60 protein-coding genes, 2 tRNA genes and 1 other RNA gene (2 of these 63 cut by a window edge) are annotated in these 56611 nt (G+C 62.5%); 47 read left to right on the top strand and 16 right to left on the bottom strand.

The genetic code is table 11. The features are described 5' to 3' along the window. Both K663_RS11115 and K663_RS11110 read left to right on the top strand, forming a co-directional pair. A protein-coding gene (locus K663_RS11115) for a translocation/assembly module TamB domain-containing protein (protein WP_062117367.1) crosses the window boundary here: on the top strand, nt 1-933 show its 3' end. The gene continues 3246 nt to the left of window position 1, outside the view; only the last 933 of its 4179 coding nucleotides appear in the window; the start codon falls outside the window, past its left edge; the stop codon is at nt 931-933. 115 nt (nt 934-1048) lie between these two features. Continuing rightward, nucleotides 1049-1702 carry an outer membrane protein gene (locus K663_RS11110; protein WP_062117364.1) on the top strand — a complete coding sequence of 218 codons (654 nt, stop codon included), beginning with the start codon at nt 1049-1051 and terminating at the stop codon, nt 1700-1702. Between the two features lie 45 nt (nt 1703-1747). On the opposite strand, the gene pyrF is transcribed toward K663_RS11110, so the two are convergent. Further along, nucleotides 1748-2422 carry an orotidine-5'-phosphate decarboxylase gene (gene pyrF / locus K663_RS11105; RefSeq protein WP_062117361.1) on the bottom strand — a complete coding sequence of 225 codons (675 nt, stop codon included), beginning with the start codon at nt 2420-2422 and terminating at the stop codon, nt 1748-1750. Continuing rightward, on the bottom strand, nt 2419-2721 hold the full coding sequence (locus K663_RS11100; RefSeq protein ID WP_335339065.1) for a hypothetical protein: 303 nt from the start codon (nt 2719-2721) through the stop codon (nt 2419-2421). Before K663_RS11100 ends, pyrF begins: the two co-directional genes overlap by 4 nt. Before the next feature lie 201 nt (nt 2722-2922). On the opposite strand from K663_RS11100, the gene ku reads away from it, so the two are divergent. From ku to K663_RS23320, 3 genes are all read left to right on the top strand, one after another. Continuing rightward, complete coding sequence (gene ku / locus K663_RS11095; RefSeq protein WP_062117356.1) at nt 2923-3801, top strand: non-homologous end joining protein Ku; 879 nt, start codon at nt 2923-2925, stop codon at nt 3799-3801. Between the two features lie 2 nt (nt 3802-3803). Next, nucleotides 3804-6296: a DNA ligase D gene (ligD, locus tag K663_RS11090; protein ID WP_062117353.1), complete on the top strand. Its 2493-nt coding sequence runs from the start codon at nt 3804-3806 to the stop codon at nt 6294-6296. Between the two features lie 62 nt (nt 6297-6358). Next, the gene (locus K663_RS23320) at nt 6359-6544 is read left to right on the top strand and encodes a hypothetical protein (RefSeq protein ID WP_083535883.1); all 186 of its coding nucleotides are present in this window, start codon (nt 6359-6361) and stop codon (nt 6542-6544) included. Nucleotides 6545-6631: 87 nt separating this feature from the next. Here the strand turns inward: K663_RS23320 and K663_RS11085 are convergent, their stop codons facing one another. After that, nucleotides 6632-7012 (bottom strand): EF-hand domain-containing protein, encoded by a 381-nt coding sequence (locus tag K663_RS11085; protein ID WP_062117350.1) that lies wholly within the window; start codon nt 7010-7012, stop codon nt 6632-6634. A gap of 267 nt (nt 7013-7279) precedes the next feature. Between K663_RS11085 and purB the strand changes: the two genes are divergently transcribed. Then, nucleotides 7280-8596 carry an adenylosuccinate lyase gene (gene purB, locus K663_RS11080; protein WP_062117347.1) on the top strand — a complete coding sequence of 439 codons (1317 nt, stop codon included), beginning with the start codon at nt 7280-7282 and terminating at the stop codon, nt 8594-8596. Between the two features lie 177 nt (nt 8597-8773). Here purB and K663_RS11075 read toward each other — a convergent pair. Next, nucleotides 8774-8850 (bottom strand) — tRNA-Pro (locus K663_RS11075). Nucleotides 8851-8950: 100 nt separating this feature from the next. Then, a complete protein-coding gene (locus K663_RS11070; protein ID WP_062120774.1) occupies nt 8951-9250 on the bottom strand; it encodes a JAB domain-containing protein in 300 nt (99 codons plus the stop codon). Between the two features lie 227 nt (nt 9251-9477). Here K663_RS11070 and thyA point away from each other — a divergent pair, with 227 nt between their 5' ends. From thyA to K663_RS11050, 4 genes are all read left to right on the top strand, one after another. Further along, nucleotides 9478-10368: a thymidylate synthase gene (gene thyA, locus K663_RS11065; RefSeq protein WP_062120770.1), complete on the top strand. Its 891-nt coding sequence runs from the start codon at nt 9478-9480 to the stop codon at nt 10366-10368. A gap of 102 nt (nt 10369-10470) precedes the next feature. Next, on the top strand, nt 10471-11778 hold the full coding sequence (locus tag K663_RS11060) for a 3-methyl-2-oxobutanoate dehydrogenase (2-methylpropanoyl-transferring) subunit alpha (protein ID WP_062117345.1): 1308 nt from the start codon (nt 10471-10473) through the stop codon (nt 11776-11778). Nucleotides 11779-12022: 244 nt separating this feature from the next. Then, on the top strand, nt 12023-13027 hold the full coding sequence (locus K663_RS11055; RefSeq protein WP_062117342.1) for an alpha-ketoacid dehydrogenase subunit beta: 1005 nt from the start codon (nt 12023-12025) through the stop codon (nt 13025-13027). 5 nt (nt 13028-13032) lie between these two features. After that, nucleotides 13033-14403: a dihydrolipoamide acetyltransferase family protein gene (locus K663_RS11050; protein ID WP_062117339.1), complete on the top strand. Its 1371-nt coding sequence runs from the start codon at nt 13033-13035 to the stop codon at nt 14401-14403. 114 nt (nt 14404-14517) lie between these two features. Here K663_RS11050 and K663_RS11045 read toward each other — a convergent pair whose 3' ends face one another. Further along, nucleotides 14518-14988, bottom strand: coding sequence for a DUF11 domain-containing protein (locus K663_RS11045; RefSeq protein ID WP_062117336.1), 471 nt, complete (start codon nt 14986-14988; stop codon nt 14518-14520). Between the two features lie 155 nt (nt 14989-15143). Between K663_RS11045 and K663_RS11040 the strand changes: the two genes are divergently transcribed. Further along, nucleotides 15144-16298, top strand: coding sequence for an AI-2E family transporter (locus K663_RS11040; protein ID WP_062120767.1), 1155 nt, complete (start codon nt 15144-15146; stop codon nt 16296-16298). Nucleotides 16299-16339: 41 nt separating this feature from the next. Next, nucleotides 16340-16416, top strand: a tRNA-Asp gene (locus tag K663_RS11035). Nucleotides 16417-16566: 150 nt separating this feature from the next. Here K663_RS11035 and K663_RS11030 read toward each other — a convergent pair. The 5 genes from K663_RS11030 to K663_RS11015 all read right to left on the bottom strand — a co-directional run bounded on the left by K663_RS11030 (nt 16567) and on the right by K663_RS11015 (nt 18169). Then, nucleotides 16567-16755 (bottom strand): DUF2842 domain-containing protein, encoded by a 189-nt coding sequence (locus K663_RS11030; RefSeq protein ID WP_443019007.1) that lies wholly within the window; start codon nt 16753-16755, stop codon nt 16567-16569. 47 nt (nt 16756-16802) lie between these two features. Continuing rightward, the gene (locus K663_RS11025) at nt 16803-17381 is read right to left on the bottom strand and encodes a 5-formyltetrahydrofolate cyclo-ligase (protein ID WP_062117331.1); all 579 of its coding nucleotides are present in this window, start codon (nt 17379-17381) and stop codon (nt 16803-16805) included. 91 nt (nt 17382-17472) lie between these two features. Beyond that, a non-coding RNA gene (ssrS, locus tag K663_RS25260) (6S RNA) lies at nt 17473-17629 on the bottom strand. Nucleotides 17630-17640: 11 nt separating this feature from the next. Beyond that, nucleotides 17641-17979, bottom strand: a complete 339-nt coding sequence (locus tag K663_RS11020) for a cell division protein ZapA (protein ID WP_062117328.1) — start codon at nt 17977-17979, stop codon at nt 17641-17643. After that, nucleotides 17972-18169 (bottom strand): hypothetical protein, encoded by a 198-nt coding sequence (locus K663_RS11015; protein WP_235589429.1) that lies wholly within the window; start codon nt 18167-18169, stop codon nt 17972-17974. Before K663_RS11015 ends, K663_RS11020 begins: the two co-directional genes overlap by 8 nt. Before the next feature lie 174 nt (nt 18170-18343). Between K663_RS11015 and tkt the strand changes: the two genes are divergently transcribed. The 5 genes from tkt (at nt 18344) to K663_RS24325 (ending at nt 23862) form a co-directional block, all read left to right on the top strand. Further along, nucleotides 18344-20311 carry a transketolase gene (gene tkt, locus K663_RS11010; protein ID WP_062120761.1) on the top strand — a complete coding sequence of 656 codons (1968 nt, stop codon included), beginning with the start codon at nt 18344-18346 and terminating at the stop codon, nt 20309-20311. Nucleotides 20312-20342: 31 nt separating this feature from the next. Next, nucleotides 20343-21353, top strand: coding sequence for a type I glyceraldehyde-3-phosphate dehydrogenase (gene gap, locus K663_RS11005; protein WP_062117325.1), 1011 nt, complete (start codon nt 20343-20345; stop codon nt 21351-21353). A gap of 168 nt (nt 21354-21521) precedes the next feature. Continuing rightward, nucleotides 21522-22694: a phosphoglycerate kinase gene (locus K663_RS11000; RefSeq protein ID WP_201026703.1), complete on the top strand. Its 1173-nt coding sequence runs from the start codon at nt 21522-21524 to the stop codon at nt 22692-22694. Between the two features lie 93 nt (nt 22695-22787). Then, nucleotides 22788-23684, top strand: coding sequence for a fructose bisphosphate aldolase (locus K663_RS10995; RefSeq protein ID WP_062117319.1), 897 nt, complete (start codon nt 22788-22790; stop codon nt 23682-23684). 7 nt (nt 23685-23691) lie between these two features. After that, complete coding sequence (locus tag K663_RS24325) at nt 23692-23862, top strand: hypothetical protein (RefSeq protein WP_158511171.1); 171 nt, start codon at nt 23692-23694, stop codon at nt 23860-23862. Here K663_RS24325 and K663_RS10990 read toward each other — a convergent pair. From K663_RS10990 to K663_RS10985, 3 genes are read right to left on the bottom strand one after another with little or no spacing between them, the layout of a single operon-like run. Next, the gene (locus tag K663_RS10990; protein ID WP_062117316.1) at nt 23846-24700 is read right to left on the bottom strand and encodes a hypothetical protein; all 855 of its coding nucleotides are present in this window, start codon (nt 24698-24700) and stop codon (nt 23846-23848) included. The genes K663_RS24325 and K663_RS10990 overlap by 17 nt on opposite strands. Further along, nucleotides 24655-24768, bottom strand: coding sequence for a DUF6471 domain-containing protein (locus K663_RS25255; RefSeq protein ID WP_443019006.1), 114 nt, complete (start codon nt 24766-24768; stop codon nt 24655-24657). The genes K663_RS10990 and K663_RS25255 overlap by 46 nt, the downstream gene beginning before the upstream one ends. Before the next feature lie 22 nt (nt 24769-24790). Then, nucleotides 24791-25114, bottom strand: a complete 324-nt coding sequence (locus K663_RS10985; protein ID WP_235589428.1) for a DUF72 domain-containing protein — start codon at nt 25112-25114, stop codon at nt 24791-24793. A gap of 76 nt (nt 25115-25190) precedes the next feature. On the opposite strand from K663_RS10985, the gene thiE reads away from it, so the two are divergent. The 23 genes from thiE (at nt 25191) to K663_RS10870 (ending at nt 47856) form a co-directional block, all read left to right on the top strand. Then, a complete protein-coding gene (gene thiE, locus K663_RS10980; protein WP_062117313.1) occupies nt 25191-25883 on the top strand; it encodes a thiamine phosphate synthase in 693 nt (230 codons plus the stop codon). A 98-nt stretch (nt 25884-25981) separates the two neighbouring features. Beyond that, nucleotides 25982-27079 (top strand): L,D-transpeptidase family protein, encoded by a 1098-nt coding sequence (locus K663_RS10975; protein WP_062120757.1) that lies wholly within the window; start codon nt 25982-25984, stop codon nt 27077-27079. Between the two features lie 13 nt (nt 27080-27092). Further along, entirely contained in the window at nt 27093-27677 is a 585-nt protein-coding gene (locus K663_RS10970) for a M23 family metallopeptidase (protein ID WP_062117310.1), read from the top strand. Nucleotides 27678-27772: 95 nt separating this feature from the next. Then, nucleotides 27773-28336 (top strand): elongation factor P, encoded by a 564-nt coding sequence (gene efp, locus K663_RS10965; RefSeq protein WP_062117308.1) that lies wholly within the window; start codon nt 27773-27775, stop codon nt 28334-28336. A gap of 141 nt (nt 28337-28477) precedes the next feature. After that, complete coding sequence (locus tag K663_RS10960) at nt 28478-29290, top strand: inositol monophosphatase family protein (RefSeq protein WP_037463290.1); 813 nt, start codon at nt 28478-28480, stop codon at nt 29288-29290. Nucleotides 29291-29416: 126 nt separating this feature from the next. After that, on the top strand, nt 29417-29791 hold the full coding sequence (locus K663_RS10955) for an NADH-quinone oxidoreductase subunit A (protein ID WP_062117306.1): 375 nt from the start codon (nt 29417-29419) through the stop codon (nt 29789-29791). Continuing rightward, the gene (locus tag K663_RS10950; protein WP_037463285.1) at nt 29782-30336 is read left to right on the top strand and encodes a NuoB/complex I 20 kDa subunit family protein; all 555 of its coding nucleotides are present in this window, start codon (nt 29782-29784) and stop codon (nt 30334-30336) included. The genes K663_RS10955 and K663_RS10950 overlap by 10 nt, the downstream gene beginning before the upstream one ends. Nucleotide 30337: 1 nt before the next feature. Next, complete coding sequence (locus K663_RS10945) at nt 30338-31120, top strand: NADH-quinone oxidoreductase subunit C (RefSeq protein WP_062117304.1); 783 nt, start codon at nt 30338-30340, stop codon at nt 31118-31120. Next, on the top strand, nt 31120-32355 hold the full coding sequence (locus K663_RS10940) for an NADH-quinone oxidoreductase subunit D (protein WP_062117302.1): 1236 nt from the start codon (nt 31120-31122) through the stop codon (nt 32353-32355). Before K663_RS10945 ends, K663_RS10940 begins: the two co-directional genes overlap by 1 nt. Before the next feature lie 110 nt (nt 32356-32465). Then, the gene (gene nuoE / locus K663_RS10935) at nt 32466-33134 is read left to right on the top strand and encodes an NADH-quinone oxidoreductase subunit NuoE (protein WP_062117299.1); all 669 of its coding nucleotides are present in this window, start codon (nt 32466-32468) and stop codon (nt 33132-33134) included. A gap of 109 nt (nt 33135-33243) precedes the next feature. After that, on the top strand, nt 33244-34554 hold the full coding sequence (gene nuoF / locus K663_RS10930) for an NADH-quinone oxidoreductase subunit NuoF (RefSeq protein WP_062117297.1): 1311 nt from the start codon (nt 33244-33246) through the stop codon (nt 34552-34554). Between the two features lie 165 nt (nt 34555-34719). Next, complete coding sequence (nuoG, locus tag K663_RS10925; RefSeq protein ID WP_062117293.1) at nt 34720-36726, top strand: NADH-quinone oxidoreductase subunit NuoG; 2007 nt, start codon at nt 34720-34722, stop codon at nt 36724-36726. A 115-nt stretch (nt 36727-36841) separates the two neighbouring features. After that, a complete protein-coding gene (gene nuoH / locus K663_RS10920) occupies nt 36842-37891 on the top strand; it encodes an NADH-quinone oxidoreductase subunit NuoH (protein WP_062117290.1) in 1050 nt (349 codons plus the stop codon). After that, nucleotides 37888-38373: an NADH-quinone oxidoreductase subunit NuoI gene (nuoI, locus tag K663_RS10915; RefSeq protein WP_037463273.1), complete on the top strand. Its 486-nt coding sequence runs from the start codon at nt 37888-37890 to the stop codon at nt 38371-38373. The genes nuoH and nuoI overlap by 4 nt, the downstream gene beginning before the upstream one ends. A gap of 30 nt (nt 38374-38403) precedes the next feature. Then, nucleotides 38404-39015, top strand: a complete 612-nt coding sequence (locus K663_RS10910; RefSeq protein WP_062117288.1) for an NADH-quinone oxidoreductase subunit J — start codon at nt 38404-38406, stop codon at nt 39013-39015. Beyond that, nucleotides 39012-39317: an NADH-quinone oxidoreductase subunit NuoK gene (gene nuoK, locus K663_RS10905; RefSeq protein WP_037463269.1), complete on the top strand. Its 306-nt coding sequence runs from the start codon at nt 39012-39014 to the stop codon at nt 39315-39317. The genes K663_RS10910 and nuoK overlap by 4 nt, the downstream gene beginning before the upstream one ends. Before the next feature lie 7 nt (nt 39318-39324). Next, nucleotides 39325-41439 (top strand): NADH-quinone oxidoreductase subunit L, encoded by a 2115-nt coding sequence (gene nuoL, locus K663_RS10900; RefSeq protein WP_062117285.1) that lies wholly within the window; start codon nt 39325-39327, stop codon nt 41437-41439. After that, nucleotides 41439-43010: an NADH-quinone oxidoreductase subunit M gene (locus K663_RS10895; protein ID WP_062117282.1), complete on the top strand. Its 1572-nt coding sequence runs from the start codon at nt 41439-41441 to the stop codon at nt 43008-43010. The genes nuoL and K663_RS10895 overlap by 1 nt, the downstream gene beginning before the upstream one ends. Then, on the top strand, nt 43010-44446 hold the full coding sequence (nuoN, locus tag K663_RS10890; protein WP_062117279.1) for an NADH-quinone oxidoreductase subunit NuoN: 1437 nt from the start codon (nt 43010-43012) through the stop codon (nt 44444-44446). Before K663_RS10895 ends, nuoN begins: the two co-directional genes overlap by 1 nt. Nucleotides 44447-44490: 44 nt before the next feature. Next, nucleotides 44491-45150, top strand: a complete 660-nt coding sequence (locus K663_RS10885) for a biotin--[acetyl-CoA-carboxylase] ligase (RefSeq protein WP_062117276.1) — start codon at nt 44491-44493, stop codon at nt 45148-45150. A gap of 17 nt (nt 45151-45167) precedes the next feature. After that, nucleotides 45168-45947: a type III pantothenate kinase gene (locus tag K663_RS10880; RefSeq protein ID WP_062117273.1), complete on the top strand. Its 780-nt coding sequence runs from the start codon at nt 45168-45170 to the stop codon at nt 45945-45947. Beyond that, complete coding sequence (locus K663_RS10875; protein ID WP_062117271.1) at nt 45947-47584, top strand: ribonuclease J; 1638 nt, start codon at nt 45947-45949, stop codon at nt 47582-47584. The genes K663_RS10880 and K663_RS10875 overlap by 1 nt, the downstream gene beginning before the upstream one ends. 11 nt (nt 47585-47595) lie before the next feature. Next, complete coding sequence (locus K663_RS10870; RefSeq protein WP_062117268.1) at nt 47596-47856, top strand: DUF1467 family protein; 261 nt, start codon at nt 47596-47598, stop codon at nt 47854-47856. A 206-nt stretch (nt 47857-48062) separates the two neighbouring features. Here the strand turns inward: K663_RS10870 and K663_RS10865 are convergent, their stop codons facing one another. After that, nucleotides 48063-48719 carry a response regulator gene (locus tag K663_RS10865; protein WP_062117265.1) on the bottom strand — a complete coding sequence of 219 codons (657 nt, stop codon included), beginning with the start codon at nt 48717-48719 and terminating at the stop codon, nt 48063-48065. Continuing rightward, nucleotides 48716-50425 (bottom strand): histidine kinase, encoded by a 1710-nt coding sequence (locus K663_RS10860; RefSeq protein WP_062117262.1) that lies wholly within the window; start codon nt 50423-50425, stop codon nt 48716-48718. The genes K663_RS10865 and K663_RS10860 overlap by 4 nt, the downstream gene beginning before the upstream one ends. A 132-nt stretch (nt 50426-50557) precedes the next feature. Here K663_RS10860 and recO point away from each other — a divergent pair, with 132 nt between their 5' ends. The 7 genes from recO to K663_RS10825 all read left to right on the top strand — a co-directional run. After that, the gene (gene recO / locus K663_RS10855) at nt 50558-51292 is read left to right on the top strand and encodes a DNA repair protein RecO (protein WP_062117258.1); all 735 of its coding nucleotides are present in this window, start codon (nt 50558-50560) and stop codon (nt 51290-51292) included. A 50-nt stretch (nt 51293-51342) separates the two neighbouring features. After that, complete coding sequence (gene leuB, locus K663_RS10850) at nt 51343-52389, top strand: 3-isopropylmalate dehydrogenase (protein ID WP_062117255.1); 1047 nt, start codon at nt 51343-51345, stop codon at nt 52387-52389. A 10-nt stretch (nt 52390-52399) separates the two neighbouring features. Then, nucleotides 52400-53608, top strand: coding sequence for an O-succinylhomoserine sulfhydrylase (metZ, locus tag K663_RS10845; RefSeq protein ID WP_062117252.1), 1209 nt, complete (start codon nt 52400-52402; stop codon nt 53606-53608). Nucleotides 53609-53641: 33 nt separating this feature from the next. Further along, nucleotides 53642-54040, top strand: coding sequence for a Co2+/Mg2+ efflux protein ApaG (gene apaG, locus K663_RS10840; RefSeq protein ID WP_037463243.1), 399 nt, complete (start codon nt 53642-53644; stop codon nt 54038-54040). Beyond that, entirely contained in the window at nt 54037-54828 is a 792-nt protein-coding gene (locus tag K663_RS10835) for a LysR family transcriptional regulator (protein WP_062117249.1), read from the top strand. Before apaG ends, K663_RS10835 begins: the two co-directional genes overlap by 4 nt. Before the next feature lie 65 nt (nt 54829-54893). Then, complete coding sequence (locus K663_RS10830) at nt 54894-55454, top strand: tetratricopeptide repeat protein (RefSeq protein WP_145902263.1); 561 nt, start codon at nt 54894-54896, stop codon at nt 55452-55454. Between the two features lie 721 nt (nt 55455-56175). Continuing rightward, a protein-coding gene (locus K663_RS10825) for a beta strand repeat-containing protein (protein ID WP_062117242.1) crosses the window boundary here: on the top strand, nt 56176-56611 show its beginning. 7418 nt of this gene lie beyond the right edge of the window; the window shows 436 of its 7854 coding nt (coding positions 1-436); it begins with the start codon at nt 56176-56178; its stop codon lies off the right edge, out of view.

Genomic DNA, 56611 nt, shown 5'->3' with positions numbered 1-56611 from the left:
GATAATGCCGCCCTACTGGAACGGGATGATATCGCTGCGACCGTGACCGGGCCAATCACGTTACGGTCGAATGGGGCCGATGGCACAATCGGGGGCGACCTGCTGCTCAATCGGAGCCGCTTCACCTTGGGCCGGGCCGCCGCCATAGCGCAAATCCCAGAGCTGCGCGTCACTGAAATCAACCGCAATGGTGAAGAGATTGAGCGCCCGCGAGCAAGGAGACCATGGGCGCTGGCGATCAAGACGCGTGCCCGCAATCGCCTGACCGTTACCGGGCTTGGGCTCGACAGCGAATGGCGTGCCGATCTCGATATCGGCGGCACCGTGACCAGTCCTGCCATCGCGGGCACGGCGCAGCTGGTTCGCGGCGAGTATACCTTCGCTGGCCGCCGCTTCGACCTTCGCGAAGGCAAGATACAGTTTGATGGCCGTACGCCGGTAAACCCCGTTCTGGACATTGATGCCGAGGCTAACGTCAACGACCTTACGGCGGTGATCCATGTCGGCGGGACGGGTCTGAAACCTGTGATCAGCTTTACCAGCATACCCGCGCTGCCTCAGGACGAATTGCTTTCACGGATACTGTTCGGAACGTCGATCACCAACCTGTCGGCGCCCGAAGCCTTGCAACTCGCATCCGCCGTCGGATCATTACAGGGCGACGGGGGGCTTGATCCGATCAATGCTGTCCGCAAGGCGGCGGGGCTCGACAGGTTACGCATTATCGCAGCGGACCCCGCACAGCGGCAGGGCACTTCGCTGGCGGCCGGAAAATATCTTACGCGCAAGACCTATGTGGAACTCATCACCGACGGCCAAGGCTATTCCGCTACGCACATAGAATATCAGGTCACGCGGTGGCTTTCCCTATTGGCGGCCATTTCAACTTTGGGTCGGGAGAGCGCGAACGTGCGAATATCCAAAGACTACTGACGTTGCTTAAATGCCACATTTTCAGCTGTTTATCTGAGGTTCATGCAACCATCGCATGTGGACGGGACTTCCTACACTTCCTCCTCAAGGAGGTAAGTGATGGATGGAGTACCCTATGCGAAAGATAATGGTCGCAACCTTGTTGGCCGGATCGGCCGTCGCCTCTCCCGCCCTGGCGCAAGACGCGGGCACGACCTTCACCGGTCCTCGGGTCGAAGCGATCCTGGGCTATGATCATACGGGCGCGGGCAGCAGCGTCGATAACGACAATGGTGATGATGACCAGTCGATCGATGGCCTGCTCTATGGTGTTGGCGCGGGCTATGATTTCAATCTAGGCAGCGCCGTGGTGGGCATCGAAGGAGAGTTCACCGACTCCACAGCCAAGAGCAGCCGCAATCCATTTACCGACCAGTTCGGTTTCGGCCGGGTGAGCCAGGGCCGCGACCTGTATGTCGGCGCACGTGCGGGCATACTCGCCAGCCCCAACACGCTTGTCTATGTGAAGGGTGGCTATACCAACACCAAGCTGGACGTACTGGCGGGCGACACGGATGAAACCACCGATACGTCGTTCAAACTCGATGGCTGGCGTGTTGGCGCCGGTGTAGAGCGCGCCTTTACCCCGAACATGTTCGGCAAGGTGGAATATCGCTATTCAAAATATGACAGCGCACACATCGATTTTATGGATGGTGGGACGAGCAGCGAGTTCGACATCGACACCGATCGCCATCAGGTCGTGGCGAGCGTAGGCTGGCGCTTCTGATTTGACCCCGGGGGGCTGGCCAAGCCGGTCCCCCGCACTTCAATTCTACAAGGTCGCTTCAATTTCCCGGGCCGCCAGGTCGGGATCTTCGGCGAGGCTGATCGGACGCCCGACGACGAGAATGGATGCGCCCCTGTCCAGAGCCTCGCGCGGCGTTACCGCCCGCTTCTGGTCGCCCATCGTCCCGCCAGCAGGCCGAACGCCCGGCACCACGAAGAAGCCATCGGGCCAGGCGCGTTTCGCCAGCCCCACTTCCTCCCCCGAACATACGATGCCATCCAGCCCCGCCTCCCGGACGAGATTGGCAAGGCGCGCCACCTGATCCTCCGCTTTGCCGCCCACGCCGATGTCGCTCAGGTCGCTGTTGTCCAGGCTGGTAAGAACGGTGACCGCCACAACCTTTGTATGGACGCCCGCAGCCGCCTTCGCGTCCTCCAGCATCGCTCGGCCGCCTGCGGCATGGACGGTGAGGATCGCAGGTTCCAGTCCATTGAGCGCCTGCACCGCCTTCGCGACAGTGTTGGGAATATCGTGGAGTTTGAGGTCCAGGAAAATCGGCAGATCGAACTTCATCATTTCGCGCACGCCATGATGACCGTTGGCGCAGAAGAATTCGAGCCCCAGCTTCAGCCCTCCCACATGTCCGCGCACCCGCCGGGCCAAATCCTGTGCTTTGGTTAGGTCGGGAGTATCGATGGCGACGTATATCGGGCTGCTCATGTTGTTCCTGTTGCGGAGAGAGAGGAGGGAGGTGTTGAAGCCTCTTCGATGCTTGCGGCGGGCGATGAAGCGGGCGCAGACGCTGCTGTGACAGCAACGAGCGCGCGCTCGGTATTTTCCAGTTTCCGCTTCATCCGCCAGCGTGTCGTGCGCGCCATGATCCAGAAGGGAACGGCACCCGCCAGGAATGCGATCAGGATCGGAAACCAGATACGCGTGCCCCAGACGATGTCACCCCAGATTTTGATTTCGGTAGGCCGGTTGTTCGCCTTGCAGAACAGGGCGATCGCGACGGCCAAGACAACCCAGAAGGCAGTCCGCAGGAATTGCATTCGGTATGTCCTCTAGCAGCTGATTTTAGGCAGCTTAGGCCATTTCGACGCAGTTCGGAAGCGTCTCGTCGTGCTGAACCGGTTGGACTATTTCGGAGGAGCCGCCATCCTTCGACCGGAACCCCGGGGGAAGGAGCGCATTTCTGATGTGCAAGGAGGAAGTGGACAATGGCGGCGCGCGCATATTGGCAGGGGCAGATCAGGCTGGCGCTGGTGTCGATCCCGGTCGAAATCTACGCCGCGACCAAGTCGGGCGCCCAGATCGCCTTTCACCAGATTCACGAGCCGAGCGGCAAGCGCGTGCGGTATGAAAAAACCGTGCCGGGCCTTGGTCCCGTAAAGCCCGAAGATATCGTCAAAGGCTTTGAGGTGAGCAAGGGCGACTATGTTCTCCTGCAGCCTGAGGAGATTGAGGCGGTCAAGCTGGAGAGCAAAAAGACGCTAGAGCTGACACAGTTCGTCGATGCGGACGAAATCGACGTCCTTTATTATGAGCGGCCCTATTATGTCGTCCCTGCTGATGATCTGGCCGAAGAAGCCTTTGTCGTGTTGCGGGAAGCCCTTCGCCGCGCGAAGAAGGTCGGGCTTGGTCAGCTTGCCATGCGCGGCCGCGAATATATCGTCTCGCTCAAGCCGTGCGGGCGCGGCATGGTGCTGGAAACGCTCCGCTACGCTGACGAGGTCAACCGGGCCCAATCCTATTTTCGTGAAATCGAGGATGTTAAGCCCGACCCGGAGTTGCTGGACCTTGCCGAGGCATTGATCGAGAAGAAAACCGCGCCATTCAAGCCTGACAGTTTCCATGATCGCTATGTCGATGCGTTGGAAAGGCTGATCGAGAAAAAGAAGAAGGCGAAGGGCCGCCGAATCATCGAGGATGAGGCCGATGCGCCCGTCAAGCGCAGCGGCAATGTCATCGACCTTATGGCCGCTCTCAAAAAGTCGGTCGATAGCGGTGGCCAGAAAGCGCCCGCCAAGGGCGCTCCGAAAAAACCTGCGGCCCGGCGAGCCGCCCCGAGCAAGGCCCCCGCGCGTAAACGAGCCTGATCATGGCCCAAGCCGATCTTCTGAAGGAATATAATCGCAAACGGGATTTCGCCCGGACGAAGGAGCCTGCCGGCAAGCGGGGCCGCACCCGCGGCAACAGCTTTATCGTTCAAAAGCATGACGCCACGCGGCTGCATTATGATTTTCGCCTCGAACTGGATGGCGTGCTGAAAAGCTGGGCGGTGACGCGCGGGCCAAGCCTTGATCCGGCCGACAAGAGGCTGGCGGTCCGCACGGAGGATCATCCCCTGTCCTACGCCAGCTTCGAAGGAACGATCCCTAAAGGCGAATATGGTGGCGGCACGGTGATGCTGTGGGATGAGGGAACATGGGAACCTGTTCCCGGCAAGAGCGCCAATGATCTGGCCAAGGGGCATCTGCACTTCATTCTTCATGGCGAACGGATGAAGGGTGAATGGCTTCTCATCCGCCTGAAGCCCCGCGCGGGTGAAGGGAAGCGCGAAAACTGGCTGCTTCGCAAGATCGATGACGTCCATGCTGGCGCTGCCGAGGATCTGGTAGGCCGCGAACTGACGAGCATCAGGAGTGGCCGGACGATGAGCGAGATCGCTGCCGATGCCCCCGCCATTTCCCTGAAGGGCAAGCGCGGGAAAGCGTTCGACGATGCCATGGCAAAGGCGCAAAAGATGACGCCCGCGCGCGCTACAATCAAAGGGCGGAGCGGAAAGCCGCCGCCGTTCCAGTCCCCGCAACTGGCGACGCTGGTCGATGCTGTTCCGACAGGCAGCCACTGGTTGCACGAGATCAAATATGACGGCTATCGCAGTTTGCTGAGCGTTGCGGGAAGCCGCGTAAAGGTTTTTACTCGCACGGGTCTCGATTGGACGGACCGCTTTGCGTCGCTCGCTCGGGAGGTGGCGAGCCTGAGGTTGCCGCCTGCTCTGATCGACGGGGAGATCGTCGCGCTGGGACCGGATGGAAACCCCGACTTTTCCACCTTGCAGCAGGTCCTGAAGGGCGAAGGCAAGGGCGAGCTTCACTTGTTTGCTTTTGACCTTCTATCGCTGGATGGGGAGGATCTGGCATGGCTGCCCAATATCGCGCGGAAGGAAAAGCTGGCGGCGCTGCTGGGGCAAGGCAGCGACCATGTGCATTTTTCCGACCATATTGTCGGCCCCGGTGAAAAGCTGTTCCGCGCCATGTGCGAGGCGGGGCAGGAGGGGATAATATCAAAGCGTGCCGATGCTCCCTATCGTGGGGGGCGGACCAGGAACTGGTTGAAAGTCAAATGCACGCGGCGGCAGGAATTCGTCATTGTTGGGTGGACGCCAAGTTCCGCCAGTGGCCGCTCGCTTCGCAATATCCTGCTCGCGCAGAACGGCGAGGAGGGTCTTGTCTACGCAGGGAAAGTAGGAACCGGCTTCAACGCTCGAAACAGTGAGGCTTTGCTTCGGCAGTTGAAGAAGTTGAGCCGCAAATCCCCGCCTTTGACGGTGCCGCGCACCGAAGCGCGAAATGTGCAGTGGGTGCGGCCTGACCTGGTAGCCGAAATCGCCTTTGCCGAATTTACCAGCGACAATGTCGTGCGTCACGGCAGCTTCCTTGGCCTGCGCGAAGACAAGCAGGCGCGTGACGTCACGAGGGAGCAAGCAATGACGACACCCCAAGGTGACAGAGATGTCCAAGTGTCCAACCGGGACCGGCTGATTTTTCCGGAAGCGAAGGTGACCAAGGGTCAGCTTGCCGATTATTATGAAGCGGCTGGCGCGATCATGCTGCCATGGATTGCTCATCGACCGATAAGCCTTGTTCGCTGTCCCCAGGGCAGGGCGAAGAAATGCTTCTTCCAAAAGCATGACAGCGGAAGCTTTGGCGATCATGTGAAGCATGTCGCCATTCGTGAAAAGGACGGCGATGAACAGGATTATCTCTATGTCGATGATATCGACGGCCTTATCGCCTGCGTTCAGATGGGGACGATCGAATTCCATGGATGGGGATCGCGGGTGGAGGATGTGGAGAAGCCGGACCGGTTGATCTTTGATCTTGACCCGGATGAGGGTTTGGACTTTGAAGATGTGAAGAAGGCTGCCCGCGACATTCGTCATACGTTGGAGGATATCGGCCTGGTCAGCTTTGCCATGTTATCAGGCGGGAAGGGCGTGCATGTCGTTGTGCCGCTGACCCCGGAAGCGGAATGGCCCAAAGTAAAGGATTTCGCGGACCGGTTCGCCAGAGCGCTTGCTTCAACAGAGCCTGATCGCTTCACCGCGACGATGAGCAAGGCCAAGCGCAAGGGGCGTATTTTTATCGACTGGTTACGCAACCAGCGCGGGGCCACCGCCGTGTTGCCCTATGTCGTGCGCGCGCGTGAAAATGCCCCGGTGGCGGCGCCTGTCAGTTGGACCGAACTGAATGATATCGATCGCGCTGCTGCCTTCACCATAGCGGATGTTGGCCAGTTGCTCGACCGGGCTGGATCACGGGAATTGCGGGGATGGGGCGAAGCGCGCCAAACACTCCCCGACTTTTGAAGGGCAATATGTTTATGCCGTCTTTCCTCCCGCTTTGCCTTTGTGCATAAGTTCGAGCCACTATGAGCAAACCCGATAAAAACACGCCCGACGCAACCACTACTGGCCCGGAAACCAATCCAAAGCCCGACTTGGCATCGGCGGCGCGCAAGACAGCAGGTCGAAGCGTGTGGACGGGGGCAGCGGTCGGTATAGGATCGGCTGCAATCGTCGCTGCGCTGCTATACGCTAACAAGAAGCGCGGCTGATCCAAAAAAAAGAGGCGGCATGGCCTTCGCTCCACGCCGCCCCATGTTGCGACCATCAGGCCCGCCTGATGGCTGACACTTACTGCATCACGCCTCGCCGCCACTGAGATAGCTGATGAGCTCCGTTTTGCTCACCGCCATGCTCTTGTCCTTGTCCGCCGTAGTGAAAGCACCATCGGCCCAGGCCGTGATTTCGGGAGGGGCCAATTTCTGGCCACTGCTCTTCATTTCCTGATCCTTCAGCGCCAGCATCCAGCGTGAAAATTCGGCCTTGTCGAGCATGTTGTCATTGTTCGCATCATAGGCCGGAAATTCCGCATCAATGATTGAAGCAACGGAGTCGGCGGGGCTGGGCGTCGAAGTGGTGGCTTCCGTTTGCGGGCTGCTGGGGCGCGGGCTTGACGCCTCCTGCGCGAGCGCTGGCATCGCGCTCAACAATGCGGTCGATATTATCAGGCCACGAAACATCGATATTTCCCTCAATCACGTTCCGACAGGGCGACGAACCCTGATCGATTCGCACAATACATAAGTCGTAGCCGCGTTTCCTGAACGGTCGTTCATCACCCTCCGTTCACCTTCGCAAGCGCCTCATCTCATCCGCAGATGATGGGAGATTTGGGGTGAAAAGCTGCTGGAAGGAGCGGGGCGCCGCACCCGGTCGCCCAATTTGCCCTTCATTGGCTGGCCTGCTAGGCGGCGCGCGACCCTTTATCAGCAATCAGGATTCGCCCGATGGTGCCCCGTTACGCCCGCCCGCAAATGACCGCCCTCTGGGAACCCGAAGCGCGCTTTCGCATCTGGTTCGAGATCGAGGCGCATGCGACGGAGGCCTTGGGTGAGCTGGGCGTAGTGCCCAAATCGGCTGCCAAGGCGCTGTGGGATTGGTGGGCGACCAACCCGGTGATCGACGTCGCCGCCATCGATGCGATCGAAGCCGTGACGAAGCATGACGTCATTGCCTTCCTGACCTGGGTGGCCGAGCAGGTCGGTGACGAAGCCCGTTTCATGCATCAGGGGATGACGTCTTCCGACGTACTCGACACCTGCCTTGCTGTTCAGCTTTCCCGTGCCGCCGACATTCTGATCGATGACATCGACAAGCTGCTCGACGTCATCAAGCGGCGGGCGTTCGAACATAAGTTGACGCCGACGATCGGTCGCAGCCACGGTATTCATGCAGAGCCGGTCACGTTCGGCCTCAAGATGGCCGAAGCCTATGCGGAATTCAGCCGCTGCCGCGCTCGCCTTGTCGCGGCGCGGGAGGAAGTGGCGACTTGCGCCATTTCGGGCGCGGTAGGCACGTTCGCCAACATCGATCCGCGCGTGGAAGAGCATGTCGCGGCGAAGCTGGGCCTGGCGATTGAGCCGGTGTCCACGCAGGTCATTCCGCGCGATCGTCACGCCATGTTCTTTGCGACGCTGGGCGTCATCGCAAGTTCGATCGAGCGGCTTGCCGTCGAAGTGCGCCACCTGCAGCGGACCGAGGTGCTGGAAGCCGAGGAATATTTCTCTCCGGGTCAGAAGGGCAGTTCGGCGATGCCCCATAAGCGCAATCCGGTGCTGACGGAGAACCTGACCGGCTTGGCCCGCATGGTGCGCAGCTATGCGCTGCCGGCCATGGAAAATGTGGCTCTCTGGCATGAGCGGGACATCAGTCATTCGTCGGTTGAACGCTATATCGGCCCCGACGCGACCATCACGCTCGATTTCGCGCTGGGTCGCCTGACCGGCGTGATCGACAAGCTGCTCGTCTATCCCGAGCGCATGATGAAGAATCTCGACAAAATGGGCGGCCTCGTTCATTCGCAGCGGGTTCTGCTGGCGCTGACGCAGGCGGGCGTTTCGCGGGAGGACAGCTATCGTTATGTCCAGCGCAATGCGATGAAGGTGTGGGAATCCGATGGCCAGCTATCGCTGCTGGAACTGCTGAAGGCTGACCCGGATGTCGCCGCTGCTCTTCCGGCCGAGCAGATCGAGGAGAAGTTCGATCTGGGCTACCACTTCCGCCAGGTCGATACGATTTTCCGCCGGGTCTTTGGGAAAGCCTGACGCCAGTTCGTCGCACTTGGGATCAAAGGAGGGCGCGGAAACGCGCCCTTTTTTGTGTCTGGGTGACGGCAGCATTGGCCATGTCATGGGGGAGCTGCGAGTTGGCTGAATGCGCCGGGCGTTGCAAGCCGCGCAGCGCCTACCGAGCCGCTCTACAGCTATGTCAGAATAATGAATTGGTCGGGGAGAGAGGATTCGAACCTCCGGCCCCTGCCTCCCGAAGACAGTGCTCTACCAGGCTGAGCTACTCCCCGACCGATAGCGGCATTGCTCTACAACGCCGCTGGGCAGGCGGGGTCTATAGAGGGGGCTTTTCGGGCTGGCAAGCGGCTGGGGGCGCTTTTTTTGTCATGATCAAAGCAGACCCGCTGCACGGAAGCTGAACTGGTCGCCGCTGCCCCGGATTACATGATCGGCCAGCTTCACGTCCATGGGGCGAAGGCGGCGGGAAATGGCGCGGGACAGCCGGATGTCGTCCCAGCGAGGTACGGGCGCCTGATCATCGAAGCGCTGCTGTTCGATGATCAGCCACTGGCTGTCCAGCTTCAACAACTCATGCACGACGCAGTGCCAGCCGTCATCGGCGGTGACACGGCGGAGGGGACGCCAATCATTGTCGAGGAGCAGGAATTGCGTGCTTTCTGTAGGGTTCATGGACCCAACATGCTGCCGAGGCGGAGGGACGCCATCCTCAACCGCCTCCACTATGGATATGATGACTATCAAATTGATCCGAAGCGAAAGCAGGATTTGGCTTGAGGCCGTTCGCTCGGCTAGATGCGGCATGGAATCATGCGGAATCGCCGCATCAGGGAAGAACCTCTTTGACCAGCATCATCACCTCCGGCGAAGCGCATTATGAGGAGCAATATCTGGACCTGATGCGCCGGGTCTGGACGGAAGGGGATGAGCGGGTCGATCGCACGGGAGTGGGTACGCGGTCGCTGCTGGGTGCGAGCATGCGCTTTTCCTTGGGTGGAGGCGCTGTGCCGTTGCTGACGACCAAGCGGGTCTATTGGAAAGTGGCGGCGCGGGAGATGCTGTGGTTCCTGTCTGGCGACACCAATATCCGCGAACTGGTGCGGCAGGGGGTCCATATCTGGACGGACTGGCCGCTGGATGCCTATCGGAAGGCGACGGGGGAAGAGATCAGCCGGGAGGATTTCGAGGCGCGGATCATTGCCGATGCTGGCTTTGCCGACCGCTGGGGCGACCTGGGGCCTGTCTATGGTGCGCAATGGGTGAACTGGCCGCGCTACGAGCCGGTGGGGGATGGACTCTACCGGCGGGCGGAAAAGGGGCATAACCAGATTGCGGAGCTGGTCGAGGGGATCAGGAACAATCCGGGATCGCGCCGCTTGCTTTTCACCGGCTGGAATGTCGCGGAGGTGGCGCGGATGGCGTTGCCGCCCTGTCACATGACCTATCAGTTCCAGGTGGCGAACGGGCGGCTGAACGGATTGCTGTTCCAGCGCAGTTGTGACCTGGGGCTGGGATTTGCGTTCAACATCTTTGGCCTGTCGATGATTACCCGGATGCTGGCGCAGCAGTGCGATCTGGAGCCGGGGGAAATAGTCTGGCAGGGCGGCGACGTTCACCTGTATCTGAACCATGCCGAGCTGGTTGAGGAGCAGATCAGCAGGACGCCGGGTGGGGCGCCGAAATTGAGGATAAGCCGGCGGCCGGAGAGCATTTTCGACTATAAGATCGAGGATTTCGAGGTGGTCGATTATGCGCCGCAGAAGCATATTTCGGCGCCGGTGGCGGTTTGAAATCGAGAATGAAATAGCGAGAAAAACGGAACTCTTGCCTTTTGGATGTGTTGTAATATAATAATTGCGGTAAGCAATAATATTGCAAGCGTAGGAGGCGGGATGGGCGACCGGGGCAATTCGGGCGCTGGGATGGCCGGGAATGAGCGGGAGCAGCGGCGCAACCTGCCGCCGCTCCGATTGCATGTGCCCGAGCCGCGCTTCCGCCCCGGCGATGTTGCCGATTTCAGCGATCTGGAGATTCCCGCGGCCGGGATGATGCCGCGTCCCGATGAAGGCGCGGATGCAGCGACTATGCGTGATTTGGCCTATGGGCTGGTTCGCGTTCTCGACGAGGATGGGCAGGCCGTGGGCGCCTGGGATCCCAAGCTACCCCCGGAGACCCTGCTGCGCATGCTGCGCGCGATGGCGCTGACGCGGGCGTTCGACCAGCGTATGTTCAGGGCGCAGCGGCAGGGCAAGACCAGTTTCTACATGAAATCGACCGGCGAGGAGGCGGTGTCGGTGGCGGCGGCGGCGGCGCTGGCGAGCGATGACATGTGCTTTCCCAGCTACCGCCAGCAAGGCGTGCTGATCGCGCGCGGCTGGCCGATCATCGACATGATGAACCAGATTTATTCGAACAAGGGCGACCGGCTGAAAGGACGGCAGCTGCCGATCATGTACTCGGCGCGGGAGGCCAGTTTCTTTTCCATTTCCGGCAATCTGGCGACCCAATATCCGCAGGCGGTAGGCTGGGCGATGGCGAGCGCGGCGCGGGGCGACACGCGGATCGCGGCGACCTGGTGCGGGGAGGGATCGACCGCCGAGGGCGATTTTCATTCGGCCTGCATCTTCGCCAGCGTTTATCGCGCGCCTGTGATATTGAATGTCGTCAATAATCAATGGGCTATCAGCAGTTTTTCAGGGTTCGCCGGAGCGGAGGCGACGACCTTTGCCGCGCGGGCGATCGGCTATGGGATCGCCGGGCTGCGCATCGACGGCAATGACGCGCTGGCTGTCCATGCAGCGACGCGCTGGGCGGCGGATCGGGCGCGGGCCAATCATGGACCGACGCTGATCGAACATTTCACCTATCGGGCCGAGGGGCACAGCACATCGGATGACCCGAGCGCCTATCGTTCGGCGGACGAGGGGAGCCAATGGCCGCTGGGCGATCCCATTGCGCGGCTGAAGCAGCATTGCATCGCGCTGGGCATATGGGACGAGGATCGCCACGCGGCGATGGACAAGGAACTGGCGGAGGAGGTTCGCGACGCCGCGCGGGAGGCGGAGAAGAACGGGATATTGGGCCATGGGCTGCATCATCCGATGGAGACGATGTTCGAGGATGTGTTCGAAGAAATGCCCTGGCACCTGAAGGAACAGCAGCAGGCTATGCTGGACGAGTGGAAGGCGGCGGGGCTGTGATGGGGTTTGTGGCTCTTGACCTCGTCATCCCAGCGAAAGCTGGGATCTCTTGCCTGTACGTTCAGCCTGGAGGCGGGGAGATGCCAGCTTTCGCTGGCATGACGGGCTTTGATAGGGGTCTGGTGCGGCCATCCTCTCTCCAAGCTTCGCTAGCCATCCCCTCTCCAAGCGTCGCTATCTCGGCCAAAGTCACGTGCCTCTGGCCGACCCCTAAAGGGGCGAGGATATGAGTGAAGCCCGCCAGATGAGCATGATCCAGGCGATCAACAGCGCATTGGACGTCATGATGGAGCGTGACCCGGATGTGGTCGTGATGGGTGAGGATGTCGGTTATTTCGGTGGCGTCTTTCGCGCGACGGCGGGGTTGCAGGCGAAATATGGCAAGAACCGGGTGTTCGACACGCCGATCACCGAAATCGGGATCATCGGCGTGGCGATCGGCATGGGGGCCTATGGGTTGCGCCCGGTGCCCGAAATCCAGTTTGCCGACTATATCTATCCCGCGCTCGATCAACTGGTGAGCGAGGCCGCGCGGCTGCGTTATCGGTCGGCGGGGGAGTTCATCGCGCCGATGACGGTGCGGTCGCCCTTTGGCGGCGGGATTTTCGGGGGACAGACGCACAGCCAGTCGCCCGAGGGCATTTTCACCCATGTGTCCGGCATCAAGACGGTGATCCCATCGACGCCCTATGATGCCAAGGGGCTGTTGATCGCGGCGATTCAGGATAATGATCCGGTCATCTTCTTCGAGCCCAAGCGCATTTATAACGGGCCGTTCGATGGCCATTATGACCGCCCTGCAAAAAGCTGGGCCGGGCATCCGGGCGCGATGGTGCCGGCGGGCTATTATCGCGTGCCGCTGGGGCAGGCGCGCACGGTGCGGGAAGGCGAGGCGCTGACCATCCTTTGCTACGGCGCGATGGAGCATGTCGTCGAAAGCACCGTCAGTGAGATGGGCGTCGATGCCGAGATCATCGACCTGCGCACGCTGGTGCCGCTGGACATCGAGGCGGTCGAGCGATCGGTGAAGAAGACCGGCCGATGCCTGATCGTGCATGAGGCGACGCGCACCAGCGGTTTCGGCGCGGAGTTGAGCGCGCTGGTGCAGGAACGCTGTTTCTATCATCTCGAAGCGCCGGTGGAGCGGGTGACGGGGTTCGACACGCCCTATCCGCACAGTCTGGAATGGGCCTATTTCCCCGGCCCGGTGCGGATAGGCGAAGCCATCAACAAGATCATGAGGGATTGAGGGCCATGGCGCTGTTCACGTTCAGGCTGCCCGACATTGGCGAAGGCATTTCCGAGGCGGAGATTGTCGGTTGGCATGTGAAGGTGGGCGACCGGGTCGAGGAAGACCAGCCCATCGCCGACATGATGACCGACAAGGCCACGGTGGAGATGGAAAGCCCGGTGGCAGGCGTCGTGAAGCGGCTGGCGGGGGAGGTGGGGGATCAGGTCGCCATCGGGGCGATGCTGGTGGAGATTGAGGTTGAAGGGGAGGCGGAGGCGGCTGGCGGAGAGCCGCCTTCTGACGCGGAGGTTGAGGCGGAGACGCCGGGACGTGATGATGAAGAGCCTGCTTCGGCGAATGGCGTCATGGCATCCTCCGTTGGCCCTGAGCCTGTCGAAGGGCCGTTGTCGGGAGAGAGGCAAGCGGACAGCCCGGACGGGAGCGGGGAGGCTGTGGGGCCGGAGGATGAGTCCGCCGTGGTCGAGAGTCCCCACCCCCCGGGGCCCTCCTCTCAAGGGGAGGGGGAGGAGCGGCGCGCTGTTCTGGCTTCGCCCGCCGTTCGGGCGCGGGCGAAGAATCTGGGGATTGATCTTTCCCAGGTGAAGGCAAGCGGCGATCATATCCGGCATTCGGATCTGGATGCATTCCTGCTTTATCGTGCCGGGCAGGGCTATCGGCCCGCCGGACAGCGCATGAAACGCGCGGACGAGATGGTGAAGGTCATCGGCCTGCGCCGCCGGATCGCGGAGAATATGGCGGCGTCGAAGCGGCATATTCCGCATTTCTCCTATGTGGAGGAGATCGACGTCACCGAACTGGAGCGGATGCGGGCGCAGTTGAACGGGGAGCGGGGCGATAGGCCGAAGCTGACCATGCTGCCGCTGTTGATCGCCGCGCTGTGCCGGGCGCTGCCCGATTTTCCGATGCTGAATGCACGCTATGATGACGAGGCGGGCGTGGTGACGCGGTTCGGCGCGGTGCATCTGGGGATTGCGACGCAGACTGACGCGGGGCTGATGGTGCCGGTGATCCGGGACGCGCAGGACATGAATATCTGGCAGCTGGCGGGCGAGATCAGTCGGCTGGCCGACGCGGCGCGGTCAGGCAAGGCGAAGGCGGAGGAGCTTTCGGGATCGACTTTGACGTTGACGTCGCTGGGCGCGTTGGGCGGGGTGGCGACGACGCCGGTGATCAATCGGCCGGAAGTGGCGATTATCGGACCCAATCGGGTGATCGAACGGCCCGTGTTCCGGGGACGGGAGGTGGTGCCCGCCAAGCTGATGAACCTGTCGATCAGTTGCGACCATCGGGTCGTGGACGGGTGGGATGCGGCCAGTTTCGTGCAGGCGGTGAAGCGATTGCTGGAGACGCCGGTGCTGTTGTTCGCGGATTAGTGGCGGGCAAATATCCCGTCATGCCAGCGGACGCTGGCATCCTGGACGGGGCGCGCCATCTGGACTGAGATCCCAGCTTTCGCTGGGATGACGCTTGAAATGGTGGCGGCTAAATCACCGCATCATCGCGCGGTAGCTTAGGCGGGCGGTTTCTCCGGGCGACAGGCGGCTGGGCATGGCCCAGCGGAGATGGGTTATGTCGGCGGGCACGGCCCGGCGCGCGCCGCCCAGCGGGGTGGGCAGCCAGAGATCCTCAAGACGGCCCCAGCGTGTACCGCCGTCCACCGACACCTGCATCGCGGGATCGGCCTCGGTCAGGAGAGCGCCGCGTGGGACGGGATTGGTGAGCGCGATGCCTTGCACCGGTTCGCTGCCTTCATTGCGCCAGTGGACGACGAAGACGAGCTGGTCGCCCGGCGCGGCGCGGCTGGCGCTGGCGAGGATGCGGCGGTGACGGCCGTTGATGTCGGTGTGGACGCGTTCGACGAACATCTGCCTTTCCACGCGCAGGTCCGGCTTTGCCATCGCCGCAGGAGCTATCATCGCCCATGCCGCCATGCCCGCCAGCGCCAGTTTCCGCTTCATTCCGTTCACCCTGTTCCGTTTGCCGAAAGGTGTAGGACCAAAGCGGCGAAGATTTGGTTAATCGGCCCTTTGCCACGATGCGAGCATGGAATGAAATTGACGCGCCGCAGCAGGCCGGTACACAACAGGATCAGGCGGCAGGATCGAACCATTCAGTGACACCCCATGACCAGCGGGAAATCAATCGACGGCGCGACCGCCTGCTGGCGTCGATTGCGCTGACGACCGGCATCGGGCTGATCCTGGCCCTGCCCTTCGCCTTGCGCGAGGGGGCGGAGTTTTTCCTGCCGCTGACCGCCGCGCTGGTGATCGCGATCGCGCTGGTGCCGTTCCTGGAATGGATGGAGCGGCGGCGGGTGCCCCCGGCGATAGCGGCGCTGGTCGCGGTGATCGCTTTCCTGCTGGTGGCCAACATGGCGCTGGTGCTGATCGTGGTTCCGGCGGCCGACTGGTTCCGGCTGCTGCCGCAGCGGCTGCCCAAGATACAGGACAATCTCGCTCCGCTGATCGACTTTTACTCGCAGCTTCAGCGGTTCGTCGATGAAACGGTGCAGATGCTGGCGACGGGGCCGGTGGCGGCGGCGCAGACGGCGGCGGTGGATGCGCCGCGATCGCTGCTGCAGTTCGCGGCGACTTCCGCGCCATCGGCGATCATCCAGATGGTGTTCGCGCTGCTCATCATCTATTTTTTCCTGGCGAGCTGGACGGGGCTGCGGCGGCGGACGATCAACAGTCGGGGCAGTTTCGACGGGGCGATGGCGATCGCGCGGGTGATCCAGAATGTGGTCGATGCGACGTCGGCCTATGTGCTGACCATCGCGACGATCAATCTGTGCCTGGGGCTGGCGGTGGCGCTGGCGCTGTGGCTGATCGGCATGCCCTCGCCGCTGATGTGGGGCGGGATCGTCGCGCTGCTGAACTTCGTGCCCTATTTCGGGCCGATGCTGGCGGCGGCGCTGCTGGCGCTGGGCGGGTTGATGGTGTTCGACGATGTGTGGTGGGCGCTGCTGCCCGCCGCGACGCAGGTCGGCTTTCACCTGGTCGAGGCCAACGTCATCACGCCGACCGTGCTGGGGCGGCGGCTGACCATGAATCCGCTGCTGATCCTGGTGTCGCTGACATTCTGGGGATGGGTGTGGGGGACGCCGGGCGCGTTGCTGGGCGTGCCGTTGCTGATCATCATCCAGACCGTGGTGGCGGCTGCGGGAACGCCGGACATTGCGGGCTTCCTGTTCGAGCGGGGGACGCTGACGGTGGCTCCGCGCGAAGAAAATGACGAGAAAGAAGAAAGTGGTGAAAGAGCCGGTTGACAGGTCCGGCGCACCCGCATAGATGCCCGCCCACACCGAACGCGGGTGTAGCTCAGTTGGTTAGAGCGCCGGCCTGTCACGCCGGAGGTCGCGGGTTCGAGCCCCGTCACTCGCGCCACTCTTTTTGAAGAGTGGATGGCCCCAAGAGGCCGAAACTATCCCAAATAATTGATGGTCGTCATGCCAGCGGAAGCTGGCATCTCGTGGGCTAGGCTGTGTCCGTTTAGCCTGAGATCCCAGCTTGCGCTGGGATGACGGAGAGAGCTGATCAGCTGCGCCGCCAGCGGCCTGTTTCCATCCAGGCGAGCAGGCGCTTCAGGGGCAGGATCCAGATCCAGATGAGGCCCAGGAACACATAGACTGGCACCTGCGCGATCATGGGCAGGCGGCCGATGAAGCCCGACAGGCTGCCGATCAGTATCGCCCACAGCGTGATGAGTCCCAGGATGATGAACATGCCCACGGGCTTGCGCCAGCTGGGCTGATAGGGGGCGGGCTGGCGGTTCACGCGTCTGGTCCTTCGATCAGTTCGATTTCGGTGAGGATGATGTCGAGCGGCAGATCCCATGGATCGGCGGGCAGGGCTTCATGTTCCTGCACCGACCAGGCAAGGCCGATCCGCAGCGCATCGGGGTAACGGGCGAAGGCGCGATCATAATAGCCGCCGCCTTGCCCAAGCCGATTCATTGCCCGGTCGAAGCCGAGCAGCGGGGCGATGATGACGTCCGGCGCGACGGCGGGGCCGCTGGGTTCGGGATGATGTGTGCCGTAGAGGCCGGGATGGAGTTGATCCTCCGGCGTCCAGCCGAGGAAATCCATGCTGCCCAGCCGGTCGATGACACGGGGCAGGGCAAGGGTCTTGCCCATGGCGGCAAGCTGGGGGGCGAGGCGCTGGGCCGGGGCTTCGTCGTCCAGGCCCATATAGAGCGCGACGGTCTGCATATCGGCCAGCCGCCGGGCGAGGGGGGAGGGAACCGCCTTGAACGCCAGCCGGTGCGCAAGCGGGTCGAGCGACGTCAGGAACGCGCGGCGGCGTGTCCGGGCGAGGGTGCGCAGGGCGTTTTTGTCGGGATCGTCGCTCATGCGCCGCATTTAGACCCGGCGGGAAGGGGTGGAAACCTGTTTCTCGCCAGCACTTGCAACGACTGGAGAAAAGGAGGCGGGCGGAAAGGGTGACGGGACCGCCTTGGCCGTTTGCTGGAATATCCTCTGACGCCTCAACGTCAGGTGGGGACCATGTAGATCGGGCCTGGACCCGCCCAGGGACAGCCCCCGTGGATGTGATTATCGCCTCAGGGATGTTCGCTAAAGCTCGTACCAGGCAGTGCCCGTCACGACCAATCTAGGCGTCGGGACCCGGCACGGCAAGCCTGTCGCTCAGCTTTTCTATGCGCGCGGCAAGCGCCTCGATGGCGCGGGCGGCGGATTCGTCCTCCTCTTCGCCAAGGGCCAGGGTCTGTTGGCGGCCGGCGGCTTCGCGTTTCAGGTCGTTGAGTTCGTCCGCCAGGAACAGGGCGGCGAACAGCAGAGTGCGCACTTCGGTCAGGCCGGGCGTGTTCTGTTGAGCCAGGCGCGCCTTGCGCTCGATAAGGCTGGCGAGATGGGCAAGATGCGCTTCCTCGCCATCGCGGCAGCGGATGGCGTAGTGACGCCCGGCAATCTGAAGGCTGGTTTCAGCCATGCGCGCTTCCTTTGATATCGGCGATCAGTTCGTCGAGCGAGCGGAGCGCGGCGCGGGCGGCGGCGGGGTCCATGCCGGGGGAGGAAGGCGGAGAGGCGCTCGCCGAGACGAGGCCGTCCACATCCTGTTCGAGCCGCCCGACCGCGCGTTCCAATGCGTCGATCGCCTGCATCATGCGATTGCTTGCCATGACCTACGCATAAACAAAGTTTTCGCCTTGCAAAAGCCGTCATTGGACGGCTTGGCGCTCTGCAAGGGCCTGCCACGGTTGACGCTTTGGGTGCAAGGCGACAAAGGGGACGCGATTTCGATTCGCCGGCTCAGCAGGGGGCCGCTCAGCCAAGCAGGAAAGACGCCAGCCCAGATGACCGTTTCCGAAAAGTCGCTCGCCAGCGCCATCAGGGCGCTTTCCATGGACGCAGTGCAGGCGGCGAACAGCGGCCATCCGGGCATGCCGATGGGCATGGCGGACGTCGCGACGGTGCTGTTCAAGGATTATCTGAAGTTCGATCCCAGCCAGCCCAAATGGGCCGACCGCGATCGTTTCGTGCTGTCGGCGGGGCATGGATCGATGCTGATCTACTCGTTGCTGCACCTGTCGGGCTATGCGCGGCCGACGATCGAGGACATCGCCAATTTCCGCCAGTTGCATAGCCCCTGCGCGGGCCACCCGGAGAATTTCGAGCTGGCGGGCGTCGAAGCGACGACCGGCCCGCTAGGTTCGGGGCTGGCCACTGCCGTCGGCATGGCGATTGCCGAGCGGCACCTGAATGCCAGCTTCGGCGACGATCTGGTCGATCACCGCACCTGGGTGATTGCGGGCGACGGGTGCCTGATGGAAGGCATCAACCATGAAGCGATCGGCCTTGCGGGCCACCTGAATCTTGGCCGCCTGATCGTGCTGTGGGATGATAACAAGATCACCATCGACGGCGCGGTCGACCTGTCCAGCAGCGAAGACGTCCGCGCGCGCTATGCCGCGACCGGATGGCATGTCGTGTCGTGCGACGGCCATGACGTCGCCGATGTGCGCCGCGCGATTGATGAAGCGCTGGCTGATCCGCGTCCGTCGCTGATCGCCTGCGCCACCAAGATTGGCTACGGCGCGCCCAACAAGGCGGGGACGTCGGGCGTTCACGGTTCGGCGCTGGGTGAAGCGGAAGTCGCGGCTGCTCGCGAATTTCTCGGCTGGACCGCTGAACCCTTTGTGATCCCCGAAGATGTGGCCGCCGAATGGCGCCGGATCGGATCGCGCGGTGGCGAAGTGCGTGCGGCATGGGAAGGCCGTCTGGCTGGCAATGGCCAGAAGGCCGAGTTCGAACGGCGCATGGCGGGCGATCTGCCCGCCGATTTCTCGCTGGAAGCCTATATCGACACGCTGATCGCCAATCCGCAGAAGGTCGCGACCCGCAAGGCGAGCGAGCTGGCGCTGGGCGCGATCAACGATCTGCTGCCCGAAACGCTGGGCGGTTCGGCGGACCTGACCGGGTCCAACAACACCAAGACCAAGAGCACCGGTCCGCTGACGAAGGACGATTATTCCGGCCGCTATGTCTATTATGGCATTCGCGAGTTCGGCATGGCCTGCGCGATGAACGGCATGGCGCTGCACGGCGGCGTCATCCCCTATGGCGGCACATTCCTGGTCTTTTCCGACTATATGCGCGGCGGCATCCGTCTTGCCGCGCTTCAGCAGCAGCGCGTCATCCATGTGCTGACGCATGACAGCATCGGTCTTGGCGAAGATGGCCCGACGCACCAGCCGATCGAACATGTCATGTCGCTGCGCATGATCCCCAACCTGGACGTTTATCGTCCGGCGGACATCGTTGAAACCGCCGAGTGCTGGGAACTGGCGCTCAAGGACAAGGACGGCCCGTCGGTGCTGGCGTTGACCCGGCAGAACCTGCCCCAGCTTCGCACCGGAAAGAGCGAAAATCTTTCCGCCAAGGGCGCCTATCGCCTGCGCGCCGCCGCAGCGGATCGCAAGGTCGTGCTGATCGCCACCGGTTCGGAAGTCGAGATCGCGGTAGCGACCGCCGACCTGCTGGAAGCGCAGGGCATTGGCGCGGACGTGGTGTCGATGCCCAGCTGGGCGCATTTCGAAGCGCAGCCGCAGGCGTATAAGGATGATCTCCTTCCGCACCATGTGCTGCGCGTGTCGATTGAGGCAGGGACCACATTCGGCTGGGAACGCCATGTCGGCATTGCGGGCCTGCGTTTCGGCATCGACACTTTTGGCGCGTCGGCTCCGGCGGAAGCGCTTTACGACCATTTCGGCCTGACGGCCGCAAAGATCGCGCCGCAGGTTGCGGCCGCGCTGGATCATTAAGAACATATCTACCAATCAGGAGGCTAGTGCAGTGGCAACGAAGGTAGCAATCAACGGTTTCGGACGTATCGGCCGCCTGGTGGCGCGCGCAATATTGGAGCGCACGGACCATGATCTGGAGCTGGTGAGCATCAACGACCTGGGCGATGCCAAGTCGAATGCCCTGCTGTTCAAGCGCGACAGCGTTCATGGAAACTTCCCCGGCGACGTCAGCGTCGAAGGCGACGCCCTGGTCATCAACGGCAAGCGCATCGCCGTGACCGCCGAGCGTGATCCCGCCAAGCTGCCGCACGCCGCGCAGGGCGTGGAGATCGCTCTGGAATGCACCGGCATCTTCGCTGACAAGGCGAAGGCGAGCGCGCATCTGACCGCTGGCGCCAAGCGCGTCGTCATCTCCGCGCCCGCGACCGGCGTGGACAAGACCGTCGTGTTCGGCGTCAATCATGACACGCTGACCGCCGACGATGTCGTTATCTCGAACGCGAGCTGCACGACCAACTGCCTCGCCCCGCTCGCCAAGGTGCTGCACGATGCCGTCGGCATCGAAAGCGGTTTCATGACGACGATCCACAGCTACACCAACGACCAGAACACGCTGGACCAGATCCACAAGGACATGCGCCGCGCCCGCGCCGCTGCCCTGTCGATGATCCCGACCACCACCGGCGCTGCGCGCGCCGTTGGCGAAGTGCTGCCCGAACTGAAGGGCAAGCTGGACGGTTCGTCGGTGCGCGTGCCGACCCCGAACGTATCGGTCGTCGACCTGAAGTTCATTGCCAAGCGCGACACCACGGTCGAGGAAGTAAACAAGTTGCTGAAGGCCGCTTCGGAAGCCGGTCCGCTCAAGGGCATATTGGGCTATTCGGACGAGCCGCTGGTGTCGATCGACTATAATGGCGATCCGCGCAGCTCGACCGTGGACAGCCTGGAAACCGCGGTCATCGACGGCAAGCTGGTGCGCGTGCTGAGCTGGTACGACAATGAATGGGGCTTTTCCAACCGCATGATCGACACGACCGGCGTGGTTGCGGGCCTGCTGTAAGCGAATAGGGGCGGACTTTGCGGTCCGCCCTTTTTTTCATCGTCCCGGCATGGGCCGGGATGCCTGATTTTGACGTCCTGACCGCGGCATGAGATCCCAGCTTTCGCTGGGATGACGGTGGGGCGGTAGGAGATACCGGTGGCCAAGCCCTTCAAGACGCTGGACGATATGGGCGACATCAGCGGCAAGTGCGTGCTGGTGCGCGAAGATTTGAACGTGCCGATGCAGGATGGATCGGTGAGCGACGACACCCGCTTGCGAGCGGCGATGCCGACGATCCTGGAACTGGCCGATCGCGGCGCGAAGGTGCTGATCCTGGCCCATTTCGGCCGTCCCAAAGGGCAGAAGAACCCGGAATATTCTCTGTCGAAGATCACGCGGCCGCTGACCGCCGTGCTGGGGCGCGACGTGCAGTTCATTCCCGACTGCTGCGGGCAGGCGGCGGTGGACGGCATCGCGGTGATGCGGCCCGGCGACATTTCGATCCTGGAAAATACCCGCTTCCATCCCGGCGAGGAAAAGAATGATCCTGCGCTGGCGGAAGCCATGGCGGCGATCGGCGACCTCTACGTGAACGACGCCTTTTCCGCCGCGCACCGCGCCCATGCATCGACCGAGGGATTGGCGCACAAGCTGCCCGCCTTTGCCGGGCGGTCGATGGAAAAGGAACTGGACGCGTTGCAGGCGGCGCTGGGCGAGCCGGTGAAGCCGGTCGCGGCGGTCGTCGGCGGGGCGAAGGTTTCCACCAAGCTCGATGTGCTGAACAATCTGGTCGCCAAGGTCGATCATCTGATCATCGGCGGCGGCATGGCCAACACCTTCCTGCACGCGCGCGGCGTGGACGTGGGCAAGTCGCTGTGCGAGAAGGATCTGGCCGAGACCGCCGAAGCGATCTTCGACAAGGCCGAGGCTGCCGGTTGCACGATCCACCTGCCCTATGACGTCGTGGTGGCGAAGGAATTCGCGGCCAACCCGCCATCCGTGCGGACTTGTAACGTGCATGAAGTTGCCGCCGACGAGATGATCCTGGACGTAGGCCCTGCCGCTGTCGAGGCGCTGGGCGACGCGCTCAAGAATTGCCGGACGCTGGTGTGGAACGGACCGCTGGGCGCGTTCGAGATCGCACCGTTCGACAAGGCGACTGTGGCGCTGGCCAAGACGGCGGCGGCGCTGACGAAGGAAGGGCAGCTGACGTCCGTGGCGGGTGGTGGCGACACGGTGGCCGCGCTCAACCATGCGGGCGTGGCGGCAGACTTCACCTTTGTATCGACGGCGGGTGGCGCTTTCCTGGAATGGATGGAAGGCAAGGAACTGCCGGGCGTCAAGGCGCTGATGGCCTGAATATGCGGGGCCGCCCTCGGAAAGATGGCGGCCCCTTTCATTTAACGACGCCGCCGATGGGGCGGCGCAACGCTACAGAGAAGGTATGTGCAGATGCTGGATCAGGACATGAAGAACAAGATTGCGGCCGGCAACGGCTTTATCGCCGCGCTCGACCAGAGCGGCGGGTCGACGCCCAAGGCGCTGAAGGGCTATGGCATCGAGGAAGGCGCGTGGTCGAACGATGAAGAGATGTTCGGCCTGATCCACGACATGCGTAGCCGCATCATCACCTCGCCCGCCTTCAGCGGCGAGAAGGTGATCGGCGCGATCCTGTTCGAACGGACGATGGACGGCCAGGCGGGCGGCAAGTCCGTGCCGCAGGCGCTGATCGAGCGGGGCGTCGTGCCCTTCATCAAGATCGACAAGGGTCTGGAGGATGAAGCGAACGGCGTGCAGCTGATGAAGCCGATGCCGGAACTGGACACGCTGCTCAAGCGCGCCAAGTCGCTGGGCGTGTTCGGGACCAAGGAGCGTTCGGTTATCAATCTCGCCAACCGCGAGGGCATCGCCGCCATCGTCAAGCAGCAGTTCGAGGTCGGGCAACAGGTTCTGGCCGCCGGGCTGATGCCGATGCTGGAGCCGGAAATCAACATCAAGAGCCCCGAGCGGACCGATGCCGACCAGATCCTGCTGGAGGAACTGACGAAGGCGCTCGACGCGCTGCCGAGCGACCAGCAGGTCATGCTGAAGCTGTCGCTGCCCGCCAAGGCCGGTCTGTTCGATGCGCTGGTCGATCATCCGCGCGTGCTGCGCGTCGTGGCGCTGTCGGGCGGTTTCTCGCGCGCCGAAGCTTGCGTGGAGCTGGCCAAGAACCGGGGGATCATCGCCAGCTTCAGCCGCGCGCTGCTGAACGATCTGCGTCACCAGATGAGCGATGACGAGTTCAACGCCTCGCTGGGGCAAGCGATCGACGAAATCTACACGGCATCGACCAAGAAGGTGGCGTGATCGGGCGATGACGGCGGCAGGAAGCAATTCCCGCGCCGCCGTCATCCGCCTCTTGGGAGGCGACATCGAAACGATGCGCGCGGTGAATGCGCTGTTCGCCGATGTTTTCGATGACGCGGGATCCTATGCCGCGCTGCCGCCGTCCGACGCCCCAGGCGAACTTAGGTGGCGTCGTTAAAGAAGTGCGTCTGAGACCATTGCCCTTCCTGAGCGATGGGCTTCCCGCTGATGTTAGGTGGAGGCAGAGGGGCGGATTGGTAGCAGAAAACCGTTTCTCGCTTCTTCCCGAATGCATCTTCATACCAAACGAACCCGAAGACAAAGAGCGATTTTTCCCCCGAAACCGCAGCCTTCATTTCCTCTACGGTAAAGGGCACGTGGTTGAAAAATGAGCCGCTGGCAGTTTGGTGGCCGTTGACGGTAGCTGGAACGCGACGCCCCATTTCTGGCTGTTTGCGTGGCGTGACAGCAAGATCGCGTTCGAGTTGTTCGGGCGTGGAGATCACGACGTTCCCGGCCCAGACCGATTTAAAGGCCGGCGTTTGCCCCTGATTGCAGATCTTAAGCTTGACTTCGGCCGCACCGGTGCGCCCGTTTATCTCCATGCCGTCCATATCGACCGCGACGTAAGCCCTCAGTTCCGCGCGCGCGGTTTTTCGGGTTTCGAAGAAAGTGAAGACCAGGAGAAGAGTACCAGCAAAGCCAATAATAGTACCAACGAAGCCGAGCAGCATCGTGTACCAGGCATATTCAGCAGCCTCGCGAGCAGCATCGGCGGCTTTCCACTGGGCGCAAAGATCGGACTCGCGCTTGTCCTCACCCTTACTGCAGCCCGTGTCACGGTCATTGGGTATCCTGACACTGGAGATGGGGGTGCTTTCAGACGCTACGGCTTTGCTCAGCTCGCTTTGGATTGCGGCCTGTTTGGGTTGCTCAACTTGTTTTGGTGGAGCATTTGCCCCAGCTAAAATCAGTCCCGCAAGTGCAGCGCCGACGCGCCAATTGCCCTTAAGCATTGAATGAGAAACACCGCTGTAAATTTGCCCCGGTTCAGCTTGTTCCTGATATTCGCCTCAGAGTCCACCACGCCGACAGCGGTCGGCTTCTCAACTTGTTGAGTATAAGAGCGCCGCACCGAAATGGCGGAATGACGCCATCATCCGCTCCATCGGTTCTCCGCCATTTTTGAGCTTGAGCGCCTGGGTAAGATAGCGGTTGGCCTTTGCCGCGTAGCAGAAGCCGGGCGGCGCCTGATCGCGCCAGGCATCGACGGTTTCCGGCTTTGGCAGGCGGTAGAAGCTGTTGTTGATTTCCACCGTGTCGAAATGTTCGGCGTAGAAGGCGAACCAGCGTTTCTGGACAAGTTTTTCGGGATAGAAAGGGCCGCGCCAATGGCGGTAATTCCATCCTGAACAACCGATCCTGATCATGGCCCGTGAACGCGTGGGGGCCGGGATGGGGTTCCATCCTTTTCCTTCGTCCACGAAACGCGCTAAAGGGCAGCGCATGACCGACTTTACCGACGAAGAGCTGGCGCTCGACCCCCATTTTGCCGATCAGTTTGAGAAGGGCTTTCGCCCGGCCTGCCAGCTTTACCTGATCTCTCCACCGTCGATTGACGAGGACTTCGCCGACCAGCTGGCAAAGGCGTTCGATGGCGGCAAGGTGGCGGCGTTTCAGCTGCGGCTGAAAGGCGTGGACGAGGACACCATCGCGCGCCTCGCCGAACCGTTGCAGAAGCTGTGCGCGGAGCGGGAAGTGGCGTTCATCGTCAATGACAGCGTGGCGCTCGCCCAGCGGCTGGGGGCCGATGGCGTGCATCTGGGGCAGGGCGATGGCGACCCGCGGGAGGCGCGGAAGATATTGGGGCCGAAGGTGCAGATTGGCGTCACCTGTCACGACAGCCGCCATCTGGCGATGGAAGCAGGCGAAGCGGGGGCGGACTATGTGGCGTTCGGCGCTTTCTATCCGACGACGACCAAGGAAGTGCTGCACCGGGCAGAGCCGTCGATCCTTGGCTGGTGGACGACGCTGTTCGAGCTGCCCTGCGTCGCCATTGGCGGGATCACGGCGGAAAACGCCGCCCCTCTGGTCGCGGCGGGCGCGGATTTTCTGGCGGTGAGCAGCGCCGTTTGGGGACATGCAGGCGGCCCGGAGGCGGGCGTGCGCGCCTTTGCGGAGGTTTTGGGGACGCGCTGAACCTCCTTTTTCTGTCGTTCCCGAAACGAATGGCGGCGGGTCAGGCAGCTTTCACGAACTTCGCGCGTTTTCTCCCTCACAATCGGGAGAGTATCGCCTTGAAAACCCATCTGTTGATCCTCACGCTGCTCTGTACGGCGTGCAATGTTGTCGTGACCGACGCCAATGAAAGCGGCGCGGCGCCATCGGGCCAGAAAGCCGAAGGAGCGCAGGACACGGCGGCCAGGACGGCTGGCGATCCCTATGCCTTTACGATTGTGCCGGAACCTGCCGGATCGCAGCCGCCGCAAAATCCGATCCTGCAGGCGCAGGTGGCGCTCGACCGCGCGGGATTTTCGCCCGGCGTGCTGGACGGGAAGGAGGGCATGTCCTTCACCGCGGCGTTGACTGGCTTTCAGCAGGCGAAGGGATTGCCGGAGACGGGTAAATTTGACGAGGCGACGGCCAAGGCGCTGCTGGGTGACCGTCCGCCGCCCGCGACATGGCTGGTGACGATACCCGAAGGCTTCGCGCGCGGGCCTTATTCGACCATCCCCAAGGATTATGGCGAGCAGGCGAAGCTGCCCATGCTGGGCTATCGCAACCTGATCGAGAAACTGGCGGAGCGGTTTCATACCAAGCCTGAGGTGCTGGTGGCATTGAACAGTCCCGATACGAAGCTGGGGGCAGGGGCGAGGGTGCGGGTGCCTGCGGTCGGCAATCAGCCGGTCGCCACAATCGAGGGCGACGAGCGCGGGTGGGGCGGTACGCTCGCCAGTCTGGCCGTGGCGAAGGATCAGCCGCAGGCCGACCATATCGTCGTGGACAAATCCGATGGCGTGCTGCGGGTGTTCGACGCGCAGGATGGATTGATCGCGCAATTCCCCGCGACCATGGGATCAGAGCATGACCCGTTGCCGATCGGCACATGGGAGATAAAGGGCGTCAGCCGTAACCCGGACTTCCATTATAATCCCGACCTGTTCTGGGATGCCGATGCGGCCGATGAGAAAGCGGTGCTCAAGCCCGGTCCCAACGGGCCCGTGGGCGTCGTATGGATCGACCTGTCGAAGCCGCATTACGGCATCCATGGCACGCCCGAACCCCAGACTATCGGACGCACGGAAAGCCATGGCTGCATCCGCCTGACCAACTGGGATGCCGCGCGGCTGGCGCAGATGGTGAAGAGCGGGGTCAAGGCGGTCTTCCGGGCATGAGGAGGCCCGGTGCATGAGGCGGCCCGGCAGACGGGGGTGGGCAGGCATTGGGCTTGCCATCCTGCTGCTGGTCCTGTTCCTGAGGATGTGCGTGCGGATCGTGCCTGCGGACCAGGCGCCGAAGAACCATGCCGTGCCGCAGGAGCGGGCGGAAAGGGAAGCGGGAGCGCTGCTGATCCCGGTCGAAGGCATGGCGCCCGACGCGCTGGTCGATACTTTTACGCAGTCGCGCGCTGGCGGGGCGCGGGCGCATGACGCGATAGACATCATGGCGGCGCGGGGCAGCGCCGTGCTGGCGGCTGCGGACGGGCGGATCGAACGGCTGTTTACCAGCGAGGACGGCGGGCTGACCATCTATCAGCGGTCGGGCGACGGGCGGCGCATCTATTATTATGCGCATCTGGACGCCTATGCGCCGGGACTGGCGGAGGGGCAGGCGGTCAGGCGTGGGCAGAAGATCGCGACGGTCGGCAGCAGCGGCAATGCCGACCCGGCAGCCCCGCATTTGCACTTTGCCGTGCACGACATGGCGCCGGGCGACAAATGGCATGGGGGGCGTGCGATCAATCCCTATCCGTTGCTGGTGCGCGCCCGCTGACCCACTTGCCCTGAAACGCGGCACGATGTACAGGCGCCACCAGCCTTAAAGAGGCCGGCTCTTTTCACCTTCAGACATATAGGCAGGCTCTTCCCATGAAGATCAGCGGCGTCGAGATTCGTCCCGGCAACAACATCGAATATGACGGAAGCCTGTGGCGTGCCGTCAAGATCCAGCACACCCAGCCCGGCAAGGGCGGCGCCTATATGCAGGTCGAGCTGAAAAACCTGATCGACGGGCGCAAGAACAATGTCCGCTTCCGCTCCGCCGAAACGGTCGAGCGCATCCGGCTGGACACCAAGGATTTCCAGTATCTGTATTCGGAAGGCGACATGCTCGTCTTCATGGATACGGAAACCTATGAGCAGATCAACCTGCCGCAGGATCTGGTGGGCGACGCTTCGGCGTTTCTTCAGGACGGCATGATGGTCATGCTGGAAATGTATGACGAACGTCCGATTTCTGTCCAGCTTCCCGAAACCGTTGAAGCGACCGTGGTCGAAGCTGACGCCGTTGTGAAGGGGCAGACCGCGTCGGCCAGCTATAAGCCCGCGATCCTCGACAATGGCGTGCGCGTCATGGTGCCGCCGCATATCGTCACCGGCACGCGCATCATCGTCGATGTGTATGAGCGGGAATATGTGAAGCGGGCGGATTAAAGAGAACTCCCCTCCCGCTTGCGGGAGGGGCAGGGGGTGGGTGGCGAGCGAAGCGAGCCTCCTGCCCTTTCATTTTTTGTGCCGCTGGCGCGGCAGCCCACCCCTATCCCCTCCCGCTTGCGGGAGGGGGGAGAATAGAACATGGTATCCCATTCAGGCCTTCTTACCGTCATGGAGCGCGCCGTGCGCAAGGCGGGGTCGAAGCTGCGGCGTGACTTTGGCGAAGTCGAGCATCTGCAGGTTTCGCGCAAGGGACCGGCGGACTTCGTGTCCAAGGCGGACAAGCAGGCCGAGCAGACCCTGGTCGAGGAACTGCAAAAGGCGCGGCCCGACTGGGGTTTCCTGCTGGAAGAAGGCGGCGTGATCGAGGGTGACCCGAACAAGCCGCGCTGGATCATCGATCCGCTCGACGGGACGACCAACTTCCTGCACGGTATCCCGCACTTCGCCATTTCGATCGCGGTGGAAGAGCCGCTTTATGGCGGTAAGAAGGAAGTCACGACCGGGCTGGTCTATCAACCGGTGACGGACGAAACCTATTGGGCGGAAAAGAATCGCGGCGCGTGGCGGCATGACCAGCGGTTGCGCGTATCGGCGCGTCGCGACCTGGGCGAATGCCTGATCGCGACGGGCATTCCCTTCATGGGGCATGGCGACTTCGCACAGTGGACGCGCGTGTTCGGCGCGGTGGGGCCTTCGGTCGCGGGTATTCGCCGGTTCGGCGCCGCGACGCTGGACCTCGCCCATGTCGCGTCGGGGCGCTATGACGGTTTCTGGGAAAGCGGATTGCAGCCATGGGACGTTGCGGCGGGCATCCTGCTGGTGCGCGAGGCGGGCGGTTTCGTCACCGACTTCCGCGGCGGCGACCAGCCGATCGAGCGCCGGGAAGTGATCGCGGGCAATGACGCGATCCACAGCAAGCTGCACAAGCTGGTGGCGGGGGCGCTGCGCTAAAGGCGCAGTTGTCGCGTTGTTCAAAATGTGGGTTACTTGCGAGTCATTCTCACGCCGCCGGGCCTTGCTTCGCATATGCAGCGGGCCTAAAGCGCGCCCATATTCATTTTCGCCCAGGGGATTCCGTTGGTCGATCTAGCCCAATATCTGCCGATCCTGATTTTCCTTGGGATCGCCTTGCTGCTGTCTAGCGCGTTCGTCTTCCTGCCGATGCTGGTCGGCCGCCTGACCGGCGCGCATAAGCCTGATCCGGCCAAGCTGTCGGAATATGAGTGCGGCTTTCCCGCGTTCGAGGAACCGCGCAGCCAGTTCGACGTGCGCTTCTACCTCGTCGCGATCCTGTTCATCATCTTCGATCTGGAAGCGGCGTTCCTCTTTCCCTGGGCGGTCAGCCTTGACCAGATAGGCTGGGCCGGCTGGGCGACGATGATGATCTTCATAGCGGAGCTGGTGCTTGGCCTCGTTTATGCGTGGAAGAAGGGAGCCCTCGATTGGGAGTAGAACTTGACCGTCCCATCCCCGGCACCTTGCCGCCGGTGGGAACGCAGCCCGACCAGGATTTCTTCAACGCGCTGAACAGCGAAGTCAGTGACAAGGGGTTTCTGGTCACATCGACGGAGGATCTGTTCACCTGGGCCCGTACCGGTTCATTGTGGTGGATGACCTTCGGCCTCGCCTGCTGCGCGGTGGAGATGATCCATGTGAACATGCCGCGTTATGACATGGAGCGTTTCGGCGCTGCCCCGCGCGCGTCCCCGCGCCAGTCGGACGTGATGATCGTGGCGGGCACCCTGTGCAACAAGATGGCTCCTGCGTTGCGCAAGGTTTACGATCAGATGTCGGAACCGAAATATGTTATTTCCATGGGGTCCTGCGCCAATGGCGGCGGCTATTATCACTACAGCTATTCTGTAGTGCGTGGCTGCGACCGGATCGTGCCGGTGGACATCTATGTGCCGGGCTGCCCGCCCACTGCCGAAGCGCTGCTCTATGGCGTGATGCAGTTGCAGCGGAAGATCCGCCGGATCGGGACGATTGAGCGCTGATATGGGTCATTCTGCACCGAAGATCGTGAACCCTGAGGGGCGCGCGGACGAAATCGCTGGCCTGCTCGGCTCCATGCTGGTCGAGGCTGTCGATCATGCCGACGAGCTGAGCTTCACCGTCGTGCGCGAGCGTCTGGTCGAGGCGATGGAAGTGCTGCGCGACCGTGCGCAGTATCAGCAGCTGATGGAGATTGCCGGGGTCGATTACCCCGATCGTCCCGAGCGGTTTGAGGTTTGCTATCACCTGCTCAGCGTGACGCGGAACCACCGCATCCGCGTCAAGGTGTCGACCGACGAGGACATGCCCGTACCCAGCGTGACACAGCTTTGGCCGGTCGCCGGCTGGCTGGAGCGCGAAGTGTTCGACATGTATGGCGTCATCTTCGAGGGCAATGGCGACCTGCGCCGCATCCTGACCGACTATGGTTTCAAGGGGCATCCGCAGCGCAAGGACTTCCCGCTGACCGGCTATGTCGAGCTGCGCTATTCCGAAGAGGACAAGCGCGTCGTCTATGAGCCGGTTCGCCTGGCCCAGGATTTCCGCAGCTTTGATTTCATGAGCCCGTGGGAAGGCGCGCAATATGTGCTGCCCGGCGACGAGAAGGCTCCGCAGGCGCCCGGCGCGCCTTCGCCTGTCGCCGCGCCTCCGCCGCCGCCCACCGCGCCAGCGCCCAAGGGCGAGCCGAAGGCGGACACGCCCAAGACGACAGATAAGCCCGGCGTCAGCGGCGCGGGTGAGCCGACCGACAGCGAGGCTAACAAAAAGTCCGAGGACAAGGCCTGATGTCCGACTATCTGGAAAAGCTGGATCATGTGACCGACGCGTCGGACCCGACGCTCGGCGACACCGAAATCCAGAACTACACGATCAACTTCGGCCCGCAGCATCCGGCGGCGCACGGCGTGTTGCGCCTGGTCATGGAGCTGGAAGGCGAGATCGTCGAACGCTGCGACCCGCATGTCGGCCTGCTCCATCGCGGGACCGAGAAGCTGATCGAATACAAGACCTATTTGCAGGCGCTGCCCTATTTCGACCGGCTGGATTATTGTTCGCCGCTCGCCATGGAGCATAGCTATGTGCTGGCGATCGAGAAGCTGCTGAACCTGGAAGTGCCGCTGCGCGCGCAATATCTGCGCGTGTTCTTTGCGGAGCTGACCCGCATCTGCAACCACATGCTGAACCTCGGATCGCATGTCATGGACGTGGGCGCGATGACGCCGAACCTGTGGCTGTTCGAAATTCGCGAGGATTGCCTCAACTTCTTCGAGCGGGCTTCGGGTGCGCGCATGCATTCGGCCTATTTCCGGCCGGGCGGCGTGCATCAGGACGTGCCGCTCAAGCTGCTGACCGACATTGCCGACTGGCTGGACACGCGCCTGCCGCGCCTGTTCGAGGATGCGATCAGCCTGGTCGCGGACAACCGCATATTCAAGCAGCGCAATGTCGATATTGCGGTCGTTTCCAAGGAAGACGCGCTGAAATGGGGCTTTTCCGGCCCGATGATCCGTGGGTCGGGCATCGCCTGGGATCTGCGCAAGAGCCAGCCCTATGACGTTTATGACCGGATGGAATTCGACGTTCCGGTCGGCACCAACTATGACTGCTATGACCGGTTCATGGTGCGCGTCGAGGAAGTCCGCCAGTCCGCGCGGATTATGAAGCAGTGCCTGAACGAGATGCCCGAAGGGCCGATCGCCAGCTTCGACCGCAAGGTTGTGCCGCCCAAGCGCGGGGAAATGAAGCGGTCGATGGAAGCGCTGATCCACCATTTCAAGCTCTATACCGAGGGTTTCCACGTGCCCGCAGGCGAAGTCTATGTGGCGACCGAAAGCCCCAAGGGCGAGTTCGGCGTCTATCTGGTCGCGGACGGCAGCAATAAGCCTTACCGCTGCAAGATCCGCCCGACGGCCTTCTCGCATCTTCAGGCGATGGACTTCATGCTGAAGGGCCACATGCTGGCCGATACCACCGCCGTATTGGGCGCGATGGACATCGTGTTCGGGGAGTGTGACCGGTGAAAACCGTCTCGACCAACTTTCTTGCCGTCATGCCAGCGAAGGCTGGCCTCTCAGGCGGCTGCATGAACCCTCATGAGACCCCGGCTTTCGCTGGGGTGACGGTGTATTAAATGGCTGACGCAGTTCATATCCCGGACGAGGCCGAAACCCGCGCGCGCTGGGGCAATTTTGCCTGGACGCCGGAGAATGCCGAACAGGCGAAGAAGGTCATCGCCCGCTATCCCGCAGGACGGCAGCAGTCGGCGGTGATGCCGCTGCTCGATCTCGCCCAGCGTCAGGTGGGAGCGGAGACGCAGACCAACGGCTGGTTGCCGGTGCCGGTGATGGAATATATCGCCGACCAGCTCGAAATGCCGTACATGCGGGTTTACGAAGTCGCGACCTTCTACACCATGTACAACCTCGCGCCGGTGGGCCGCTATCATGTGCAGGTGTGCGGTACGACGCCCTGCATGCTGCGCGGATCGGACGATGTCTTTTCGGCCTGCAAGAACAAGGGGCTGGTGAAGGGCGGCACGACGCCTGACGGCCTGTTCACGCTGAACGAAGTCGAGTGCCTGGGCGCCTGCGCCAACGCGCCGATGGTCCAGATCAACGACGATAATTACGAAGACCTGACCTATGACAGCATGAGCGCGATCCTCGACGATCTCGCCGCTGGCAAGCAGCCCAAGATCGGGCCGCAGATCGAGCGCCAAACGAGCTGCCCCGAAGGCGGTCCGACCACGCTCAAGGAAATGGTGGGCGAAAATCACGATTATCGGGGGGAGTGGGCGTGATGGTTTGTCCCCGTTCCGTCACCCCAGCGGAAGCTGGGGTCTCCATCCTCAGCGCGCCGACGCCTGAGATCCCAGCTTTCGCTGGGATGACGAATATGGGAGTCGTGGCATGAGTGACGTGATTGCGCCTCTCAGCGACAAGGACCGCATCTTCACCAACGTCTATGGCTTCCAGGATTGGGGCATAGACGCGGCGATGAAGCGTGGCGATTGGGACAATACCAAGGCGCTGCTGCAAATCGGCCAGGACGAGATTATCGAGCGCATCAAGGCTTCGGGCCTGCGCGGCCGTGGTGGCGCGGGCTTCCCGACCGGCATGAAGTGGAGCTTCATGCCCAAGGAAAGCAAGGATGGCCGTCCGAGCTTTCTGGTCATCAATGCGGACGAATCCGAGCCGGGTTCGTGCAAGGACCGCGAAATCATCCGTCATGATCCGCACAAGCTGATCGAGGGCGCGCTGGTCGCGGGCTTCGCGATGCGGGCGCGCGCGGCCTATATCTATATTCGCGGCGAGTTCATCTATGAGGCGAAGGTGCTCTTCGCCGCTGTGGAGCAGGCCTATGAGAAGGGCTTCCTTGGCAAGAACGCATGCGGATCCGGTTATGATTTCGACGTCTTCGTCCATCGCGGCGCGGGCGCTTATATCTGCGGCGAGGAAACCGCGCAGATCGAAAGCCTGGAGGGCAAGAAGGGCCAGCCGCGCCTGAAGCCGCCTTTCCCGGCTGGCGCGGGCCTCTATGGTTGTCCCACGACGGTCAACAATGTGGAATCGATAGCTGTTTCTCCCACGATCCTGCGGCGTGGGTCCGAATGGTTCTCCAGCTTCGGGCGGGAAAATAACAAGGGCACCAAGCTCTTCCAGATCAGCGGCCATGTGAACAAGCCCTGCGTCGTCGAGGAGTCGATGGGCATCAGCTTCAAGGAGCTGATCGACCGGCATTGTGGCGGCATTCGCGGCGGCTGGGATAATCTGCTGGCGGTGATCCCCGGCGGGTCGTCGGTTCCGCTGGTTCCTGCGCGTGAGATCATGGATGCGCCGATGGACTTTGATGGCCTGAAGGCGCTTGGTTCGGGCCTCGGCACGGCAGCGGTCATCGTCATGGACAAGTCGACCGACATCGTCCGCGCGATCAGCCGTCTCTCCTACTTCTACAAGCATGAGAGCTGCGGCCAGTGCACGCCCTGCCGCGAAGGCACCGGCTGGATGTGGCGCGTGATGGAACGCCTGCGCTCGGGCGAGGCGGACATTGGCGAAATCGACATGCTGCATCAGGTGACCAAGCAGGTCGAAGGGCACACCATCTGCGCGCTTGGCGACGCGGCGGCCTGGCCGATCCAGGGCCTGATCCGGCACTTCCGGCCGGAGATCGAGCGGCGGATCAACGAACGCGGCGCGCCCGTGATGGAGGCGGCGGAGTGACCCGATGGATCTTCTCTTCGCAGTACTCGAGGGTTTTGGCCTGCTCATCCCTTCAAAGGACCAGCGTAGCCGGAGGTGGCATCGCATTGGCTGCTTTGTCACGCTGGCCCTCGCTTTTCTCTTTGCAATCATCGGCAGCATCATATGGCTGCGAGGTAATCTCTAATGCCTAAAGTCAAAGTAGACGGCGTAGAACTTGAGGTTCCGGCGGGCGCGACTGTCCTCCAGGCGTGCGAGCTGGCGGGGAAGGAAATTCCGCGCTTCTGCTATCATGAACGGCTCAGCATCGCGGGCAATTGCCGCATGTGCCTGGTCGAGGTGAAGCCCGGACCGCCCAAGCCGCAGGCGTCGTGCGCGCTGCCGGCTGCTGAAAATCAGGAAATCTTCACGCAGACCGAAATGGTCAAGAAGGCGCGCGAAGGGGTGATGGAGTTCCTGCTCATCAACCACCCGCTCGACTGCCCGATCTGTGACCAGGGCGGCGAATGCGATTTGCAGGACCAGTCGGTCGCTTACGGCAAGGGTTCGAGCCGGTTCGACGAGAACAAGCGCGCCGTCACCGAGAAATATATGGGTCCGATCGTCAAGACGATCATGACCCGCTGCATCCAGTGCACCCGCTGCGTGCGCTTTGCCGAGGAAGTCGCGGGCGTTCCGGAAATCGGCGCCATCTACCGCGGCGAGGATATGCAGATCACCACCTATCTCGAACATGCCGCCAAGAGCGAGCTGTCGGGCAATGTGGTTGATCTTTGCCCGGTCGGCGCGCTGACGTCCAAGCCCTATGCGTTTGAGGCGCGTCCGTGGGAGTTGCGCAAGACGCCAGCGATTGACGTGATGGACGCGGTCGGCACCAATATCCGGCTCGACAGCCGGGGCCGTCAGGTTCTGCGCGCCGTGCCGCGCATCAACGACGACGTTAACGAGGAGTGGGCGAGCGACAAGACCCGGCACAATGTCGATGGTCTGGTCCGCAAGCGGCTCGACAAGCCCTATGTCCGCAAGGACGGCAAGCTCGTCCCGGCGACCTGGAACGAGGCATTTGCCGCCATCGCGGCGGTAAAGCACGGCGGTTCGGTCGCGGCGCTGGCGGGCGACCTGCTCGATTGCGAAACCATGTTCGCGGGCAAGGCGCTGGTCGAAAAGCTGGGCGGAACGATGCTCGAAGGGCGTCAGACCGGCCTTGCCTATGATGTGTCGAGCCTGTCTGCTGTGAACTTCAACACGACGCTCAATGGCATAGAGACGGCGGACGCGATCCTGTTGGTCGGCACCAACCTGCGCTGGGAAGCGCCGCTGGTAAACACCCGTATCCGCAAGGCGATCAAGAAGGGCGCGAAGGTTTTCGGCATCGGGCCGCAGGTTGACCTGACCTATAAGGTCGAATGGCTCGGCAATGACGCATCGCTGCTGGCGAAGCTGCCGGAAGCGGTGGTCGAGGCGTTCGGCAAGGCCGCTCGCCCGGCGATGATCGTCGGTGGCGGCGTGTTGGCGAAGGACGGCGCGCATGGCGACACGCTCGCGCTGGTCGATACGCTGGGCCTCGTGAAAGAGGGCTGGAACGGATATAACGTCCTGCACTTCGCGGCGGCACGGATGGGCGGGCTGATGCTCGGCTATGCGACGCAGGGCGGGATCAAGGCAGTGGCGGCGGCTAGCCCCAAGCTGCTTTTCTCGCTGGGCGCGGACGAGGTCGATTATTCGGCGTTCGAGGACAGCTTCAAAGTCTATATCGGCCATCATGGCGACAAGGGCGCGCATGCGGCGGACGTTATCCTGCCGGGCGCAAGCTATGCCGAAAAGGCGGGCACCTACGTCAATCTGGAAGGCCGGGTGCAGCGTGGCGAAAGGGCCGTGTTCGCGCCGGGCGACGCGCGGGAAGACTGGTCGATCTTGCGCGCTTTGTCGGAAGTGATGGGCGCAACCCTGCCGTTCGACAGCTTCGAGGCTCTCCGCACCGAAATGGCGAAGGCGGTTCCGGCGCTGGGCGTCGAGGGGCTGGCCGATTATGGCTGGTCGATCCCCAGGCTGCCGACCGGCGCGAGCGGCGAATTCGGTTCGCCGATCAAGGATTTCTACCTCACCAACGCCATCTGCCGTGCCAGCCCGACGATGCAGCAATGTTCGGCCGAGCTGATCCACGGCGTGAGTTTCGCGGAGGCCGCGGAGTGATGATGGACTGGAAACTTCCGTTCGCCCTGTTTGATCGAGCCGATTGTCTCGTTCAAATGTCGAAGGGCGCGCGCGGGCTTCGACAGGCTCAGCCCGAACGGGCGGGGGGACATAAGTGACCGCTTTCTTCCAAAATCTGGGCATGCCGTTCAACGGCGCCTGGCTGCTTTCAACGATCATCGGCATATTGGTGATCGCCCTGCCGCTGATGCTGGCGGTGGCCATGATCATCTATGCCGACCGCAAGATCTGGGCGGCGATGGCGCTGCGGCGGGGTCCGAACGTGGTCGGGCCTTTCGGCCTGCTCCAGTCCTTCGCGGATGGCTTGAAGGTTTTCCTGCAGGAAACGATCATTCCCTCGGCGGCGAACAAGGCGCTGTTCATCATCGCGCCCATCATCACCTTTACCGTGGCGCTGCTGGCGTGGGCGGTGGTGCCGTTCGACGTGGGCGTCGTGCTGGCGGACATCAATGTGGGCCTGCTCTACATCCTCGCAATCTCGTCGCTCGGCGTGTACGGCATCGTGCTGGCGGGTTGGGCGTCCAACTCCAAATATCCCTTCTATTCGGCGATCCGTGCGTCGGCGCAGATGATTTCCTACGAAGTCTCGATCGGCTTCATCCTGATCTGCGTCGTGCTGTGGGCGGGCAGCTTCAATCTGACCGCAATCGTGGAAAGCCAGAAGGGCTATTATGGCTTCCTGAACGGCAACGGCTTCAACCCGCTGCTCTTCCCGATGGCGATCATGTTCCTGATCTCGGCCATGGCGGAAACGGCGCGCGCGCCCTTCGACCTGACCGAGGCGGAAAGCGAACTGGTCGCGGGCTATCAGACCGAATATTCGTCCATGGCCTTCGCGCTCTACTGGCTAGGCGAATATGCCAACGTCATCCTGATGTGCGCGCTGAACGCGATCCTGTTCTGGGGCGGTTATCTGCCGCCGTTCGATTGGGCGCCGCTCTATTATGTGCCAGGCATCCTCTGGCTGTTCGCCAAGATTCTGTTCTTCTTCTTCGTCTTCTCCTGGGTGAAGGCGACGGTGCCCCGTTACCGTTATGACCAGCTGATGCGGCTGGGCTGGAAGATATTCCTGCCTACCTCGCTCTTCTTCGTCTTCCTGGTTTCGGGCTTCCTCATGCTGACGCGCTATGGAGGCGCACAATGAGCCTCGGCTATTATGTCAAATCCTTCACCCTCTGGGAGTTCGTGAAGGCGCACTGGCTGACCTTGAAATATTTTTTCAAGCCCAAGGCGACGATCAACTACCCCTATGAAAAGAACCCGATTTCGCCGCGGTTCCGGGGGGAGCATGCGCTGCGCCGCTATCCCAATGGCGAAGAACGCTGCATCGCGTGCAAGCTGTGCGAAGCCATCTGTCCGGCGCAGGCGATCACCATCGAGGCGCAGCCGCGCGAGGACGGCAGCCGCCGCACGACGCGCTACGACATCGACATGACCAAGTGCATCTATTGCGGCTTCTGCCAGGAAGCCTGCCCGGTGGACGCGGTCGTGGAAGGGCCGAACTTCGAGTTCGCGACCGAAACCCGCGAGGAGCTGATCTACGACAAGGCCAAGCTCCTTGAAAATGGTGACAAGTGGGAGCGCGCGATCGCCGCGAACCTTGCCGCCGATGCCCCCTATCGTTAAGCCGCGCGCGTCAAAGGGAAATATGAACCTGTGATTCACGTCCTCGCCTTTTACCTGTTCGCCATTCTGGTGGTGAGCAGCGGCGCGCTCACCATATTGTCGCGCAATCCGGTCCATTCGGTGTTGTGGCTGATCATGGCCTTCTTCAACGCGGCGGGCCTGATGGTGCTGCTGGGCGCGGAGTTCATCGCGATGCTGCTGATCATCGTCTATGTGGGCGCGGTCGCGGTGCTGTTCCTGTTCGTCGTCATGATGCTGGACATCGACTTTGCCGAGCTGCGCGCGGGTTTTGTCGATTACCTGCCGTTCGGCGCGCTGATCGCGCTGGTGCTGTTGGCGGAGATCGTGCTGGGCATCGGCATCTGGAGCGCGGGGCCGGTCGAACTGGCGCAGCGGGCCGCGCCGATGAACCCGGATCTGTCCAACATTCAGGCGATCGGGGGACTGCTGTACACGCGCTATATCTTCCTGTTCGAAGCGGCGGGCATCGTTCTGCTGGTCGCGATGATCGGCGCCATCGTGCTGACGCATCGGGCGCGGGGCGGCGTGCGCGGCCAGAATATCGCGAAGCAGAACCGCCGCCGTCCGCAGGATGCGATCCGCAACGTCAATCAGCCCGTGGGGCAGGGGGTGGAGCTGTGATCGGCCTTCAGCATTATCTTGTGGTCAGCGCGATCCTGTTCGTGATGGGCGTGCTGGGCATCTTCATCAATCGCAAGAATGTCATCATCATCCTGATGGCGATCGAGCTGATCCTGCTCAGCGTGAATATCAACCTGGTTGCGTTCAGCGCATTTCTTGGCGATCTGGTCGGGCAGGTATTTTCGATGTTCGTGCTGACCGTCGCGGCGGGTGAGGCGGCCATCGGCCTTGCCATCCTCGTCATCTATTTCCGTGGTCGCGGCACCATCGCCGTCGATGATGTCAACCGGATGAAGGGCTGAGCCTGACATGATCCAGCTTATCGTCCTTCTTCCGCTCATCGCGGCTGTCATCGCCGGCCTTGGCAACAAGGCGCTGGGCAATCTGCCCGCGAAGATCATCACCACCGGCGCGCTGTTCATCAGCTGCGCGTTGAGCTGGCCGATCTTCATCAGCTTCCTGACCGGTCATGCGGAAGCCTATGTCGCGCCCGCCTTCACCTGGATCCAGTCGGGCAGCTTCGACGCCCAATGGGCGCTGCGCGTCGATGCGATGACGGCGGTCATGCTGGTCGTCATCACCAGCGTGTCGAGCCTCGTCCACCTCTACAGCTGGGGCTATATGGAGGAGGAGCCGGATCAGCCGCGCTTCTTCGCCTATCTCTCGCTCTTTACCTTTGCGATGCTGATGCTGGTGACGGCGAACAATCTGTTGCAGATGTTCTTCGGCTGGGAAGGCGTCGGTCTTGCGTCGTACCTGCTGATCGGTTTCTGGTTCCGCAAGCCGAGCGCCAACGCCGCAGCGATCAAGGCCTTCGTGGTCAATCGCGTCGGCGACCTTGGCTTCATGCTGGGCATTTTCGGCACCTATCTGGTGTTCGACACCATCTCGATCCCGGAAATCCTGGCCGCAGCGCCGTCAATGGCGGGTTCGACCATCGGCTTTCTCGGCTATCGCTTCGACACGATGACCGTTCTGTGCCTGTTGCTGTTCATCGGTGCGATGGGCAAGTCGGCGCAGCTTGGCCTGCACACCTGGCTGCCGGACGCGATGGAGGGCCCAACCCCTGTGTCGGCGTTGATCCACGCGGCGACGATGGTGACTGCGGGCGTGTTCATGGTGTGCCGCCTGTCGCCGATGTTCGAAACATCGCCGACCGCTTTGGGTTTCGTGACGTTCATCGGCGCGGCCACCTGTCTGTTCGCGGCCACGGTGGGCACGGTGCAGAACGACATCAAGCGCGTCATCGCCTATTCAACCTGTTCGCAGCTGGGCTACATGTTCTTCGCGGCGGGCGTCGGCGCATATGGCGCGGCGATGTTCCACCTGTTCACGCACGCTTTCTTCAAGGCGCTGCTGTTCCTGGGCGCAGGATCGGTGATCCATGCGATGCACCATGAGCAGGACATGCGTTATTATGGCGCGCTGCGGAAGGAGATCCCGATCACCTTCTGGACGATGACGCTGGGCACGCTGGCCATCACGGGCGTCGGCCTGCCGCTCGTCGGCGTCGGCTTTGCGGGCTTCTATTCGAAGGACGGCATCCTTGAGGCTGCCTATGCTTCGGGCGGCGCGGGCGTGGGTGCGTTCCTCGTGGGCGTGTTCGCGGCGCTGCTGACCAGCTTCTACAGCTGGCGGCTGGTATTCCTGACCTTCTTCGGCAAGCCGCGCTGGGCCGCTTCGGAGCATATCCAGCACGCGATCCACGGCCATCATGAATCACCCGATGAAGAGACGACGCATGACGATCATGCGACCCATGGTCATGGGTCGGAGCATGCCAACGCCCCGGCGCAGGAAAATGCAGGTCATGACCCCCATGGGCATGAAGCTGATGCGCATGCGCTGCATGGCGGCACTGGCGGCTATCATCCGCATGAAAGTCCGTGGGTCATGCTGATCCCGTTGATCGTGCTGAGCCTGGGCGCGGTGTTCGCCGGTTTCATTTTCCACGACCAGTTCATTGGCTCCGAGGGCGGCGTCGAGTTCTGGAAGGGCGCGCTGTCGTTCGACAGTCATCTGATGCATGCCGCGCATGAAGTGCCGGTGTGGGTCAAGTTCGCGCCGTTCACGGTGATGCTGACCGGCCTCGTCATCGCGTGGCTGAGCTATATCAAGAACACCGACTGGCCGCGGCGGTTCGTCGCCGAGTTCGGGGTGCTGTACCAGTTCCTGCTCAACAAATGGTATTTTGACGAGCTTTACCACTTCCTGTTCGTCAGGCCCGCCTTCGCCATCGGCCGCTTCTTCTGGAAGTTCGGTGACGTCGGTTTCATCGACCGCTTCGGCCCCAATGGGCTCGCCGCGCTGGTCGTGCAGGGCAACAAAGTCACCCGTCGGCTTCAGTCCGGCTACCTCTACACATACGCGCTGGTGATGCTGATCGGCCTCGCCGCGGCAGCAACCTGGGCGATGACACGATAATGGACGGCTTCCCCATCCTTTCCCTGATGATGGCAGTGCCGATGGCGGGGGCCATTGCCTGTCTCTATGCGGGCGCGAACCAGGCGCGCTGGATTGCGCTGGTGGCGACGCTGGTCGATCTGGCGCTCGGCGTGCTGCTATGGGCGAATTTCGACCAGGCGGACACCGCCGCGCAATGGCAGTTCCAGGAATATGCGCCGATTTTCGGCCGTTTCGCTTGGGCGCTGGGCATCGACGGCATCGCGCTCGTCCTGATCATGCTGACTGTGTTCCTGATGCCGATCTGCATCGGCGCGAGCTGGCAGTCGATCGAGAAGCGGGTGGGCGAATATATGGCTGCCTTCCTGTTCATGGAGGTGCTGATGATCGGCGTCTTCACGGCGCAGGATCTCTACCTTTTCTACGTGATGTTCGAAGCCGGGCTGATTCCGATGTACCTGATCATCGGCATCTGGGGCGGGGCGGACCGCATCTACGCGTCCTACAAATTCTTCCTCTATACGCTGCTCGGATCGGTGCTGATGCTGATCGCGATGATGTGGATGGTGCATGAAGCTGGCACCACCGACATCCCGACGCTGATGGCGTATAATTTCGATCCGCATGTTCAGACCTGGCTGTTCCTCGCATTCTTCGCGAGCTTTGCGGTCAAGATGCCGATGTGGCCAGTCCACACCTGGCTGCCCGACGCGCACGTTCAGGCGCCTACGGCAGGTTCTGTCATCCTGGCGGGCGTGCTGCTGAAGATGGGCGGCTATGGTTTCATCCGCTTCTCGCTGCCGATGTTCCCGGAAGCCTCCGCCGAACTGGCGTGGCTCGTATGGGGCCTGTCGATGGTGGCGGTGGTGTATACCAGCCTCGTCGCGCTGGTGCAGACCGACATGAAGAAGCTGATCGCCTATTCATCGGTCGCGCACATGGCGATCGTCACGGTCGGCCTGTTCGCGTTCAACCAGGCGGGCATTGAAGGCGCGATGATGGTGATGCTGGGCCACGGCCTGGTGTCGGGCGCGCTGTTCCTGTGCGTGGGCGTGATCTACGACCGTCTGCATACGCGAGAGATTGCCCGTTATGGCGGCCTGTCGATCAACATGCCCAAATATGCGGTGCTGTTCCTGCTGTTCACCATGGCGTCGGTCGGATTGCCGGGGACGAGCAACTTTGTCGGCGAATTCCTGGCCCTGATGGGCATTTATCAGGCGTCGAGCTGGGTCGCGCTGGTCTGCACCACGGGCATCATTCTGGGTGCGGCCTATATGCTCTATCTCTATCGCCGCATCTGTTATGGCGAACAGAAGAATGCCGATGCGGCGGCGATGCCGGACCTGTCGATGCGTGAAATGTGGCTGTTGGCGCCGATCGCCGCCGCCGTGCTGTGGATGGGCATCTATCCTGAAAGCTTCCTGGCGCCGATGCGGTCCGACATCCGCGCGCTGGAGGCCCGCCTTGCCGCGGCCGCTCCGGTCGGGGATTCCAAGATCAAGATGGGGCCAGCCATTCCTGCAGGGGCGGCCCATCATGAAGAAGTTGCGCCAATGACCCATGAAAAAGCGTCGGGGGAGGCGCACTGATGATTGATTCCGCTTCCCTTCTGGCGGTTTTGCCGGAACTGATCCTGACAGCAGGTGGCCTGGTGTTGCTGATGATCGCTGCCTTTGGCGGCGATGGCACGGCGCGCGTCGTTAACTGGCTGTCGGTGCTGACGCTGGTGGTTGCGGCGCTGGTGCTGCCGACTTCGATGGCGCATGGTCCGCTGGCCTTTGACGGCCTGGTCCGAGCGGATGCCTTTTCGGTGTTCGCCAAGGTGCTGATCTATGCAGCGGCGGCGGCGGCCATCCTGCTTGCTCCGCGCTATTTCCTCGCGTCGGGCGCGCTTCGTCCGGAATATCCTATCCTGATCCTGTTCAGCAGCATCGGCATGGGGATGATGGTGTCGGCGGGCGACCTGCTGACGCTGTATGTCGGGCTGGAGATGCAGAGCCTTGCCGCCTATGTGCTGGCGAGCTTCATGCGGCAGGATGAGCGGTCTTCCGAAGCGGGCCTGAAATATTTCGTGCTTGGCTCGCTGGCGAGCGGTATCCTGCTTTACGGCACGACGCTGTTGTACGGCTTCACCGGCACCACGAGTTTCGATGGCATTGCGGTCGCGTTGGGCGATGGAGTGGGCAAGGGCGAACTGTTCGGCCTGGTTTTCCTGCTGGCGGGTCTGGCGTTCAAGATGAGCGCTGTGCCGTTCCACATGTGGACGCCGGATGTTTATGAAGGCGCACCGACTCCGGTCACCGCATTCTTCGGCAGCGCGCCGAAGGTGGCGGCGATGGCGCTGACGGTCCGCGTCGCGATCGAGGCGCTCGGTCCGGCGGGGCTGGACTGGCAGCAGATCGTGATTTTCGTGGCGCTCGCTTCGATCATTTTCGGTGCGGTGGCGGCGATCGGCCAGACCAACATCAAGCGGCTGATGGCCTATTCGTCGATCAACAATGTCGGCTTCGCGCTGATCGGCCTGGCCGCGGCGACCCCGGCCGGTGTCGCGGCGACGATGAGCTATATGGCGATCTATGTCGTCATGACGATCGGCGGTTTCGCCTGCATTCTTCAGATGCGCGATGCGGAAGGGCGTCCGGTCGAGACCATCGCGAGCCTGGCTGGCCTGTCCCAGTCGCGCAAGGGGCTGGCCGCCGCGTTGGCGATCTTCATGTTCTCCATGGCGGGCATTCCGCCGCTGTTCGGTTTCTGGGCGAAGTTCCTGGTGTTCGATGCGGCGGTTGCGGCCGGACTGACGGCGTTGGCCGCCTTCGGCATCGCGGCTTCGGTGATCGGGGCATATTATTATCTGAAGATCATCAAGACGATGTATTTCGACGAGCCGGCAGCCGCCTATGAAGCGCGCGGCGGGGCGGTCGAGAATGTCATCCTGACTGCCTGCGCGGTTGTGATCGTCGTCGGCTATCTGCTGAACCCCGTGCTCGATCAGGCGAGCGCGGCGGCTGCCGCGTCGCTATTCTGACCGACATCCGTTTCGTAGCGGAGACCGGCTCCACCAACGCCGACATGTTGGCGTTGGCGGAGCAAGGCGTGCCGGAAGGCGCTTGGCTGCGTGCCGGACGCCAGATCGGAGGGCGGGGTCGGATGGGCCGCGCCTGGGAAAGCCCCGAAGGAAATCTTTACTGTTCAACGCTGGTCCGCTTGCGACCGGGCGATCCGCCGCCGCATCTGTTGGCGCTGGTGGCCGCCAATGCGGTGCATGCGCTGGTCGCGCCGCTGTGCGCTGGGCAGGCGCAGATAAAATGGCCCAATGATGTGCTGGTCGATGGCGCGAAGATCGCCGGAATATTGCTGGAACGGGCGGGGGACGCCGTCGTCGTGGGCATTGGCATCAATGTGACCGGCCATCCGACCGGCCTTGACCGGCCCGTGACGAGCTTGGCTGCACAGGGCGCGAGCGAGGCCGAGGCGGGCATCCTGATCCAGCGACTGGCCGAGCTGTTCGGGCATTGGGTGGCGGTCTGGCGCGCGCAGGGGCTGGACCCGGTGCGGACGCACTGGCTGCTCAATGCCCATCCCAAAGGTACAGCCATGCGCGTCGTCCAGCCCGATGGCGAAGTGGTCGAGGGTTCTTTCGGCACGCTGGATACGCAAGGCATGCTGATCCTGCGCTTGGCGAATGGCGACGCCCGTGCCATTCATGCGGGCGACATCCTTCTCATCTGATAACCGGGGGACCGGCCATGCTTCTCGCGATCGACGCGGGCAATACCAATGTGGTTTTCGCGCTGCTTGACGGACGGGATATCCGCGCGCGCTGGCGGATCGCGACCGACCCACGGCGCACCGCCGACGAATATGCCGTGTGGCTAAACCAGCTGTTGATGCTGGAGGGGTTCAGCATTGCCGATGTGGACGCGGTTATCATTGCGACCGTGGTACCGCGCGCGTTGCACAATCTGCAGGTGCTGGCCGAAAAATATTTCAAGACGAGCGCGTTGGTCGCGGGTCAAGCTCCGGTCGAATGGGGGATCGAGCTGGATGTGGCCGAGCCGGCTTCGGTCGGCGCTGACAGGGTTGTCAACGTGATCGCGGCGCACCACCTATATAAGGGCGACCTGATCGTCATCGATTTCGGGACCGCGACCACTTTCGACGTCGTCGATTATCACGGCACCTACAAGGGCGGCATCATCGCGCCGGGCATCAACCTGTCGCTGGACGCACTGGTTGCGGCGGCGGCCAAGCTGCCCAAGATCGCCATTGCGCCGCCGGAGAACCGATCGGTTATCGGTCGTAACACGGAAGCGCAGATGCACATTGGCGTGTTCTGGGGTTATGTCGCGATGATGGAAGGGCTGGTCGCCCGGATACGCGCGGAGATCGGCCGACCGGCAAAAGTAATTTCGACAGGCGGGCTCGCCGTCCTGTTTGATGAGAATAGCGACATATTCGATGCGATTGCGCCCGACCTGACCATTTTGGGGTTGGCGCTGTTGCACGAGAGGAGTTTGAATAACTAATGACACCCGGAAACGAGCTGCTCTTCCTGGCCCTTGGTGGGTCGGGCGAGATTGGCATGAACGTAAATCTCTATGGCTGCCAGGGTAAGTGGGTGATGGTCGATCTGGGCCTGACCTTTGCCGATCCGGCCTATCCCGGTGTCGAGCTGATATTGCCGGACCTGTCCTTCATCGAGGAGCGGCGCGAGGATTTGCTCGGCATCGTGCTGACGCACGGGCATGAGGATCATATCGGGGCGATCCCCTATCTGGCCGCCGATCTGGGCGTGCCGCTTTATGCGACGCCCTTCACCGCGGGGCTGATCCGGCTGAAGCTGGAAGAAGAAGGGCTGAGCCGTGAGGTGAAGCTGCACGTGATCGAGAATGAGGGCAGCTTTGCCCTGGGTCCATTCGGTTTCCGCTATGTGCCGCTGGCGCATTCGATCCCGGAGGGCAATGCGGTGCTGATCGACACGCCCCATGGCCGCATTTTTCACACCGGCGACTGGAAGCTGGATGAAAAGCCGCTGCTGGGCCAGCCTTCGACCCCTGCGGAACTGACGGCGATCGGCGACGAGGGCGTGCTGGCGCTGGTGTGCGACAGCACCAATGTCTTCAACGCAGAGGCGAGCGGGTCCGAAGGCGATGTGCGCGAAGGGTTGATGGCGACGATCACCGGGGCGAAGGGCCGGGTGCTTGTCACCACCTTTGCGTCCAACGCCGCGCGATTGCAGACGCTGGGCGAGGTGGCGAACGCGGTTGGACGCAAGCTGTGCGTGGCCGGGCGCTCGCTGGACCGGATCATTTCGACGGCCAAGGCGGCGGGTTATCTGAAGGACTTTCCGCCGACGGTGGATTGGGACGATGCTATGGCTTTGCCGCGCAACGAGGTGATGATCATCGCCACGGGCGGGCAGGGCGAAGCGCGCGCGGCATTGTCGCGGATCGCGTTCGAAAGCCATCCCATCAAGCTGGACACGGGCGATCTGGTCGTTTTTTCGTCCAAGCAGATCCCAGGCAATGAGATTGCGATCGGCCGCATCCAGAACGCATTGGCGACCAAGGGCGTGCTGATGGTCACAGACCGCCAGGCGGCAGTGCATGTGTCAGGCCACCCTGGGCGGCCTGAACTGGAGGCGATGTATAGCTGGGTACGGCCGCAGATACTTCTGCCCGTGCATGGCGAACGCCGGCACATGGCGGAACAGGCGCGGCTGGGTTTGACGAACGGCGTCCCGCATGCGGTGGTGCAGTCCAATGGCGACCTGCTGCGGCTGGCGCCGAACGGCCCGGAGATCATCGGCAAGGAAGGGACCGGGCGGCTGGTGCTGGACGGCGATGTCATCCTGCCCGCTGACGGATCGACCATGAACGAGCGGCGCAAGATCGCGCTGCACGGGCAGATCAGCGTCGCGGTGGCGCTGGATCGCAAGGGCAAGCTGATCGGCGAGCCGGCTTTGCGGACGCAGGGCGTGCCGGTCGAGGAAGACAAGGCCGCTTTCCTGGCGGAGGCGGCTGACGAAGCAGCGCAGGTGGTGCCCAAGGGGTCGCAGGACGAAGAAGCACTGCGCGAGCGGGTGCGGCTGGCCGTGCGGCGGACGGCGACCCGCTGGACGGGCAAGAAGCCGGTGGTGGACGTCCTGCTCGTTCGCGCCTAAGGCAACTGGCCATGAACCTGTACGCGATCTTCGCCATTTATTTTCTGTTCTGGGTGATCAGCGCGTTCATCGTCATGCCCTTTGGCATCCGCACGCCCGACGAAACGGGCGAAGTGATGGTGAAGGGCCAGGCGGATAGTGCGCCCAGCAACTTTCGCCCCGGGGTTGTGGCGGTTCGCGCCACGATCCTGTCGGCAGTGCTGTTTGGCCTATATTATGCCAATTATGTCGAAGGTTGGGTGACGCTGGAGCGGTTTACCCGCCCATCCTGAGGCATGCGGAGACGCGGAGCGCGCCGTTCGGACGGGCAGCACTTTAGCCCGCGCGCGTCGCGTCCGGACGGCAGGTTTTTTAGCTGCGCCGCGTTTTCGCTTTCGGTCATGTATTTGAGCGGATCACGCTGACAGCGCGGAGGGGCCGTCCAACGGCCCCGATTTCCGCAATCCCCGGCCTCTGCGCAGAACCCCTATTCTGGAGTTTAGTGCATTCCTACCGCTGGGACGTCATTGTCGATGGACAGCATCATGATGATGAGTTCCGAGCGCGACTTGATCCCTAGCTTCTGGAAGATGCTGTGCAGGTGGACCTTCACCGTGCCTTCCGTCAGGCCACAGCGCCCAGCGATTTCACGGTTGCGCAGGCCCGCGCGGATGAGGCCGGCGATCTCCATTTCCCGATCGGTGAGGGTGGACAGGGCGTTGCTGTCGTTCGCCGGGGCGGAGATGCTGTGGACCAGCGCCTGTTCCATGACGAAGGGCGCGATGCTCTTGTTCCCGCTCAACACCTGACCGATGCAGGTCAGCAGTTCGTTGGGATCGCTATCCTTCAGCACGACGCCATCGACGCCCAGCTTGATGGCTTCCAGCGTCTGATCGGGGCGGATGTGGACGGTCATGAAGATGACCGGCACGGTGCTGCCGCTGCTGCGGATGGCGGAGAGGATGGCGAGCCCGCCGCCGTCCTTCATGCTGACGTCAAGGATCAGCAGGTCGGGCTGCTCCGCCTGAAGGCGGGAGATGGCTTCATCCACCGATCGCGCACAGAATACGACATCGTGGCCATGGGAACTGAGAAATTGCACCATGCCATCGAGGAAGATGGGGTGATCGTCGACTATGGCTATCTGCGCCGTCATATTGGGGACCTCGGTAAGGATGAAGGCAATCTGATCGAAATTAATGAATTCATGCTTAAGTTGTGGAAATAGGCGGTGCCGCCGATCTTGCCCAACCGCTTCATGATGGATTGCGACTGGAGTTCGAAGTCGCCGGTATAATTTTCCCGTTCGACGGGCTGCGCGCCCGGATTGTCCTTGAGCGCGATCAATATCTCGTCATCGGCCTGGGCCAGAGAGACGGTGATATGCTGGGCCGCGGCATGCTTGACCGCGTTGGCGGCGGCTTCCCGGATCAGAAATTCGATTTCGGCTGCTGTTTCGGGCAGCACGGTCATCGGATGGTCCGTAGCGTTCAGCCTGCATTCGATGCCCCATTGCAGGGCGATGAAGCGGCAGCAGCGCTCAATCTCGCGGTTCAGCTCCACATTGCCGGTGGCGCCCTCGGTCGTGCTGAGGAGGCGGCGCAGATGCGCCTGTTCGGCGGTGACGAGTTCCTCCATGGCGCGCAGTTCGGCGAGCTGGTGCGGGGCGTCGATCGCGGTGAGGCCGTGGATCGCGGTGACGAGCCTGACGCGAAGCGCGGCCAGCGTCTGGAGGACGCTGTCGTGCAGGTCGCGGCTGAGCGCCAGGCGGGCTTCGGCAAAAGTGCGTTCGCGCCAGGCGAGAAAGAAGAAGTGGCGTTCGAGGAACAGCTCCAGCCCTTCCTGGATGCGCTGGGCGCGGAGCAGGGCGGCGGGCGACCAGCCGTGCCGTGCGCCGACGAATAGGCGGCCGCGCAACTCGCCGGTCTGGACATGGACGCTGACGCCCTGACCCTGGCCGAGCACATCGAGCACCGTTTCGGTCAGCTGCTCCGCCTTTTCATTGCGCAATATGCCTAAGCGGCTGCGCAACAGGATGCGGCTGGACTGGCCGGAATAGAGGAAGGGCGCCTCGCGCGGGGTGATGGTGAGCAGGCTTTCGTTTTGACGCTGGGGCAGGTTGAGGGTGCGAATGCCTTCCGCATCGATGATGTCGCAATGGACCGGGCCGTCGTCCATCTGCCACACAAAGGCGCAATAGCGGGCCGCCATGAGCTGCGAAATCTGTTCGATGACGAAGCGGGGAAGCGATTTCTGAAATGAAAGGCCCACGGCCTGCAATCGCTCGGACCAGCTTATCAGGCGCTTTTCAAGGATCGACAGGCTGAGCATCGCCGCCGCGATGATGCAGCCGATGAGGACGGTAAGCCCGTCGATCGCCCGGTCCACTTCGGCCACATGGCGGGTGGAGGCCCAGGATTCATAATAGCCCCGCGCCAGGAAGGCGAGGACAAGGCACAGGGCCAGGACGATGATGGACCCCCGGCCGAACCGGTCCGACGCCGACCATGCGACGAAGAAGAGGCAGGCGAGCGCCGCAATCTGTAGCGGTTCGCACAAGGCGATGACCGTCAGGAAGATGATGACGTCCACGAACAGCGATATCGGGCGCAGCGCCAGGGCCAACGGCGGCGTCAGCATATGCTGGGCGATGCTGGCCAGCGTCCAGAGCCAGATGCCGGCCTGTAGCAGGAAGGTGGTTCGGGCAAAGTCGGGTTCATTGCTGAACATCGCGGAGACCTGCCATGTGGCAGCCACGGCAAAGGCGACGCGGGATATGGCAAAACCCAGCGTCGGCGAACGACCCAACCAGAGCACCAGGCGATCCATCGCGGTCGATGGCGCCTTGGGCATGTTCAACATAGTGGCATGTCCCCCGACTCCCACGCGAATATCTGACCACAGTCAGGCAACCGACACAACTTATATCAATTGGAATATGAAGATGTGCTTGCGGCCATGGCGCGGCATGCCCGTCGGGGTTAAAGACGCGCTATGGCGGCGCTGATCACTCCTGCCCTTGTTTGCGGGGTACGTTCCCATGGGGAGCATGGCGCGATCGCGCGACTGTTGACGCCGGGCCATGGCTTGTTGGCCGGTTATGTGCGCGGGGGCCGATCGCGGGCTTTGCGCCCGGTGCTGTTGCCGGGGAACAGCGTGAAGGCGGAATTTCGCGCACGCACGGAGGAGCAACTCGCCAGCCTGACGGTGGAGCTGGAGCATAGCCGTGCACCGCTTTTATCGGAACCTCTGCCTGCTGCGGCGATCGACTGGGTGTGTGCGCTGACGGCGGCCGCGTTGCCGGAAGGGACGCCCTATCCCGCGCTCTATCAGGCGCTGGACGGGGTGCTGGGGGCGGTCGATGCGGCGCCCGCAGCGCGAGGGTGGGCGGTGGCGCTGGTGCGGTATGAACTGCTGCTGCTGGCCGAGCTTGGCTTTGGCCTGGACCTTGGCCGTTGCGCGGCGACCGGAGGCGTGCAGGATCTGGCCTATGTCAGCCCGCGAAGCGCCGCCGCCGTCAGCAGGGATGCGGCGGTGGGTTATGAAAGTCGCCTGCTGCCATTGCCGCCGTTTCTGCTGGAGGGCGGGGCTGCGGAATGGGGCGCGATATTGGACGGGCTGCGGCTCACCGGCTTCTTTCTGGAGCGGTCCGTACTGACCGAGTGGAAGGCCGACGTGCTCGCCGCGCGGGAAAGACTGGTCGATCGCCTGAAAAGAGCGGTTGCGTGAGGCGCGGCGGCTTCATAAGGGGCGGCCATCAGTTCTGAGGAGTTGCCGCCATGTTGATCGCCATTTTTCCCGGAGACGGTATCGGGCCGGAGATCGTCGCCCAGGCCCGGCGCGTGCTGGACGCATTGGGGATTGATGGCCTGACCTACGAGGAAGGCTTGGTTGGGGGCGCGGCCTACAAGGCGGTGGGCCATCCGTTGCCGCCAGAAACGCTGGAACTGGCGAAGCGCGCCGACGCGATCCTGTTCGGCGCGGTCGGCGATCCCGACTGCGACTCGCTGGAGCGGCATTTGCGGCCGGAGCAGGCGATCCTGGGCCTGCGCAAGGAGCTGGGCCTCTTTTCCAACCTGCGTCCGGCGAAGGTTTTCCCGGAACTGGCCGATGCGTCGGCGCTGAAGAAGGAGGTGGCGAGCGCCATCGACCTGCTGATCGTGCGCGAAACCAATGGCGACGTCTATTTCGGCGAAAAGGGCATGCGCAAGACGCCCGAAGGCCTGCGCGAAGGCTATGACATCATGTCGTACAATGAAGAGCAGGTGCGCAAGATAGCGCATCAGGGCTTTCAGGCGGCCCGTGCACGTCGCGGCAAGCTGTGTTCGGTGGACAAGGCCAATGTGCTGGAAACGAGCCAGTTGTGGCGCGATGTGATGATCGAGGTGTCGGCGGAATATCCCGATGTGGCGCTGTCCCACATGTATGTCGACAATGCCGCGATGCAGCTGGTGCGTAATCCGGGCCAGTTCGATGTGATCGTCACCGGCAACATGTTCGGCGACATCCTGTCCGATCAGGCGAGCATGTGCGTCGGCTCTATCGGCATGCTGGCTTCGGCGACGCTGAACGACAGCAATCAGGGACTGTATGAACCGATCCACGGTTCCGCGCCCGACATTGCCGGGCAGGGCAAGGCCAATCCGCTGGCAACGGTTCTGTCCGCGGCGATGATGCTGCGTTACTCGCTCAAGATGCCTGAACAGGCTGACCGGATCGAGGCCGCCGTCGCCAAGGCTCTGGCCAATGGCGCGCGCAGCCCTGATCTGGGCGGCAGCATGAGCACGGTGGAGATGGGCGACGCGGTGCTGGCGGCGCTGAATTGAGGAACGCAGGATGAAGCGCAGGAGCGGGCAGGACCCGGAGATCACCAAGAACTGGCGTCCCGCGACACTGGCGGTGCGCGGCGGTACCGCGCGTAGCGAATGGGGCGAGACGTCCGAAGCACTGTTCCTGACGAGCGGCTACAGCTACGATCGGGCCGAAGACGCGGCGATGCGCTTTGCTGGCGAGCAGCAGGGTATGACCTACAGCCGCTTGCAGAACCCGACCGTGGAGATGCTGGAAAAGCGCATCGCGCTGCTGGAAGGCGCGGAAGCGTGCCGCGCTACGGCGACGGGCATGGCGGCGATGACGGCGGCGTTGCTGTGCCAGCTGTCGGCGGGCGACCATGTGGTCGCGGGCAAGGCGCTGTTCGGATCCTGCCGCTGGCTGACCGACACGTTGCTGCCCAAGTTCGGCATCGAGACGACGACCGTTGATGCGACCGACAATGGCGCGTGGGAAGCGGCGGTGCGGCCGAATACCAAGGTCTTCTTTTTCGAAACGCCTGCCAATCCGACGATGGACGTCGTCGATCTGGCGGCCGTTTGCGGCATCGCCAAAAAGCATGGCGTCACCAGCGTGGTGGACAATGCCTTTGCCACGCCCGCGCTGCAGCGGCCGATGGAATTCGGCGCGGATGTCGTCGCCTATAGCGCGACCAAGATGATGGACGGACAGGGCCGCGTGCTTGCGGGCGCGATCTGCGGCACGGAAGATTTCATCATCAACACGCTGCTGCCTTTCCACCGGAACACCGGGCCGACGCTGAGCGCCTTCAATGCCTGGGTTGTTCTGAAGGGGCTGGAGACGCTGGACCTGCGTATCCGCCGTCAGAGCGAGAATGCGCTGAAGGTCGCCAAATTCCTGGAAGGGCGGGTGGAGAAGGTTCTTTATCCCGGCCTGGAAAGCCATCCGCAGCATGCACTGGCGATGACCCAGATGGCGATGGCTGGACCGATCTTCTCCCTCTATGTCGGGGGCGGGCGCAAGGAAGCGCATGGCCTGCTGAATGGGCTGGAGCTGATCGACATCAGCAACAATATCGGGGATTCCCGGTCGTTGATGACGCATCCGGCATCGACCACCCATTATAGCATGGCGGAAGCGGCGCGGCTGGAAGTCGGGATTACCGAGGATATGCTGCGCCTGAATGTCGGGTTGGAAGACCCGGACGATGTGATCGAGGATCTTGATCGTGCGCTCAAGTCGATAGGCCGTTGACGGGGACGGGGTGATGGGCGCATTTCTTTGACCGTGAACGCGCTTTTCCCCTTCCACGCGACCACGCGCGACATCAACGTGCATGTGGCCGTCACCTTCCTGCCGGAACAGTCCGAACCGGACCGGGGGCGCTGGTTCTGGGCCTATCATATTCGCATCGAGAATGTGGGCGACCAGCCGGTGCAGTTGCTGACCCGTCACTGGGTCATCACCGATGGGCGGGGAACGCAGCATCGCGTGGACGGCGACGGCGTGGTCGGCGAGCAGCCGGTGGTGCAGCCGGGCAAAAGCTATGACTATGTGTCGGGATGTCCGCTCAATACGCCCACGGGGTCAATGCGCGGTCATTATCATATGATCGGCGCCAGCGGGGAGACGTTCGACATCGCCATTCCCCATTTCGCGCTCATAGCCCCGGCGATTGCCGAATGAAGCGTACCCATTTGCCGTTGAATGGCCTGCGCGTGCTGGATGCGGCGGCGCGGCACCTGTCCTTCACAAGGGCTGCGGACGAGTTGGCCGTGACGCCCGCAGCCGTTGGCCAGCAGATCCGGGCGTTGGAGGACCTGCTGGGCGTCGTGCTGTTCCGTCGCACGCCAAAGGGGCTGGAATTGACGCCGGAGACGGAGGCGGGGCTGGAGGCGCTGCGTGCCGGTTTCCTGGAGTTTGAGGAAGCCGTGCGGGCGATGCAGGCGGGGCAATCGAGTTTGTCGCTGACGATCGCGGCTCCCCGCGACATCACCGCAAAATGGTTGCAGCCGCGCCTCGCCAGCTATGCGGAGAACCAGGCTGATCTCAAATTCGCCCTGGTGGCGGCGGACGATGCGCTTGATTTTACCGAAGCCAATCTGGATTTGGCGTTGCGGCTGGCCGAAGGGCCGGGCGAGCATGAGGGCGTCAAGGTCGGCGATAGCAGTTTCGTGACCGTCGAGGCAGCGCAGGGCGGTCCTGAACACCGTATCGACTGGCCCGGCTGTCCGGCGGGCAGCGAGCCTGCGATGATTCGCGTGGCGGATGGGGGTCTTGCCATCGAAGCGGCGATCAACGGTTTCGGGCGGGCCACGGTGCCGCTGCTGCTGGCGCAGGCCGACATTGATGCAGGCCGCGTGCGGCGGGTTGGAGAGGTGGTGCCGACGCCGCTTGCCTACTGGCTGATCGCGCCCCTGCCCCAGTGGCGGCAGAAGAAGGTCAAGTCGCTGATCGAGGCGCTGACGTCCTGACCGCTGGGCGGCGGGCTTTCCTTGTCGCGCGCCTTGCTGATGCGGATATGAGGGGGAGGGGTAAGATGGCCTTTCGCGGTTGGGGTAGAAGCTGCCTTACCGTCGGTCTGCTGACATGGATGGCGCCGCCGCTTTGGGCGCAGGAGCCCTATGTCGCCGGTGTCACGGAGGCGCGGGAGAAGGAATGGCGCGGTCTCGTCGCCCTGGCGCAATCCGCTTATGCGCAAGGGCATGGCGCAGACGCGGTCGAACCTGCGCGCAAGGCGCTGGCGATCGCCGACGAACTATTCGGCCCTGATGATCCACGCGCGCTGATTTCAGCCAATGACCTGGCGCTGATACTGGAGCGGACGGGGCAGTACCGCGAGGCGGAGCAATTGTTGCGCCGCGTTTTCGATAGCTATCGACAGACGAGGGGCGAGGATGATCCGGCTTGCCAGATGGCGCTGGAGAATCTCGTCGATTTCTATCTCGCGCGCAAACGGCCCGATGCGGCGGGGCCGCTGGCGAAATATGCGTTGGAGACATTTCGCCGCACAACCGGATCGGCCAGCGAGAGCAGCAGGCGGATGGCGGGGATATTGGCGCAAATACCAGATGTTAACGCCGATATGGCGACCGATTGATCGGCTTTCTGGCGGGCTGCGTATAGCAGAAGTAATAGTTCTTCGGGTGAATTGCCAAGCGATCCGCGGCTGCTATCCCACGCTCATCCATCGGACGGGGCGTTTGATTTTCCCATAGGTTTCACCAGTGCGCGCATTGGTGTGAATTGGGGGGACTGACCACAGCGCCGGAAAAGAAATCCTATGGGTCGCAAAAAAATGAGCGGGTGATCGGCCGAGGCTGGTCGCCCGCTTTTTTCTTTGCAGGCTCAGATGCAGGTCGGATTTTCAAGACAGCGTGTTCCCATGGTGCGGTGATCGGACTTCGCTCCGATCCGAGTCGCGTCTCTGATGCTTTCAAGCGTTAACCTTGGTCAAGTCGAAGCTATAGTTCTGAAGATATAGTGTAAAAAAATAAGCTATATCCAAAGTAATAAATCATCGGTTATTTTTAAGCCGCTATAATATTAAAATGGTTAACAAAAGTCGAAATCAAGTGACTCCCCTAACTCCAACCTAATATGATGTTTCATCGGGTCAGAAATAAAAGACAAAAGGGTTAATCCGGGGCGGCAAAGGACTGGGAAGTCCTGCCGACGGGAGATTGCAGACAAGGGGCAATAGCTGATCCGCTAATGCCGTATGTCGAGGAAGAGCCATTTCGGACGCATGACAGCGTTCGGAAAGCGGTCTTCTGCGCGCTTCTTCGGTCCGTCCCCATGACGCAGGTTGGGATGGAAAGATGGATTTCGAGCGCGAATGGAATGTCGATGCCGCCGCTGACCGTCAGCAGGCGCCGGAGCCGGAGCTTGCTGCACTCGCTGCGCGGGTGAAAGGCGATCCCATTCAGCCGGGTTCAATGCGCACCGTAACGCCGGGCGCCGATGGCGTCATCGTGCTGCCTGCCGGAACCGACATCAACCAGATCGAAGTCGATGGCCGCAACCTGGTCGTGACGCTGCCGGACGGCACGCAGATGGTGATCCTGGACGGCGCGGTGGTCGTGCCCCGGATCGTCATCGGGGACGTTGAGATCCCGTCCGTCAACCTTGCCGCCCTATTGATCGGTGAAGAGCCGCAGCCCGCTGCTGGACCTGCGCGCAGTTCGGGCGGCAATTTCCTGGCCACCGATGGAGAGTTGGGCGATCCCTACGCTCTGGGCGACCTGCTGCCGCCCA

Source organism: Sphingobium sp. MI1205, from assembly GCF_001563285.1.
In the GTDB taxonomy this organism is placed as follows: domain Bacteria; phylum Pseudomonadota; class Alphaproteobacteria; order Sphingomonadales; family Sphingomonadaceae; genus Sphingobium.
The sequence above is the reverse complement of the archived record's forward strand: the minus strand, read 5'-3'. Positions and strand labels throughout refer to the sequence as shown.

Coding starts and splice junctions, on each gene's coding strand:
- K663_RS11015 (WP_235589429.1), bottom strand. CDS start 18,169: ATGGCAAGCAATCGCATGATGCAGGCGATCGACGCATTGGAACGCGCG.
- K663_RS11030 (WP_443019007.1), bottom strand. CDS start 16,755: ATGTTCATCATCCTGGGACTCATCACGCTGTGGGCGATACTGATCGGC.
- K663_RS23320 (WP_083535883.1), top strand. CDS start 6,359: ATGAGCAAACCCGATAAAAACACGCCCGACGCAACCACTACTGGCCCG.
- ku (WP_062117356.1), top strand. CDS start 2,923: ATGGCGGCGCGCGCATATTGGCAGGGGCAGATCAGGCTGGCGCTGGTG.
- nuoL (WP_062117285.1), top strand. CDS start 39,325: ATGATCCAGCTTATCGTCCTTCTTCCGCTCATCGCGGCTGTCATCGCC.
- K663_RS11020 (WP_062117328.1), bottom strand. CDS start 17,979: ATGGCTGAAACCAGCCTTCAGATTGCCGGGCGTCACTACGCCATCCGC.
- K663_RS10940 (WP_062117302.1), top strand. CDS start 31,120: ATGTCCGACTATCTGGAAAAGCTGGATCATGTGACCGACGCGTCGGAC.
- K663_RS10885 (WP_062117276.1), top strand. CDS start 44,491: ATGTTGGCGTTGGCGGAGCAAGGCGTGCCGGAAGGCGCTTGGCTGCGT.
- K663_RS10860 (WP_062117262.1), bottom strand. CDS start 50,425: ATGTTGAACATGCCCAAGGCGCCATCGACCGCGATGGATCGCCTGGTG.
- metZ (WP_062117252.1), top strand. CDS start 52,400: ATGAAGCGCAGGAGCGGGCAGGACCCGGAGATCACCAAGAACTGGCGT.
- K663_RS11025 (WP_062117331.1), bottom strand. CDS start 17,381: ATGAGCGACGATCCCGACAAAAACGCCCTGCGCACCCTCGCCCGGACA.
- K663_RS11070 (WP_062120774.1), bottom strand. CDS start 9,250: ATGAACCCTACAGAAAGCACGCAATTCCTGCTCCTCGACAATGATTGG.
- K663_RS11085 (WP_062117350.1), bottom strand. CDS start 7,012: ATGTTTCGTGGCCTGATAATATCGACCGCATTGTTGAGCGCGATGCCA.
- K663_RS11060 (WP_062117345.1), top strand. CDS start 10,471: ATGGGCGACCGGGGCAATTCGGGCGCTGGGATGGCCGGGAATGAGCGG.
- purB (WP_062117347.1), top strand. CDS start 7,280: ATGGTGCCCCGTTACGCCCGCCCGCAAATGACCGCCCTCTGGGAACCC.
- K663_RS10835 (WP_062117249.1), top strand. CDS start 54,037: ATGAAGCGTACCCATTTGCCGTTGAATGGCCTGCGCGTGCTGGATGCG.
- leuB (WP_062117255.1), top strand. CDS start 51,343: ATGTTGATCGCCATTTTTCCCGGAGACGGTATCGGGCCGGAGATCGTC.
- K663_RS11055 (WP_062117342.1), top strand. CDS start 12,023: ATGAGCATGATCCAGGCGATCAACAGCGCATTGGACGTCATGATGGAG.
- recO (WP_062117258.1), top strand. CDS start 50,558: ATGGCGGCGCTGATCACTCCTGCCCTTGTTTGCGGGGTACGTTCCCAT.
- ligD (WP_062117353.1), top strand. CDS start 3,804: ATGGCCCAAGCCGATCTTCTGAAGGAATATAATCGCAAACGGGATTTC.
- thiE (WP_062117313.1), top strand. CDS start 25,191: ATGACCGACTTTACCGACGAAGAGCTGGCGCTCGACCCCCATTTTGCC.
- nuoN (WP_062117279.1), top strand. CDS start 43,010: ATGATTGATTCCGCTTCCCTTCTGGCGGTTTTGCCGGAACTGATCCTG.
- K663_RS24325 (WP_158511171.1), top strand. CDS start 23,692: ATGACGGCGGCAGGAAGCAATTCCCGCGCCGCCGTCATCCGCCTCTTG.
- K663_RS10995 (WP_062117319.1), top strand. CDS start 22,788: ATGCTGGATCAGGACATGAAGAACAAGATTGCGGCCGGCAACGGCTTT.
- efp (WP_062117308.1), top strand. CDS start 27,773: ATGAAGATCAGCGGCGTCGAGATTCGTCCCGGCAACAACATCGAATAT.
- K663_RS11000 (WP_201026703.1), top strand. CDS start 21,522: ATGGGCGACATCAGCGGCAAGTGCGTGCTGGTGCGCGAAGATTTGAAC.
- tkt (WP_062120761.1), top strand. CDS start 18,344: ATGACCGTTTCCGAAAAGTCGCTCGCCAGCGCCATCAGGGCGCTTTCC.
- K663_RS10875 (WP_062117271.1), top strand. CDS start 45,947: ATGACACCCGGAAACGAGCTGCTCTTCCTGGCCCTTGGTGGGTCGGGC.
- K663_RS10990 (WP_062117316.1), bottom strand. CDS start 24,700: ATGCTTAAGGGCAATTGGCGCGTCGGCGCTGCACTTGCGGGACTGATT.
- K663_RS10985 (WP_235589428.1), bottom strand. CDS start 25,114: ATGATCAGGATCGGTTGTTCAGGATGGAATTACCGCCATTGGCGCGGC.
- K663_RS10970 (WP_062117310.1), top strand. CDS start 27,093: ATGAGGCGGCCCGGCAGACGGGGGTGGGCAGGCATTGGGCTTGCCATC.
- K663_RS10895 (WP_062117282.1), top strand. CDS start 41,439: ATGGACGGCTTCCCCATCCTTTCCCTGATGATGGCAGTGCCGATGGCG.
- K663_RS11110 (WP_062117364.1), top strand. CDS start 1,049: ATGCGAAAGATAATGGTCGCAACCTTGTTGGCCGGATCGGCCGTCGCC.
- thyA (WP_062120770.1), top strand. CDS start 9,478: ATGCGCCGGGTCTGGACGGAAGGGGATGAGCGGGTCGATCGCACGGGA.
- pyrF (WP_062117361.1), bottom strand. CDS start 2,422: ATGAGCAGCCCGATATACGTCGCCATCGATACTCCCGACCTAACCAAA.
- K663_RS10960 (WP_037463290.1), top strand. CDS start 28,478: ATGGTATCCCATTCAGGCCTTCTTACCGTCATGGAGCGCGCCGTGCGC.
- K663_RS10865 (WP_062117265.1), bottom strand. CDS start 48,719: ATGACGGCGCAGATAGCCATAGTCGACGATCACCCCATCTTCCTCGAT.
- K663_RS10880 (WP_062117273.1), top strand. CDS start 45,168: ATGCTTCTCGCGATCGACGCGGGCAATACCAATGTGGTTTTCGCGCTG.
- K663_RS11045 (WP_062117336.1), bottom strand. CDS start 14,988: ATGAAGCGGAAACTGGCGCTGGCGGGCATGGCGGCATGGGCGATGATA.
- nuoF (WP_062117297.1), top strand. CDS start 33,244: ATGAGTGACGTGATTGCGCCTCTCAGCGACAAGGACCGCATCTTCACC.
- K663_RS11050 (WP_062117339.1), top strand. CDS start 13,033: ATGGCGCTGTTCACGTTCAGGCTGCCCGACATTGGCGAAGGCATTTCC.
- nuoI (WP_037463273.1), top strand. CDS start 37,888: ATGAGCCTCGGCTATTATGTCAAATCCTTCACCCTCTGGGAGTTCGTG.
- K663_RS10945 (WP_062117304.1), top strand. CDS start 30,338: ATGGGTCATTCTGCACCGAAGATCGTGAACCCTGAGGGGCGCGCGGAC.
- K663_RS10870 (WP_062117268.1), top strand. CDS start 47,596: ATGAACCTGTACGCGATCTTCGCCATTTATTTTCTGTTCTGGGTGATC.
- K663_RS10830 (WP_145902263.1), top strand. CDS start 54,894: ATGGCCTTTCGCGGTTGGGGTAGAAGCTGCCTTACCGTCGGTCTGCTG.
- nuoE (WP_062117299.1), top strand. CDS start 32,466: ATGGCTGACGCAGTTCATATCCCGGACGAGGCCGAAACCCGCGCGCGC.
- nuoG (WP_062117293.1), top strand. CDS start 34,720: ATGCCTAAAGTCAAAGTAGACGGCGTAGAACTTGAGGTTCCGGCGGGC.